At 41.1% G+C, this 56544-nt stretch carries 65 protein-coding genes and 2 pseudogenes (1 of these 67 only partly in view); 17 read left to right on the top strand and 50 right to left on the bottom strand.

Annotated elements, in window-relative coordinates; genetic code table 11:
• The 3 genes in view from JVX94_RS19345 to JVX94_RS19335 are tightly spaced (at most 41 nt apart) and all read right to left on the bottom strand, a layout consistent with a single transcriptional unit that may run on beyond the window.
• A protein-coding gene (locus tag JVX94_RS19345) for a transglycosylase SLT domain-containing protein (RefSeq protein ID WP_205184163.1) crosses the window boundary here: on the bottom strand, positions 1-1755 show its 5' portion. 2346 nt of this gene lie to the left of the window's left edge; 1755 of the gene's 4101 nt are visible here — the first part of the coding sequence; the start codon lies at positions 1753-1755; its stop codon lies beyond the left edge, outside the window.
• The gene (locus JVX94_RS19340; protein ID WP_095410046.1) at positions 1756-1893 is read right to left on the bottom strand and encodes a hypothetical protein; all 138 of its coding nucleotides are present in this window, start codon (positions 1891-1893) and stop codon (positions 1756-1758) included. It lies immediately after the preceding gene.
• Between the two features lie 41 nt (positions 1894-1934).
• Entirely contained in the window at positions 1935-2375 is a 441-nt protein-coding gene (locus JVX94_RS19335; RefSeq protein WP_039180982.1) for a phage tail assembly chaperone, read from the bottom strand.
• Positions 2376-2527: 152 nt separating this feature from the next.
• Between JVX94_RS19335 and JVX94_RS19830 the strand changes: the two genes are divergently transcribed.
• Positions 2528-2617, top strand: a complete 90-nt coding sequence (locus JVX94_RS19830; RefSeq protein WP_141211640.1) for a putative holin-like toxin — start codon at positions 2528-2530, stop codon at positions 2615-2617.
• A gap of 284 nt (positions 2618-2901) precedes the next feature.
• On the opposite strand, the gene JVX94_RS19330 is transcribed toward JVX94_RS19830, so the two are convergent.
• From JVX94_RS19330 to JVX94_RS19245, 18 genes are all read right to left on the bottom strand, one after another.
• Positions 2902-3345 carry a phage tail tube protein gene (locus JVX94_RS19330; RefSeq protein WP_024423257.1) on the bottom strand — a complete coding sequence of 148 codons (444 nt, stop codon included), beginning with the start codon at positions 3343-3345 and terminating at the stop codon, positions 2902-2904.
• A 1-nt stretch (position 3346) separates the two neighbouring features.
• The gene (locus JVX94_RS19325) at positions 3347-4693 is read right to left on the bottom strand and encodes a phage tail sheath family protein (protein ID WP_095409416.1); all 1347 of its coding nucleotides are present in this window, start codon (positions 4691-4693) and stop codon (positions 3347-3349) included.
• 3 nt (positions 4694-4696) lie between these two features.
• Positions 4697-4909, bottom strand: a complete 213-nt coding sequence (locus JVX94_RS19320; RefSeq protein WP_024425900.1) for a YqzN/YkzM domain-containing protein — start codon at positions 4907-4909, stop codon at positions 4697-4699.
• A complete protein-coding gene (locus JVX94_RS19315; protein WP_095409417.1) occupies positions 4896-5351 on the bottom strand; it encodes a phage tail terminator family protein in 456 nt (151 codons plus the stop codon). Before JVX94_RS19315 ends, JVX94_RS19320 begins: the two co-directional genes overlap by 14 nt.
• A 4-nt stretch (positions 5352-5355) precedes the next feature.
• On the bottom strand, positions 5356-5853 hold the full coding sequence (locus JVX94_RS19310; protein ID WP_205184162.1) for an HK97 gp10 family phage protein: 498 nt from the start codon (positions 5851-5853) through the stop codon (positions 5356-5358).
• On the bottom strand, positions 5850-6206 hold the full coding sequence (locus JVX94_RS19305) for a YqbH/XkdH family protein (RefSeq protein ID WP_095409419.1): 357 nt from the start codon (positions 6204-6206) through the stop codon (positions 5850-5852). The genes JVX94_RS19310 and JVX94_RS19305 overlap by 4 nt, the downstream gene beginning before the upstream one ends.
• Positions 6203-6586, bottom strand: coding sequence for a protein YqbG (yqbG, locus tag JVX94_RS19300; RefSeq protein ID WP_095409420.1), 384 nt, complete (start codon positions 6584-6586; stop codon positions 6203-6205). The genes JVX94_RS19305 and yqbG overlap by 4 nt, the downstream gene beginning before the upstream one ends.
• 13 nt (positions 6587-6599) lie before the next feature.
• Positions 6600-7523 carry a phage major capsid protein gene (locus tag JVX94_RS19295; protein WP_024425904.1) on the bottom strand — a complete coding sequence of 308 codons (924 nt, stop codon included), beginning with the start codon at positions 7521-7523 and terminating at the stop codon, positions 6600-6602.
• Positions 7524-7545: 22 nt separating this feature from the next.
• Positions 7546-8634 (bottom strand): XkdF-like putative serine protease domain-containing protein, encoded by a 1089-nt coding sequence (locus tag JVX94_RS19290; protein ID WP_205184160.1) that lies wholly within the window; start codon positions 8632-8634, stop codon positions 7546-7548.
• Positions 8635-8672: 38 nt separating this feature from the next.
• The gene (locus tag JVX94_RS19285) at positions 8673-10130 is read right to left on the bottom strand and encodes a phage portal protein (RefSeq protein WP_095409422.1); all 1458 of its coding nucleotides are present in this window, start codon (positions 10128-10130) and stop codon (positions 8673-8675) included.
• Positions 10127-11428 (bottom strand): PBSX family phage terminase large subunit, encoded by a 1302-nt coding sequence (locus JVX94_RS19280; RefSeq protein ID WP_205185580.1) that lies wholly within the window; start codon positions 11426-11428, stop codon positions 10127-10129. Before JVX94_RS19280 ends, JVX94_RS19285 begins: the two co-directional genes overlap by 4 nt.
• Before the next feature lie 8 nt (positions 11429-11436).
• Positions 11437-12081, bottom strand: coding sequence for a phage terminase small subunit (gene terS / locus JVX94_RS19275; RefSeq protein ID WP_205184158.1), 645 nt, complete (start codon positions 12079-12081; stop codon positions 11437-11439).
• A gap of 152 nt (positions 12082-12233) precedes the next feature.
• The gene (locus tag JVX94_RS19270) at positions 12234-12752 is read right to left on the bottom strand and encodes a sigma-70 family RNA polymerase sigma factor (RefSeq protein ID WP_039181011.1); all 519 of its coding nucleotides are present in this window, start codon (positions 12750-12752) and stop codon (positions 12234-12236) included.
• Between the two features lie 130 nt (positions 12753-12882).
• Positions 12883-13089 (bottom strand): XtrA/YqaO family protein, encoded by a 207-nt coding sequence (locus tag JVX94_RS19265; protein ID WP_025094214.1) that lies wholly within the window; start codon positions 13087-13089, stop codon positions 12883-12885.
• Positions 13086-13487 carry a RusA family crossover junction endodeoxyribonuclease gene (locus tag JVX94_RS19260; RefSeq protein ID WP_095409426.1) on the bottom strand — a complete coding sequence of 134 codons (402 nt, stop codon included), beginning with the start codon at positions 13485-13487 and terminating at the stop codon, positions 13086-13088. Before JVX94_RS19260 ends, JVX94_RS19265 begins: the two co-directional genes overlap by 4 nt.
• Before the next feature lie 102 nt (positions 13488-13589).
• Positions 13590-13781: a hypothetical protein gene (locus JVX94_RS19255; RefSeq protein WP_223251022.1), complete on the bottom strand. Its 192-nt coding sequence runs from the start codon at positions 13779-13781 to the stop codon at positions 13590-13592.
• Positions 13759-13911: a hypothetical protein gene (locus tag JVX94_RS19250; RefSeq protein WP_186318692.1), complete on the bottom strand. Its 153-nt coding sequence runs from the start codon at positions 13909-13911 to the stop codon at positions 13759-13761. The genes JVX94_RS19255 and JVX94_RS19250 overlap by 23 nt, the downstream gene beginning before the upstream one ends.
• Positions 13908-14171: a helix-turn-helix transcriptional regulator gene (locus JVX94_RS19245; RefSeq protein ID WP_205184156.1), complete on the bottom strand. Its 264-nt coding sequence runs from the start codon at positions 14169-14171 to the stop codon at positions 13908-13910. Before JVX94_RS19245 ends, JVX94_RS19250 begins: the two co-directional genes overlap by 4 nt.
• Before the next feature lie 159 nt (positions 14172-14330).
• Here JVX94_RS19245 and JVX94_RS19240 point away from each other — a divergent pair, with 159 nt between their 5' ends.
• From JVX94_RS19240 to bioB, 3 genes are all read left to right on the top strand, one after another.
• Entirely contained in the window at positions 14331-14708 is a 378-nt protein-coding gene (locus JVX94_RS19240; protein WP_205184154.1) for a helix-turn-helix domain-containing protein, read from the top strand.
• Positions 14709-14929: 221 nt separating this feature from the next.
• Entirely contained in the window at positions 14930-15283 is a 354-nt protein-coding gene (locus JVX94_RS19235; protein ID WP_205184152.1) for a hypothetical protein, read from the top strand.
• Positions 15284-15442: 159 nt separating this feature from the next.
• Positions 15443-16438 (top strand): biotin synthase BioB, encoded by a 996-nt coding sequence (gene bioB / locus JVX94_RS19230; RefSeq protein WP_205184150.1) that lies wholly within the window; start codon positions 15443-15445, stop codon positions 16436-16438.
• Positions 16439-16473: 35 nt separating this feature from the next.
• Here the strand turns inward: bioB and JVX94_RS19225 are convergent, their stop codons facing one another.
• The 4 genes from JVX94_RS19225 to JVX94_RS19210 all read right to left on the bottom strand — a co-directional run bounded on the left by JVX94_RS19225 (position 16474) and on the right by JVX94_RS19210 (position 19879).
• Positions 16474-16947, bottom strand: coding sequence for a hypothetical protein (locus tag JVX94_RS19225; RefSeq protein WP_024423274.1), 474 nt, complete (start codon positions 16945-16947; stop codon positions 16474-16476).
• A gap of 371 nt (positions 16948-17318) precedes the next feature.
• A complete protein-coding gene (locus tag JVX94_RS19220; RefSeq protein ID WP_039183288.1) occupies positions 17319-18152 on the bottom strand; it encodes an undecaprenyl-diphosphate phosphatase in 834 nt (277 codons plus the stop codon).
• A 127-nt stretch (positions 18153-18279) separates the two neighbouring features.
• On the bottom strand, positions 18280-19422 hold the full coding sequence (locus tag JVX94_RS19215; protein WP_205184147.1) for an AI-2E family transporter: 1143 nt from the start codon (positions 19420-19422) through the stop codon (positions 18280-18282).
• A 73-nt stretch (positions 19423-19495) separates the two neighbouring features.
• Positions 19496-19879, bottom strand: a complete 384-nt coding sequence (locus JVX94_RS19210; protein WP_205184144.1) for a DoxX family protein — start codon at positions 19877-19879, stop codon at positions 19496-19498.
• A 197-nt stretch (positions 19880-20076) separates the two neighbouring features.
• On the opposite strand from JVX94_RS19210, the gene JVX94_RS19205 reads away from it, so the two are divergent.
• Complete coding sequence (locus tag JVX94_RS19205) at positions 20077-21069, top strand: Gfo/Idh/MocA family protein (RefSeq protein ID WP_197197738.1); 993 nt, start codon at positions 20077-20079, stop codon at positions 21067-21069.
• A gap of 73 nt (positions 21070-21142) precedes the next feature.
• Here JVX94_RS19205 and JVX94_RS19200 read toward each other — a convergent pair whose 3' ends face one another.
• The 7 genes and pseudogenes from JVX94_RS19200 to JVX94_RS19810 form a co-directional block, all read right to left on the bottom strand.
• Positions 21143-21667: a type 1 glutamine amidotransferase domain-containing protein gene (locus JVX94_RS19200; protein ID WP_144472287.1), complete on the bottom strand. Its 525-nt coding sequence runs from the start codon at positions 21665-21667 to the stop codon at positions 21143-21145.
• 90 nt (positions 21668-21757) lie between these two features.
• Positions 21758-23749, bottom strand: coding sequence for a methyl-accepting chemotaxis protein (locus JVX94_RS19195; RefSeq protein ID WP_095409433.1), 1992 nt, complete (start codon positions 23747-23749; stop codon positions 21758-21760).
• A 164-nt stretch (positions 23750-23913) separates the two neighbouring features.
• Entirely contained in the window at positions 23914-25890 is a 1977-nt protein-coding gene (locus JVX94_RS19190) for a methyl-accepting chemotaxis protein (protein ID WP_205184141.1), read from the bottom strand.
• 175 nt (positions 25891-26065) lie between these two features.
• Positions 26066-27016 carry a methyl-accepting chemotaxis protein gene (locus JVX94_RS19825; RefSeq protein ID WP_377969795.1) on the bottom strand — a complete coding sequence of 317 codons (951 nt, stop codon included), beginning with the start codon at positions 27014-27016 and terminating at the stop codon, positions 26066-26068.
• Positions 27011-27901, bottom strand: a pseudogene (locus JVX94_RS19820) (HAMP domain-containing protein); the annotation flags it as partial. The gene JVX94_RS19825 and the pseudogene JVX94_RS19820, both read right to left, overlap by 6 nt.
• 281 nt (positions 27902-28182) lie before the next feature.
• Positions 28183-29010, bottom strand: coding sequence for a methyl-accepting chemotaxis protein (locus JVX94_RS19815; protein ID WP_418910367.1), 828 nt, complete (start codon positions 29008-29010; stop codon positions 28183-28185).
• Positions 29011-29124: 114 nt separating this feature from the next.
• Positions 29125-29991: pseudogene (locus JVX94_RS19810) on the bottom strand (cache domain-containing protein); the annotation flags it as partial.
• Positions 29992-30330: 339 nt separating this feature from the next.
• Here JVX94_RS19810 and JVX94_RS19175 point away from each other — a divergent pair.
• Positions 30331-31071 carry a protein-glutamine gamma-glutamyltransferase gene (locus JVX94_RS19175; RefSeq protein WP_203128781.1) on the top strand — a complete coding sequence of 247 codons (741 nt, stop codon included), beginning with the start codon at positions 30331-30333 and terminating at the stop codon, positions 31069-31071.
• A 21-nt stretch (positions 31072-31092) separates the two neighbouring features.
• On the opposite strand, the gene JVX94_RS19170 is transcribed toward JVX94_RS19175, so the two are convergent.
• The 6 genes from JVX94_RS19170 to JVX94_RS19145 all read right to left on the bottom strand — a co-directional run bounded on the left by JVX94_RS19170 (position 31093) and on the right by JVX94_RS19145 (position 35271).
• Entirely contained in the window at positions 31093-31341 is a 249-nt protein-coding gene (locus JVX94_RS19170; RefSeq protein WP_048237293.1) for a hypothetical protein, read from the bottom strand.
• A 24-nt stretch (positions 31342-31365) separates the two neighbouring features.
• Positions 31366-32397: an NAD(P)H-dependent flavin oxidoreductase gene (locus JVX94_RS19165; RefSeq protein WP_205184136.1), complete on the bottom strand. Its 1032-nt coding sequence runs from the start codon at positions 32395-32397 to the stop codon at positions 31366-31368.
• Positions 32398-32413: 16 nt separating this feature from the next.
• A complete protein-coding gene (locus JVX94_RS19160; protein ID WP_197197734.1) occupies positions 32414-32815 on the bottom strand; it encodes a secondary thiamine-phosphate synthase enzyme YjbQ in 402 nt (133 codons plus the stop codon).
• Between the two features lie 136 nt (positions 32816-32951).
• Entirely contained in the window at positions 32952-34244 is a 1293-nt protein-coding gene (locus tag JVX94_RS19155; RefSeq protein WP_044332481.1) for a hemolysin family protein, read from the bottom strand.
• A gap of 47 nt (positions 34245-34291) precedes the next feature.
• On the bottom strand, positions 34292-34966 hold the full coding sequence (locus JVX94_RS19150; protein ID WP_024423288.1) for a zinc metallopeptidase: 675 nt from the start codon (positions 34964-34966) through the stop codon (positions 34292-34294).
• An 80-nt stretch (positions 34967-35046) separates the two neighbouring features.
• Positions 35047-35271 carry a YuzI family membrane protein gene (locus JVX94_RS19145; RefSeq protein ID WP_048237296.1) on the bottom strand — a complete coding sequence of 75 codons (225 nt, stop codon included), beginning with the start codon at positions 35269-35271 and terminating at the stop codon, positions 35047-35049.
• Between the two features lie 126 nt (positions 35272-35397).
• Between JVX94_RS19145 and JVX94_RS19140 the strand changes: the two genes are divergently transcribed.
• Positions 35398-36384, top strand: coding sequence for a potassium channel family protein (locus JVX94_RS19140; protein WP_205184133.1), 987 nt, complete (start codon positions 35398-35400; stop codon positions 36382-36384).
• Here JVX94_RS19140 and JVX94_RS19135 read toward each other — a convergent pair.
• The 5 genes from JVX94_RS19135 to JVX94_RS19115 form a co-directional block, all read right to left on the bottom strand.
• Entirely contained in the window at positions 36381-36782 is a 402-nt protein-coding gene (locus JVX94_RS19135) for a YugN-like family protein (RefSeq protein WP_024423291.1), read from the bottom strand. The genes JVX94_RS19140 and JVX94_RS19135 overlap by 4 nt on opposite strands.
• Before the next feature lie 29 nt (positions 36783-36811).
• Positions 36812-37030, bottom strand: a complete 219-nt coding sequence (locus JVX94_RS19130) for a spore germination protein (RefSeq protein WP_024423292.1) — start codon at positions 37028-37030, stop codon at positions 36812-36814.
• 112 nt (positions 37031-37142) lie between these two features.
• The gene (locus JVX94_RS19125; RefSeq protein WP_095409442.1) at positions 37143-38498 is read right to left on the bottom strand and encodes a glucose-6-phosphate isomerase; all 1356 of its coding nucleotides are present in this window, start codon (positions 38496-38498) and stop codon (positions 37143-37145) included.
• A 126-nt stretch (positions 38499-38624) separates the two neighbouring features.
• Entirely contained in the window at positions 38625-39797 is a 1173-nt protein-coding gene (locus JVX94_RS19120; protein WP_101676429.1) for an iron-containing alcohol dehydrogenase, read from the bottom strand.
• Positions 39798-39919: 122 nt separating this feature from the next.
• On the bottom strand, positions 39920-41083 hold the full coding sequence (locus tag JVX94_RS19115; RefSeq protein WP_034282535.1) for an iron-containing alcohol dehydrogenase: 1164 nt from the start codon (positions 41081-41083) through the stop codon (positions 39920-39922).
• A gap of 144 nt (positions 41084-41227) precedes the next feature.
• On the opposite strand from JVX94_RS19115, the gene JVX94_RS19110 reads away from it, so the two are divergent.
• Positions 41228-41464, top strand: coding sequence for a DUF378 domain-containing protein (locus tag JVX94_RS19110; protein WP_003212952.1), 237 nt, complete (start codon positions 41228-41230; stop codon positions 41462-41464).
• 69 nt (positions 41465-41533) lie between these two features.
• Here the strand turns inward: JVX94_RS19110 and yugI are convergent, their stop codons facing one another.
• From yugI to JVX94_RS19095, 3 genes are all read right to left on the bottom strand, one after another.
• Complete coding sequence (gene yugI / locus JVX94_RS19105; protein WP_095409444.1) at positions 41534-41926, bottom strand: S1 domain-containing post-transcriptional regulator GSP13; 393 nt, start codon at positions 41924-41926, stop codon at positions 41534-41536.
• Between the two features lie 198 nt (positions 41927-42124).
• Complete coding sequence (locus JVX94_RS19100; protein ID WP_039181074.1) at positions 42125-43318, bottom strand: aminotransferase; 1194 nt, start codon at positions 43316-43318, stop codon at positions 42125-42127.
• Positions 43319-43819, bottom strand: a complete 501-nt coding sequence (locus tag JVX94_RS19095; protein ID WP_003213765.1) for an Lrp/AsnC family transcriptional regulator — start codon at positions 43817-43819, stop codon at positions 43319-43321. It lies immediately after the preceding gene.
• A gap of 175 nt (positions 43820-43994) precedes the next feature.
• On the opposite strand from JVX94_RS19095, the gene JVX94_RS19090 reads away from it, so the two are divergent.
• On the top strand, positions 43995-44819 hold the full coding sequence (locus JVX94_RS19090) for an alpha/beta fold hydrolase (RefSeq protein WP_095409445.1): 825 nt from the start codon (positions 43995-43997) through the stop codon (positions 44817-44819).
• Here the strand turns inward: JVX94_RS19090 and JVX94_RS19085 are convergent.
• Complete coding sequence (locus JVX94_RS19085; RefSeq protein WP_048237308.1) at positions 44816-45076, bottom strand: DUF1871 family protein; 261 nt, start codon at positions 45074-45076, stop codon at positions 44816-44818. The two genes, JVX94_RS19090 and JVX94_RS19085, sit on opposite strands and share 4 nt — an antisense overlap.
• A gap of 83 nt (positions 45077-45159) precedes the next feature.
• On the opposite strand from JVX94_RS19085, the gene JVX94_RS19080 reads away from it, so the two are divergent.
• Positions 45160-46335 (top strand): MalY/PatB family protein, encoded by a 1176-nt coding sequence (locus tag JVX94_RS19080; protein ID WP_205184130.1) that lies wholly within the window; start codon positions 45160-45162, stop codon positions 46333-46335.
• Positions 46336-46665: 330 nt separating this feature from the next.
• On the top strand, positions 46666-47958 hold the full coding sequence (locus JVX94_RS19075; RefSeq protein WP_095409448.1) for a sensor histidine kinase: 1293 nt from the start codon (positions 46666-46668) through the stop codon (positions 47956-47958).
• On the opposite strand, the gene JVX94_RS19070 is transcribed toward JVX94_RS19075, so the two are convergent.
• On the bottom strand, positions 47959-48135 hold the full coding sequence (locus JVX94_RS19070) for a hypothetical protein (RefSeq protein WP_186318691.1): 177 nt from the start codon (positions 48133-48135) through the stop codon (positions 47959-47961).
• A gap of 91 nt (positions 48136-48226) precedes the next feature.
• Between JVX94_RS19070 and kapB the strand changes: the two genes are divergently transcribed.
• Positions 48227-48619, top strand: coding sequence for a kinase-associated lipoprotein KapB (kapB, locus tag JVX94_RS19065; RefSeq protein WP_095409449.1), 393 nt, complete (start codon positions 48227-48229; stop codon positions 48617-48619).
• On the opposite strand, the gene kapD is transcribed toward kapB, so the two are convergent.
• A complete protein-coding gene (kapD, locus tag JVX94_RS19060; protein ID WP_095409450.1) occupies positions 48616-49233 on the bottom strand; it encodes a 3'-5' exonuclease KapD in 618 nt (205 codons plus the stop codon). The two genes, kapB and kapD, sit on opposite strands and share 4 nt — an antisense overlap.
• A gap of 218 nt (positions 49234-49451) precedes the next feature.
• On the opposite strand from kapD, the gene JVX94_RS19055 reads away from it, so the two are divergent.
• From JVX94_RS19055 to JVX94_RS19045, 3 genes are all read left to right on the top strand, one after another.
• On the top strand, positions 49452-50630 hold the full coding sequence (locus JVX94_RS19055; RefSeq protein ID WP_242058306.1) for an MFS transporter: 1179 nt from the start codon (positions 49452-49454) through the stop codon (positions 50628-50630).
• 107 nt (positions 50631-50737) lie between these two features.
• On the top strand, positions 50738-52639 hold the full coding sequence (locus JVX94_RS19050; protein ID WP_095409452.1) for a transglycosylase domain-containing protein: 1902 nt from the start codon (positions 50738-50740) through the stop codon (positions 52637-52639).
• A gap of 18 nt (positions 52640-52657) precedes the next feature.
• A complete protein-coding gene (locus tag JVX94_RS19045) occupies positions 52658-53068 on the top strand; it encodes a thiol-disulfide oxidoreductase DCC family protein (RefSeq protein ID WP_095409453.1) in 411 nt (136 codons plus the stop codon).
• A 245-nt stretch (positions 53069-53313) separates the two neighbouring features.
• Here the strand turns inward: JVX94_RS19045 and JVX94_RS19040 are convergent, their stop codons facing one another.
• The gene (locus tag JVX94_RS19040) at positions 53314-53871 is read right to left on the bottom strand and encodes a YufK family protein (RefSeq protein ID WP_024423305.1); all 558 of its coding nucleotides are present in this window, start codon (positions 53869-53871) and stop codon (positions 53314-53316) included.
• Between the two features lie 185 nt (positions 53872-54056).
• Between JVX94_RS19040 and malK the strand changes: the two genes are divergently transcribed.
• A complete protein-coding gene (malK, locus tag JVX94_RS19035; protein WP_034622126.1) occupies positions 54057-55655 on the top strand; it encodes a malate sensor histidine kinase MalK in 1599 nt (532 codons plus the stop codon).
• Complete coding sequence (locus JVX94_RS19030; protein ID WP_095409456.1) at positions 55648-56355, top strand: response regulator; 708 nt, start codon at positions 55648-55650, stop codon at positions 56353-56355. The genes malK and JVX94_RS19030 overlap by 8 nt, the downstream gene beginning before the upstream one ends.
• The last annotated feature ends 189 nt before the right edge of the window (positions 56356-56544 follow it).

Here is a 56544-nt window from a genome sequence, read left to right as displayed (position 1 = left end):
CGACCAGATGGATGACGCTACTGTGACAACCGTGCTGCTTAATGGTGTCCAGACATTTTCTGTGAACCAAGTCGCAACTGTTGACCAAACTTCAACAATTTGGTCTTTGATTTCAATGGCTTTTTGACCAATCTTTTCAAATCCGCCTCCATCAAACCATTTTCCGATCGTTTCACCGATAGATTCGCCGCCCATACTTCCAGCGATGCCGCCTACTAGACCACCGATGGCTGTACCTACTCCTGGAACTACGCTTCCAATAGCTGCACCTGCTGCTGCACCTGCCATCCCGCCGGCGATACCGCCTCCAGTCGTACCGATCTTTTCACCAGCATTCTCTTTTTTCATACCGATTAAATTTGTTGCACTAAGTAAACCACCTAGAATAGGTACTTTCTTTAATAATTTACCGCTCCCTTTACCGATATTTTTCATCGCATCCCCTAGTCCACTTAACCCCTTGCCACCTTTCTTTAGTCCACTAGGGATTTTTCCAAATAGCTTACCTGCATTTGTTTTCAGTTTCCCTAATTTACTTGGAGGCCTTCTATTCATTTCGGTTCTTGATGTGGCATTTGGATTTGTTGGTCGTCTCGGTGAACGGCCATTTTTCGCTTTAGTAGATCCTCGGCTGCTTATACCTCTTGCACAACAAGGGCAACAACTACTGCGAAACAAACCTTTTCCACCTCGCGGCTTAGACTGCGTTTTAGGAGCCGAATTAGATGGTGTTGATGTTGGTGCAGTTGTCGGAGCTGTTGTTGGTGCCGTCGTTGGTGCAGTTGTCGGAGCTGTTGTTGGCGCCGGAGTCGTACTGTTGTTTTCACTTGATTGATCACTTGTACCAAAGAGGCGATCTAATCCAGTCTTCACCCATTGATCTAGTTTTTCTTCAGGATTAAATTTAATCTTCTCTTTAATTCTTCCGATCACATCTTGTTTGTACTCTTCTATTTTATTTTCAACCCAAGGAAGTGCTTTTTCATCCCAAAACTTTCTAGGACTCAATTTTTCCTTCACTTTGTCTGCAACGTCACCTGCATATTTTTGAATTTCATTTAATCCTTTATTGGCAAAGTTCTGTAGCAAACTCTGTTTAGGTTCATCCGTTTTAGCTGACGGACTAGCAACCTCAGGCTCTTTTTTTATGGTTTTTTCTTTCACAACAGACTCTGCCTGATCTCGTTTTTTCAGCTTACTTTTTGCATTGTCTTGAACTGACACTCTGATTTCGTGTTTGGACATCGTCAAGCTTTTGAGTGTCTTTTTGATTCGTTGAATTGCTGCGGTGGCTTGGTCAACCATGTTTAATCTCATATAGTACGTTCTGTTGATGAGCTGAAGGATTGATTTTTTGATTGATGATATTTTACCTGACAATTGATCGTTCAGTTTAAACGTCATCATAATGGGGGTTGTTCCCATTTGTTTTAAACGATTTATACTGGATTTGATGACATCCAGTCCCTTCGCTTGAATGGATATGATCAGATGATTTGGAATCATATTTAACTGATTGTTCAATGCTTTTAGATCACGATAGATTCCCTGATCCAGCCTCATGGAAAATACTGAAATTTTCCGAAGCGCTAAAGTGAGATTTCTTAAATTCTTTTCATCCATTTCTAGGCTTATTTTTACCGGTTTTCTAAATGGTTTGAGCTGCTTCTCAAACGTTTGAAATCGTTTTTGAATGCGTAATAGCTTTTTCGACACCCGGTCTTCTAATTCAAATCGCGCTGTAAGTTTCGCCATTTATTTACCTCCTTTCTTTGCTTCTTTTTCTAACATGTCTAGCTTGTAGCTGATAAGTCCGAAAAGGAATGCTTTGAATGGTCTTGGTGCTTCATATAAATCTAGGAGTTCAGATGGGGAGTAGTGAAGCTCGTGCATCGCGTAATATAAAAACACCGCTTCTTTATCCCCATCTTTTATTAGTTTTTTGCTGCTTCTTCTAAATCTTCAATTTCATCTTCGAATCCGTTGATTTCGATCGCTTTGTTTAACCAGTTCGCATATTCACCGCCGACTGACAGGACCCGTTTTGCTACTTCAACTGGATCTTGTGTGCTGTAGGCTTCTCTTAATTCCTTTGAGCGGAAATCTGGGTAAATCGTCGATTCAATCGCAATCCGTGCGTAGAAGCGCTGGCTGTCTAAGTCTTTCACACGTCCTCTGCCTTTGATATTTTTGAAAGTTGTGTTTTCTTTTTCCAATTCATCAATACGTTCAGTTGTAATGGCTTTAAAGACAAAAGGAATGACATTCCCTTTTTTATCAACAAAACGCTTAGAAATCGGCACTTTGACTTCTTCCGCTTCTACTGTTTGTCCTGGCATAAAAAATGAAAGATCAAATGTTTGTTTTTCACTCATGTTTAAAAACTCCCTTTGTTATGTTTTTTTGAATGCAAAAAAGCACATCCATTTTTTGAATGTGCTTTCCAATCTTTTCATGTATAATTTAAATTGTACAATTGAACGGCTTGCTCAAGGGCGTCTGGCTCATCCCCGATAGGAAGGGGGTGATGCGTATGTCAACATTTGAAGCGATTTCCCTTATGCTTTTATTCGGGATGTTTATCTTTACTTTGTTGACGTATATAGACAAAAAATAGACTCCCCTTGAGCTGTGGAAGGTTAAAGGGAAGTCTACCTAAAGAACCTATTCGATAAGCCAGCCCCTTGAAGGGCCTCATTGTACATTGCCGGGATGTTAGAGCATCCTGGCTTCTTTTTATTTTATGCAAATTGCTTTGCATGTAAACATATTTTAATGAATCGAATACAAGACGTTACCAGACGAAATTAAGACGGCTTTCAAGACAGTTGTATTACAACTGCATTATAGCATATTCAGCTGTTATTTAGCTAATTAATTAGCTAATTTCCTCCACTTTTCTTAGAATGTATTCTTCAGCTTTTCAGGCAGATCAAAGTCCTCGAATGTGAAAGGAACTTCTTCTTCAAGTGCCTCTGAATCAACATCCAATCCAGCGATTTTAGCAGAATCAAAGTTGACATCAAATAATGTCACACGCTCAGTGCCACGGCCTGATGATTTATCGTCAATGACAGCTTGAAGAGTGAAATATGGATCTTCTCCTTTTTTCACATAATTGAGCATTAATTGAACGAAACGGGACGTAACTTTATAGAATGTTGCCGTTCCTGTTCCGTTTGCTCCCGTTGTTTTATGGCCAGTCATTCGGCGGCCCATGACGTTGACTTCTGATTTGTTTTTCTCCACGTTTGCTTCGAAGGTTTTGATAAATGCAAGTTCCTCACCTTCTAAGAAAAGACGACCTTCTTTACCTGAAATTGTATTTTGCGCTTTAAAAGCCATCTTACTTCACCTCCACATTGAAATAGAATTTTTCTGCTGCATCTACTGGTTGAACCGCTAAATCGATGATAAATCCATCACGATCTTCATTGAGACCGATCACGATATCTGTTTCTGAATTAAAGCCTGTAATGCCGCTGCCATCTTGAAGCTGTGTGAGATACTGGGTAATCAGTGTTTTCACAAGCTGCACACCATCATCTGATGCTGGAATGTCATTGCCATTGGCTTTACGTAATTTAATCAGATTTTTTAATTCGAATGTTAAATCATTGTTGATCGCATCAAGCACACGAATGATTTTATTTTTCGCCAATTGCTGGCTCTTTTCAGCTGTAAAGCTTGTCAAGGAGTTAATATCTTTTTCAACACTCACAGTACGATCTCTCGCATCAAAGGTGAAAAGGAACTCCCCTTGTGATAATCGGTATTCTACTTGATCATTGTCAAGGCGTTCTAATGTATCGACTGCTCCTTCGTATTCAACAAAGGTCAATGACTGATTGAAATTTGCTCCAGCACTTGCACCTGCGACCCATGCTGTTGCTTGAGCAGGTGTTAGTTCTGTTCCATCTTCGAGTACAACGCCGCTTGTCACATTGATAATTCCTTCTTGGTCCGCTGCATAATTCGCCACAACCCCTTGCACCTTACGTCCTTGCTTATCACGCAAACGCTCGATAAATGAAGCGAAGGTTGCTTTTAATTGCTCACTATTATCGACTGGAAGGGCAATGACATCAAAGTATTCTGTTTCTGCTGCTTCTAGGAAAGCTGTATAATCTGCGACACTTGCCACGCCATTTTTCCCGCCGCTTAGTGCCACACCAGCTGTGATGACGGCTTCACCTTCACCAGAAAATTGAACGTATTTGTTTTTCACAAGGTCTTTGACATCAGTGACGACCTGTTTATCCACAATATCTGTTCCAAGATAAGTGATCACATCGCGTTTTTTACTATCAAGTACATTTTCTGCCACTTGTACTGTGATCTCATTTCCTTTTTGGCCGCCATAATTTGCTGTGACTACAAAATTTTCAGCAATTTCGGCTTTGGCCGGCTCACCTTCATTGAGGCGGTAAAGCAAGACTGTTTGCGCTTTTTTCTTTGCTTCACGGAAAAGAAGAAGTGACTTATCATCAATGTTGAGTCCAATCTTTTTATTTAAATCTTCCATATTTGAAACGGAAATAAAGGTTTTTGGTTCTCCCCAGCTCATCACAAGAGGAAGTGCCACCGTACCTCGATCGCCTAAAGTAATTCGCTGCTCTGCTGTTGTTTTAAAATTAAAGTAAATGCCAGGACGCTTTTTCTCTGTACCTGGTGTAAAAGTGCCTCCGTTCATCCTTTAAACCTCCTTGGACAAAAAAGCATCAATGTGCTTTTTCGCTTCTGTTTTTGTAATTGGTTGATGTTTGATATAAAAAAGAGCCCCTTCAAGGATTTCTGGTTTGACCCCAAAAAGATCCTTACTGTGCTCCTTTAAGGCTTCAAATGAAAAGCCAAATTCTTTTTCTTCGCCGGCTGTTTGAGCAGGCTGAGCATTTTTAGTCTTGCTCACGTTTGATCACCCCATCTGAAAAGTTGATATCTTCAAGGCTTGCCTCTTTGTCACGGTTATACCAATAGCTGCTATCCCACGTCAGGACAATCGCTGCTACGCCTTGATCTATCATTCTTGTTTCCACTCTTTTTATGCGGACATAATCATCAAGCACCTCTCCGTCTTCACTCATCATCTGAATGATTTGACGATCAGCAAGCAATGCATCAACGATTGTTTCTGCCGCATCATGTGCTTTTTCTGTATCAATATGAAAGATTTTCACTTGCAGCGAATAAGATTTCATAAAGGTAGAGACCGTATCTGGACCACTGATCACTGTCACAGGCGGCACATAAACGGATGGCACTTGAAAGCGTTCTGGCAAAAGACGATCATACATTGTCACAGGAAAGTGTGTGTAGATATAATGCATGATTGCCCCGACTTCTTGATTCATTCCATCACCTCCCAAAATGTCGATCGAACCAGCTTTGCAGCTTTCGATCCAGCGACTGTTCAAACATTTGCTCATAGAGCATGACAGCATGATCCCAGTAGCCATTTCCATCAATCCATTGAGAGGCAAGCATCATTCCTGTACTTGCATTTGGATCATATTCAAAGCGGCTGCCAGTCCATCTGCCAGGCACCCATCTTCGCTCTCCACTTGAAGAAGTGGCATGTCCGTCATTGACATAGGAGGCATATTCAAGCTGCGTTCCCACTTCAAGTGTGAGACCGCCTTTTGAAATGAGAAAATGATTCTCCTTGCCGCCTTGCTTAAAGGAGTTTAGAAGCCGGCCTGTATCGACAGCGTTCTCCTTAATTAATTCATCCTGAATGATGTCTAAAAACTGTAGGCCCATGTCCTCCAGCCAATCTTGATATTCTGCCTTTAAGCCGCCATCACACGCTGTCTGCAGCTGTGAAAGCAGCCGGTCAAGTCCATCAATTTTCATAGATTTTCCTTCCTGACTGCCATCACTTCGATGTGATGATTTTTCACTTTTTTAGGCTGCTGTAATTTGAGTGACACGCCATTCCACACTATTTTGTCATGCAAGCGAATATCACTTGCTAAAGGAAAATGGACAAGATAGGATTGATAAATGACTGTATTCGGCTCTTCTTGCACAAGTGACTGGTTCTTTTCTATGACATAACATGCTAGATCGGCTAGGCTGGGAGCATCGGGATAGGAAAGTGTCATTTGTAAATCATCAGCTGGAATTCCAAATTTCCCGCGGGCAGACTCCTTATGCTCAAGGTGAAAAAGATCACAGCGATCTGTTAATAGAGATTGATAGCTCATAATGATCTCACCTTTAGTTTGGCACTGCCGCCGGTCAATGTTGGTTCAATGTAATCTACAAGCAAGGCATATACATAGGGTCTGCCTTTCACTTGATCAGATGCCTTCGCATATGAATAATCGCCCATTTTTTCTGACGTAAAGCCTTTCATCATAGATTCGTCATCATTCAGCATGGCAAAATATTGGGCCATTTTTAATAATGCGATTCTTGCTTTTTCAGGGAGGGGCTGATATTTTTCACTTGAGAAATCGTGACCTACGATCTGAAATACCGCAGCTTCCGCTTCGATAATATCTGCTGTCAGTCTTTCCACAGATCGATTTTTCACACGATCAAATACAGAATAGGCTTGCAGTTCTTCAGCAGAAATGATCATGGCCTGCCGTCACCTACTCTTTCACTTTCATCACTTTTGCTACAGCATCCTCTTCCTCAAATTTGCTGTCTAGCTTCGCTGTGAGGACAATAATAAATTTACGGCTGCGAATATCTTTTTCTACTTCAATTCGAATATTACGAGAGAAACCTACGATAATATTTTTAGGGTGTGTCAGCAAAATATCTGATACGTCTGTTCCCGCTTCGTCATATGGTTGCATATTGGCAAGACCTTTGACCGGCACACCGAATGCAGAAGAAAGTCCGCCTTGAATGGCCGCATCTCCGAGGCCTGTCTGACGGTTTGCTACTTGATCCTTCCACTCAACCTCTAAACTTGGGGATGTGTAGAAACGGAAATCCTGAGGCACACGTAAATATTTTGACGGCATCGCTTTATAGGCTTGCTTAAACATTTGGCGGCTGATTTCCGCTCCATTAGCATCTACGATATGAGATACTGCTTGTTTTCTCACGCCATCCATTTGAGCTAAAAATGGATCTGCTGAAGTCGTATCGCCATTGACGATGAGCTCTTCAATGTCAACCGCTGCTCGTTCAGCAAGCATTTGCATAATCGTCTGCTGAATTCCGTCTTTCTCAATATTGTTTTCAATGCTGTCGTAGGTCATATGGATCTCTGCGATGACCTCTTTCGCGTTTAGCTGGACAGTGCTTGTCGCTGGGACAACACGGTCTTTCGCATCAAGTGCTTTGCCTTCTTCTGCTGGGCGCAAAATACGCTGGCCAAAGCCGATTTTTTCGATTTTTTGTGAATCACTTTCCATTGGAATGATACGTGCATCATTTAAGACGGTTGGTGTATTTTGCATCATTCTAATGAATGTGTTGGATTGGGTTGCGTTCATGAGACCGCCGGTTTTTAAGCTGGCAAGTGTCATTTCGGCCTTGCGAATCAACTCTTGATTTCTCACACTGTTTCCTCCTTATTTAGGCTTATAGTAAGCCATCCCATACGGGCTTTGTACTGTCGTTTTGTGTATCGTGGATTGTTTGTTTTGACATGCCTCGTGCTTTTTCAAGCATGTGAATCCGCTCTGAAATAGGCAAAAGCTGCTGCTGAAGCACTTGTTCAAGTGCTGCTTTTTCTCTGCTGGCTGATTTCTCTAAGGAAGAAAGCTGATGACGAATCGGTGCAACGACTTGCTCAAGCACCTTTTGGACAGGTTCTTCCCCTGTTTGATCTGTTTCCTGCTGTTCGGCCTGCTGTAAGACATTTTCGATAGCCATTTTTGCTTTTTCAAGCTCTCGTACTTGCTCCGTCGTCAAAGCGGCATCTTGTTTTTGTACGGAGGCTGGCTTTTCACCAATCGTTTGAAGCACATCTTCTGTCTTCAAAATGTCCTGCACGATTGGCAGCAATTGCTCAAGCGCTGCTCTTACACCCGCCTCATCACCATCACTTGACTGTAAGGTTTCCAGCAGGTGGTCTAAAACGCTCCAAAATTGTTGTGACATGTTTGCACCTTCCTCTTTCAAAAAGAAATTTTTCAACAAAGAAAAAAGCCCTCTCTCATTCGTGCTTTGAGATAAGAGCTGATCTTGTTCTTCTATTGCTACAATGTCCGCCGTTCCAGCCATTGAATATCCTGTAATGTGGCCTTTCTGAATTTGATCCCAAATCTCTTGCGAGGCCTTTGTCACGAGCACCCAAGATCCTTTTCGAATCAGCTCACCGCCTACTTCAAAATCAGCTGGTGCGATGTATGATTCAACAACTTCGCCAACACCATGTTGAAAATCATGCTGCTTGTCAATGTGGCGGGCATCCTTCATAAAACCATGTGCCGCTCTTTCAATTTCTTTGGCAGACATAAAGTCTTGGTGTGCATCAGGTGTATTCGGTTCATACACGACACCATACACAAGGCGATGAGCATCTTCTGCCTTTGTCAGCACACTGACCTCCTTTTGAAAGTCAGGCTGCTTTTTCTTTGCCTTCATCAAAAAGAATTTCTTTTTGTTTGCTGCTCTGTCTACATAGGAAACATGCGTAATTTTTGCGTTTTTTAATTCTCTTGGCATATGTTCACCCCCTTTCAAAAAAGCGCATGCGCTTCGGTTTATTCCTTCAACTGATTCGTCTCTCGTTGAGACTGTTCTTCAGCTGATGTCATGCGGCTTTCTAAAGGTCTGTGATAAAGATCCTCCGGCCATTCCTCTAACGTTTTCCCAAGAATACGTCCTGCCAGATCTCGCAAATCGTTTGGTGACACTGCCCCAGCCTGAATAAACGGTGTTAGAACTTTGGCAATCTCTAATGGGTCTCTAAAGTCAGGACCATTTAATAGGAAACGAACATGCCAAATATCAAGATCCGGCAGGAAAAGTGTATTGAGTTTTCCTGTGATAAGATGCCGTTCAGGCTGAAATACTTGTTCTTCTGTTGTTTTCCGCGCCGTATCGGCTGTCGCTTTGTTATAGTCTTGAGACTCACCTGTGTAAATAGGCGGCAGGCGAAAAGCAGAGCGGATTTTGTTTCTTGTTTTTTCATCGTATTCTAAAAAGAGTGCATCTTCTTGCAAGATCTCTGCTAGGGATTTAAAGTTCACTTTGACATTTGAGACATCTTCTTCTCCAGTTAACCCTTTTTCTGTCGGGAGTCCTTCAACTTCAAGCAAGAGAAACTTATGTGCATGATCAGAGCCTTCAATATCGTCCATATAATCCTGAAGCTGCTGATAGGAAGACTCTGACAGCATTCCATTTTCGACAATGATGGCACCAGGTACATGCCGCCCTTGTTTAAAATAAAGGTAGTTCAGCTCTTCTGCCTTGCGTGCTCCATACATATTGACGATGTTGCCAATCCAGCGGGGAATTCCATACGTTCCACTGCCGATTTTAAAATGAATTACTTCTGTTGCGCGCAGCGGCTCTGGGGTGGTGTCATCGTATTTACCTGTTTCACAATGTAAAATGCGCGGATCACCATATTCCTTGAAGAAGACTTTCTTTTCATTGATCACCTGCACATATTTACGGAATCGTTTCTTTCGATTCATTGTTTTCAATTCACCGTTTTCTGTGTACTGGAATTCGACGTCGACTGGCTCACTCAGCTTGCAAATACGGATATGGAGCGCATCTAAATACTCGATTCCTGCCGGCTTTCCCTGACCATCTCGGAGCACCTCTAAAAAACCATTGCCCGTTTTCTCCCGGTCTTCGATGACATAGCCAAGCACTACATCGGCTGATTCATCATAGTTCATGTATTTCGTAAACTCTTCAAGTCTTGTCCATTCCTTCTCTGCGGCCTTCTTTTTTGCTGGTTTCACACCTTCTGCATTAAAGTCAAAGGCATATTCTACACCAAAACCAAAGCCTAAAATATTGGTCTTATACGCATCAATACATTGCTGAAGAATGGTTGAATATTCTGCCATGCTTTTTAATTCATTGATATTGTAAGGCGGGGGAACAATGTCATCCTTTTCGTAGGAAAATTCATCTGCATACATTTGTTTTGTATGATCAGACATGTTTGCCTTCATAATGGTTGCTTTCAATTGTTTCATTGTATGGACCTCCTCTCTCTGTTTGGACGGACTCGCTCCGAGGCGGTCTGCTTCAAATCTGTCACTTCATAATCATCCAGCGCATACCAGATGGCTGATAATGTGTGCGGATCGATTTGAAATTCATCTTCCTCTAAGCGTCCATCCTTATCTGCCTTATAGGTTAGTGATTGAAGTTCATAGATGGTATATGGACAAGCATCAGAACAAATAATTTTCTTAAAACGTTTGATCTTTTTTGTATACTGCAAACGTGAGCCTTGAAACTTATGTGCGGCCACCATTTGAAAGCCGCGCTGCCGAAAATAGTGAATGGTTTTAGGTTCGGCTGCATCGGCTTTAATCAGTTCCTTTGTTTCAATAAACTCTTTCAAGTCAATGGCTGTTTCATCATCTGTCTTCCCGCGGTCATAATATTCCCAATAAATATATAAGTACTTTTTTTCATGATCGACAGCTAATCGAATGAGCGCATTGTATGACTCAACAAATCCAAAATCCATGCCTGCTCGTTTCAGCGGTCTGTCAATCTGTTGAATGGCTTCTAATACGTCAGAATGGCTTCTCACTTCAAATTGAGGAAAAACCTTTGTGCCATTAATGCCGAAATACCCCTTCCTCGCAATACGATAGAGATCCGGATCATACTCTTTCAGCTCATCCAGCTGCCTCACGTAGCTTTTAGGAAGGAATAGGTTATCTTCCGCCGTGGAGTGATGATAGTACGTATCCTTGATGACAACAGTTCGCTTTTTGTATAAGGTTTCGTCATCTAAAACAAAACGCTTTAGCTGTTCATCTCGAAAAAAATGTCGGTACGTCCAGTTATCCTGACCAACGGGATTGGTCGATAACATCATATAAAGCGGTAAGGATGGATGCCTCAGCCTTCCAAGCAGCTCTTTAAAGCCTTCATAAGAAACCTCTGAACATTCCTCAATCCAAATGATCGAGATGTTGTTGATCGATTTCAATTTTTCAGGCTTGTCCAGCCCTTTAAATAAGATGCTGCTGCCGTTTCGAAACGTCAGTGCAAGCGGCGAACTTCGGCACTTTACCACATGGTCGATGCCGAGGTCGCTGACGATCTCTTGTAATAGAGAAAAGGTTGATTCGCGGTGCGTATCATACACGTCTCGAATGACAAGTGCTGTCCGTTTTTCTTCCAGCAGCTTTAAGACGAGCTTTAAAGCAATGTGATAGCTTTTAGAGGAGCCGTAGCCCCCTACTAAAAATTGAAACTTTTGATTCCAATCGAATAGAAAGTGTTCAAAGTGAGGATTGACTTCTTTTTCAATCAATGGCGTCATGAGTGGTCCTCTTTTCGCTTGATCATAATTTGAAGATCTTCCTCTTTTTCTTCACGCACTGCCTTTTTTGTTTTTTCGATCGTCAGTTCAATTTGCTTCAGCCTCAATCTTCGTTCATCCTTTGCATGTGCGAGCTCTTCAAACTGTTTTATTAGACGCCTGAGTTCACCCATTGCACGGGATTGTGCATTTAAAAACGTGGCATGCCGATCCCATGAAAATTGAAACGAGTATTCTTCTGAGGTGATGTCTAGTTCTGTCTGAATGCCTTCTCCTGTTTCTTCTAATGAAGATGGCATGTATGCCGCCTTTTTCAGCTCTTTGATCATGTCCTCTTGATCTGCTACATACATGATTCGCTGCGCCCGAATTATGGCTGCATATTGAATTTGAATTTGGTCCCAGATTAAATCAAGTGATGTGCGTCCATCCATTTTCTCCATGATTTCAATCGTTTCATCTGAAAGAAATTGATTGAAAATCGAGTGTGCTTGCTTTGACGATGTTTTTTGTCTTTGCCATCCGTATCGCCTTTTCCACGATTTGACGGTATTGATCGAGACATTGTAATGATCAGCAATTTGCTGGTACGTCATCCCCTTCATATAATCCTGCTTGGCCTCTATCCGTTTATCTTTCATTTACATTCACCTGCCGCCTCCTTTTAATTCGAACGATTCCCTCTGAAGGAATCATTTGTGTAGGGCTAGCAAACATTCGTTTGGTCTTTCTAACTATAGGTGGCAACTGTAAGACAAGCTTTCACTGATTTATTTTCGGATAGAAAAAACGCCTATTCAGCAGCTCTGAATAGGCGTTCTTGTACTTTTTTGGACATCTTCGTCCGCGCTCTTTCCATATGTTTTTGGACAGTTCCTTTTTTGACATCCAGCATGACCGCAATCTCGCTAAACGATAACCCTTGTGTTGTGTGCATAAAGAATACGTCCTTTTCTCGATCTGTTAAAACAGACAAAGCTTCATCAATTCGTTTTTTGTCTCTCTCACTGACTTCTCTTTCTTTCTCTTGAATAAGGGTATATTCATGTGATAAAGCCTCTAACACTTCTGGATTTGCGAGGATGGTACGCTGATAGACTGAACGTCTGTCTAATCCTCTGCGTGCACCTGGCTCTCTTCCGATTTGAAGCCATTCTACTACGTATTCTAGATCGCTCACCATGCTGGCGATCATTTTTTTATCATGCTTATCTTGAACGGACAGCTGATGTTCTTCTTTTTCTTTAAATGGTTCATATTGTTTTCTAGCATTCTTTAATGCTCTTTTATATTCAATGAGTAAATCTTGCATATTGGCTCTCTCCCTTTTTTAAGAAAATAAAAAACGGACACCAATCAGATCCCCTTTTAGCAGGGTTTTGATCAGTGTCCGCAGGCTTTCCGTCTTGGACTTAATATTGTGCTTTGATATGTTCAGTCAGTTAACTGATTTTAAAACCAATCTCGTGATCTACTCTTGCAAAATGACCTTTTGCCGTTTGAATAATGGTTTTTCCATGTTCAGGTACATCCATTTTATAAGCCGTTCCTACATTCCCATCTAACACGATGACTTGAATTTTCCCTTTTTCCATCTCACCGACAAATGTTTGGTTTTCTTGAATGAGTAATTGTTTTGGCTCGTTCATATGCTTGTCTCCTTTTTTGGTAATGGCCTCGTGCCACCACCTACCGTATTGATAATGATTTCAACTCTTGGACACATACTATAAAACTGGGAAACTCTTAAATCGACAATCTGCAGAGGGACTTCATTCGCTATAGAATGAAGTGCTTCTTGAATATGCTGTAGACTTGGCTGAAAGATGCTGACGTGTACAGGGCGTATCAATCCTTTTTCTGCGTATGTACGCTTTTTTTGACAGTCAGCCATGTCAAGCGGCATGTGATCAAATAAACGAATCTCAAGTGATAGTGCGCCTTCTAATTTTTGCGGGCATTGTACTTTTGCAGCTGATCGTATTCGTTTCATCAATGCCTCCTTTGTTAACAAATGCTCATGCTCAATGATTAAATGGATGACCATGTTATGATCTCCCGTCATCCTCTGCCCATTGGCGGATGTCTTGTTCATTTTTACTCGCTTTGAGCAAGCATTTCAAGAATGTGATGATTTGCTTCCATCGTTTCACGTCGGCCTGATTCCTCCTTTTTTTGCCTCATCGACCTTAGCTTCCAGGAGGGTCATATATGTCTCTTTCTCTTCTGCTGTGGCAAAAACAAACATCGGTTTCTGATGATGAAAGGCGATCCAGCCGCCAGCTTGCTCTAAGCAAACCTGCGCTTCTTTTCTAGCATCAAACGTCAGCTGATGTCTCATCTTCTTCAGAGGCCTCCAAACTGTCCTCAATTTCTGTTTGGTATCCATATCGTTTCATGTCATATAACCAACAGCTTTTTGGATAGCCAAAGTCATTCATCTGTGTCACTATTGGATGCTCAATATTCATTCTGTTCGTCTCCCCTTTTTTAAGAACCGATCTTCTTTCAAGAAATTACTCTTTTCGTGTAACTTTTGACCAAAAAAAAGCTCTTGAACACCGGTATTCAGCAGATCTGCAATATGCTTTGCTATTTCTAAGCTAGGCTTCGTTCTGCCCATTTCGATATTCGCATAGCCGCTTGTGTACTTATATCCCAGTTTTTTCGCCATATAGGTTTGTGTTTTTCCTTGCAATATGCGCTCTTCTCGTAAATTTTCAAGTTTCATCTTTCCACCTCTTACTCAATATGTGTAAGTTATATTCCTTATGATAATATACACGAAACGAGTAAGTCAATCATATTTTTATTCTTTTTGTGTATTTATTTATCTTTTCCGTGTAATTCGTGATAAAATTTACTCATAACATGAAAAAAGGTGTTTCCGATGGATAATTTAACTGGGAAGATTTTAACTAAATTAAGAGAGAAGCATGGATGGAGCAAGTCAACAGTTGCTAAAAAACTCGGATTAAAGGCGATGTCCACCTATGCAAACTGGGAATATGGCTTGAGAAAGCCCGACGGTGAAATGATTGTGAAAATTGCCGAGTTATATGGAGTCTCAACCGATTATCTTCTCACAGGTAAGGACAAAGACAGGCCCGCCGACGATCTTGCAGACGATCCTGATTTGCAAATTGCGTTTAAAGCAGCCTCAGATTTTTCCGAAGAAGCACGAAGACAAACCATCGATTTTATTAACTACATTAGAGAGAAAGAGAAGCAAAAAGGCCGTCAGCCAAAACAGCGAGACGACCATTGATCATCTCTTTCCATCATGATTTATGTTGCTGGGATGAACCCAGCTTTTTTTATACCTCTTTTTTCCCCTAAAAAAGAAAGAGCATATGAATAAAAAATCATGTCTTTCCAACATAATATGTGACAATTTTCACCAAAATCACTCTTTTTTTACATATTATAATTGACATATAATTCTATTAATATTAATATATGTATATACCAAAAAAAGGAGTGTTACCGATGAAAAAATTCATGAAAGTCTGTACATTGTCTTTAGTTGCTTTAGGTGCTCTTACGTTCTCCCAAACTGAAGGTGCTCATGCAGCTGCACAGCCAAAAGAACCAGTCATAGCAAAAGCTCCTATTATGAATAAAGTAATTACGATCGACCGTAAAGTTAAGGTAGGATGGTCTGGTGCTTTTTCAATTCCAATCAGTAAAATAACTTTGTCCGGTAGTACAGATGCTGTTGAACTGAAACAAACTGCTCCAAATTTCACTTGGATTTACTTTTTAAAACCTGGCTTTGTTAAAGTATCTTATCTAAATTCAGATGGTGAACTTGTGATTAACAACTATACAATTACCTACTAAAACTCTTTTAAATTTATTAAGCTTAAGGCGATGACATCATATCATCGCCTTTAATAATGTGACAATTCTCTAAAACCAGCTAGACATTCAATTCTTGCTATAGACTAACCTATATGTTAACTTTTATTTATAATAAGTTGACATTTTAAGGAGCTGATGATGATAAAACACATATCTTTGTCTTGGGAAGCGATAGCGGAGAAAGCGCTGAAAAATGAACCGATCACGGCGCAAGAGGGTCTAGACATTCTTGAAGCTGACGATAGAGAATTGTTACCTATTATGCACGCAGCCTATCAGGTACGATTTCATTTTTTTCAAAAAAAGGTGAAATTAAATATGATTTTTAACGCAAAAAGTGGATATTGCCCTGAGAACTGCGGATATTGTTCACAGTCGATGATTTCAAAAGCACCAGTTGAAAGATATACAATGCTTGATCAAAAAACCATTGTGGCTGGCGCGCGTGAGGCACTCAATAGAAAAGCCGGGACTTATTGTATTGTGGCAAGCGGGAGAGCGCCTTCTCATAGGGAATTAGATGAAGTCACTGCAGCAGTCAAGGAGATCACTGAAACGATGCCTTTGAAAGTGTGTGCCTGTCTTGGGTTATTAAATGAAGACAAAGCGAAGCGGCTGAAGGAGGCGGGTGTTCATCGGTATAATCACAATATCAATACACATCATGATCATCATGCTCAAATTACGACAACTCATACATACGATGACCGCGTGTCGACCATTGAGCAGGTCAAACAGTCTGGCATGTCACCTTGCTCAGGGGTCATTATTGGAATGGGTGAAACCAATCAGCAGATCGTTGAAATGGCTTTTGCGCTTAGAGCACTTGATGCGGATTCAATTCCAGTCAACTTTCTTCATGCCATCGAGGGAACACCGCTCGAGCATCAAAAACGAACACACCCGATCAAAGCATTGAAAGTGCTGGCAATGATGAGATTTGTCAATCCAACAAAGGAAATTCGGGTATCCGGAGGAAGAGAGTTTAATTTACGGACACTCCAGCCGCTCGCACTTTATGCGGCAAATTCCATTTTCGTTGGTGATTATTTAACAACAAAAGGCCAGCAAGTCCAAATGGATCATCACATCATTGAAGATTTAGGGTTTGAAATAGAAGAATGTGCGTTATAAAAAAAGTCTGCCGATTCACCGGCAGACTTTTAAGATTAGAATCTTTTATGAAAATCGACAGTTCCACTTCCATCTTCTCGATCAAAGCTGCCAACAAACGTCCAGTTAATATATCCACCATCACCATTGTTGACAAACGTACCATCTTCAAATACCCAAATACCAAATGTAATACCGTCATATTCAACACTATCATAGTAGACAACATTGTTCAGACCGCTAAAGTCGTGATCTTGGCTTAAGTTTTGGACAACAACGTTGTAGTTTTGACCTGCTTCATAGAATGCACTGTACGCCGCATTTTTTACGAATCCATCACGATTTTGAGATGATTTTACTGCTTGTTCAATTTTATCGGCAATGGCTACTGGATCAATAGAGACACTTCCATCAACCCCTGTTGTTGTAGCAGCTTCAGCCGTTTGACCAAAAGTCGTAAGAGATAGAGGGGCAGCAATCATTGACGTAGCGATGACAGAACCAACAAACATTTTGCTTGTTTTTCTCATTATTTCTAACTCCTCCTTTAATTGGTATGTTTATGTACTACCCCTTTCTCTGTCTCTTAAACACTAATTTATGAAAAAAAATCTTATTCTACCAATTAAAAGGGTGTTTTTACTGTTTAATTAGGCGGAATAACAAAAAAACTACTCTTTATAAAAGAGTAGTTTCAGATTGTTGACAAAGGGCTAAAATGTTCTTGATTTTAGCCCTTTGTCTTCTTTTCAGCGTGATAGAAAACCTTTGCAGTCTAGGAAGGACGAGCACCGGAGCGGAGCGAATTGACATTCGTGAGCACCGGAGCGCAGACCTGACACAGAATGCGAGGGTTTGTCTACACGCTGAAACTACTCTTATAAAAGAGTAGTTTACAGTATTACATGAACAGGATAAATAAAATCACACCTAGGATAATTCGGTATATCGCAAAAGGCACCAGTTTGATTTTATTGATTAGTTTTAGGAAGAATCGAACAACAAAGAGAGCCACAACAAACGCACTCACAAAGCCGACGATAAAGAATGGCAGCATGTCTGTTGTTAAATATTCGGCATTTTTCACAAGGGTTAACAAGCTTGCTCCCGCCATAATCGGCATCGCCATGATAAATGTAAAGTCTGCCGCAGCACGGTGATTCAAACCAAGAATAACCCCGCCTGCGATTGTCGAACCTGAGCGCGAGAAGCCTGGCCATAATGCCAAACATTGAAACAGTCCGATATAAAGCGCCTGTCTGTAAGTCATGTTATCGACAGAGCTTGTTTCTGTTTTCCGTTTATTGATCCAGTCAGCGACAAGCATCAGCACTGCCCCTAAAATCAAACCGACAGCGACCGTTCTGACGTCAAACAAGTATTTATCAATATAATCTTCAAATAAGAAGCCTAAAATGACGGCAGGAACAAGTCCAACAGCAATTTGGGCAATGGTCAGTTTATGCCCGCTGCGCTTTTGTTCTTCGGTGATATTTTTCTTTAAGCCCAATAAGTTTAAAATACGATCTTTAAACACGATCATGACAGCTAAAATTGAGCCTAACTGAATCACGACTTTAAATGTGTTGGCCGCTTCTGGCGTAATAATTTCCTTTGATTTTAGCCAAAGATCATCGACAATGATCATGTGACCTGTAGATGAAACAGGTGCGTACTCTGTTAATCCTTCGACAATTCCTAAAACCAGTGCCACGAATAAATCCCATAGATTCATGATTTTCTTTCCTTTCAATTCTGATCTTTTGAACACGCCAAACATCTATGTCCACATAAAGACAAGCTTCCTTCATCGAAAGCTCGTCTTTATGATACTATATTTTTTTCAAAAAAAGATTATGACATCAAACCTTCTCTTCTTTATACAAATTGGACCGCATTTTGAACCAATCAAACAAGTGGGTCGTGATGACCTTCAGAACGGCATACGTCGGAATAGCGACAATGATGCCGACCACGTTGAACAATTTACCAGCTGTTAATATAACAAAAATAATCGTAATGGGATGAATATGCAGGTTTTTCCCCATCACCTGAGGAGAAATGAATTTCCCTTCAACTAGCTGAACCACTGTCCAGACTATAATAAGTTTTAACAGCATTACTGGTGACGTCACAAGTGCAATCACAATCGCTGGTGTAATCGCAATTGTTGGACCAAGGTAAGGGACTATGCTTGTACATGCAGCAATGATAGCGAGCAGCAGCGCATAGTCAAGTCCAATGATCATATAACCGATTAACAGAAGAACACCGATACAGAAGCTGACAATGATCTGTCCGCGAATATACGAGCTCAGACGGTGGTTCATTTCGTGAAGCATGATATGTGTATGTTCCCTCATTTTACTTGGGAAAAATTTCAATAGATAGTCAGGCAGCTTTTTGCCGTCTTTTAATAGATAAAACAAAATGAACGGCACAGTCACGATCGAGATGATAATTTCTGTGAGCGCCCCTAAGAATGTTCCTACACCGGTAAAGGTGCTTTCCAAAATCTTCGTCGCTTGACTGGATGCTTTACTTACCAATTCAGACACGTTAAAGTTCATCGAGTTTTGCACTTGATTAATAAAGTTACTTCCTGTTAATTGTCTAATTTGATCTTCTACCGTATCGACGTATTTCGGAAGATTATGAAATAGACTCATGGTTTGAGCTTGTAAAAAAGGAATAATGGACACGATGGTCACTGTAATAATCCCAATAATGACAATATATAAAAGCAAAATGGAATAGATCCGCTTGATTCTTGCTTTCTCTAACAAGTTGACAATTGGATTTAATAAATAATACACGACCCCCGTTAAAATAATCGGTAAGGCAATGGTTTTGACGAGTACAATGAGCGGTGTGAAAATAAATGATGTTTTCATGAAAACAAGGATATTCAATCCAATTAATAACAGAACGAGTAAAAAGAGAACAAACTTGTTATCAAGAAAAATTTTTTTAAATCGACTGCTCCACATTTGCATAGAGTTCATATCGTTCCTCCAAACACGGGCTATTTTATGAGTAAATTGTACACTACTTGATCATGATATGGTCGTCATTGTTTCAGCTTTTTTTCCATTTTGCAATAGACATCGCCCATACAATGAGAATCGGCTGTACAATAAGCCTTATCCATAGCAAGGCTTGTTCTGTATTTTCTTGACCTGGAAATGGTATTCCCTTACTTGCAGCAAATAAGTTTGCGGGGAAAATGAGTACAAGATAGACAGCAATGAATTTTGCCGCTGCGACCCTGACATTCGGCAAAAGCAACAGCACGGCCAGCAGCCATTCAAGACATGCAGTCGCATAGACCATTACATATGGAAATGGCCAACCTGGCATCATGCGGGCAAAGCCGCTCGGCTCTATCACATGAAAAATACCAGCCGCTATGAATAAAAGCGCAAAGGTGTATGTACTTCCTATATGCAGGACGCGCTTCATGTTTCCTCCTCTCCCTTCTATCCTGAGTATTACCCGAAGAAGGAAGAAACTACCCACTTTTCGTACATTTATATCCTTTATGTAAGACGCATCAGCCTATATAAAGGTTTCATCGGCTTTTCAATAAAAAGAATATTCTTTCATACAAACGCTTTCAAAGCATGTATAATCAGAGAAAAGCAGAAGGAGGGAATGACATGATTCGATTTGCTGTCATCGGAACGAACTGGATTACAGATCTATTCTTACAGGCTGGTGAAGGAATTGCTGATTTTACATGTACAGCCGTCTATTCACGGTCCGCTGAAAAAGGACAGGCCTTTGCCGAAAAATATGGGATTGATACGGTTTTTACGAACTTACAACAAATGGCGGAAAGTGATACGTTTGATGCCGTGTATATTGCGAGCCCAAATGCCCTTCATAAAGAGCAAGCCATGTTGATGATGGAGCATCAAAAGCATGTTTTATGCGAAAAACCATTCGCCTCTCATCGAAAAGAAGTGGAAGAAATGATTGCCGCAGCGAAAACACATCAAGTGTGTTTGATGGAAGCGATGAAAACGACATTTCTGCCAAACTTTCTTCAAATCAAACAGCATCTTGATCAGCTTGGACCTATCAGGCAGGTGGTCGCGCATTACTGTAAATATTCCTCAAGATATGATGCCTATCGAAACGGCGAGCTTCCAAATGCCTTTAAGCCTGAGCTATCCAATGGTTCTTTAATGGATATCGGTGTGTATCTAGTCTACCCAGCCATATACTTATTTGGTCTGCCGAATCAAATTACCGCGAGGGGCTATAAGCTTTCTTCTGGTGTGGATGGGAACGGCTCAGTCCTTTTACAGTATGACGGGCATCAAGCACTTCTTTTTCATTCTAAAATTTCAACGTCTCATTTATCGGCTGAAATTCAAGGCGAGGATGCCACGATGGTGATTGATCAATTCCACCGTCCTTCACGAATCACGATACATGACCGTGACGGACATCAAACTGACGTCTCTCTCAAAGATGATCAGCCAGCTATGTCTTATGAAATCAATCATTTTATTGAGTGTATTCAGCAAGGATTGGGGCAGTCTCCGGTCAACACTTTTGCCCTATCTGTTCAAACCATGTCCGTCATGGATGAAGCGAGAAGACAAATGGGTGTGATGTATCCTGCCGACAGACAAAATGTATAGGGCATGAAATGATGAACAAAGGGCGAAATTATTTTTTGTTCGCCCTTTGTTTTTTACGTTTCGCGTCAGTCGTTTATTTTGACGCTAACACATCCGCAAATGCTTTCACATACGGCGGAAGATCTGGCGGACGTCTGCTGGAGATGAGGTGGCCATCTGTGACCACTGCCTCATCGAACCAGTCCGCACCAGCATTTGTCATATCATCTTTAATACCGGGTGTACTTGTCACTTGTCTGCCTTTCAAGATTCCTGCTGAAATCAGCACCCAGCCGGCATGGCAAATCTGCCCGATTGGTTTTTCCTTCGCATCAAATGTACGGACGATCTCTAATACTTCTGGATAGCGGCGCAGTTTATCAGGCGCCCATCCGCCAGGGACTAGCACAGCATCATAATCATCAGCTTGGATGGAATAAAAATCTGCATCTGATACCGCCGGCACACCATACTTCCCGATATACTCATGATTTGCTTTTTCACCTACAAGATGGACAGTCGCCCCTTCTTCTCTTAAACGCAGAACCGGATACCATAGCTCTAAATCTTCAAAATCATCACTGACAAACGCAATGACCTTCTTATCTGATAAACGCATACTATCTCTCCTCTTCTTTTAATTACTTCTATTGTACGAGATGACCTCTTAAAAAGAAAAGCGGTTCCCCTTGAGGAGAACCACTTGACCTTATTCGCTGATCTTGAATTTTTTAATTAAATCACGTAATTCTTCCGCCATTTGGGAAAGAGTCGTGGATGAAGAACTAATCTCTTCCATAGAAGCAAGCTGCTCTTCAGCAGATGCTGCGATATCTTGGATACTTGCTGAACTCTCTCTTGATACATCTGCAATTTCATTCACTGCTTTAGAAATTTGCTCAGATCCTTTTGAAAGCTCGCGCACCGTTGTATTCATTTCATTAATTCTTGCTGCGATTTCCGCTGTTTGCTCATTTATTTGTGAGAAGCTTTCTTTCGTTTGATCTGTAATAGTAAGACCATTTTTCACTTCTTCATTCACTGCTTTGAACATATTTTGAGATGTTTCAATTTCAGAGACGATTTCATTCACAAGCTTTTCAATCTCTTTTGCTGAATCCGATGATTGAACCGCTAGTTTACGGACTTCTTCCGCAACAACAGAGAAGCCTCTGCCTGACTCGCCTGCGCGTGCTGCTTCAATGGCAGCATTTAGTGCAAGTAAGTTCGTTTGATCCGCAATGCCGTTAATCACGCCTAGGATGTTTGTGATATCTTTTGATTTATGTTCTAGTCCGTTGATCACACCTTCAGCTTCTTTTACTGAATGGTCAATCGTCTTCATTTGGCCAACTGTTTGCTCCACAAGCTGTCCACCTGTTTCCGCGACTGTTTTTGATTGAACAGATGACGCTGTGATGACATCAGACGTTTCGGCAACTTCGTTCAGTCCTTCATTCATTTGTTTTAAATGAGCCGCGCTTTGCTCCACCATTTCGTTTTGATTTTCGTTGCCGTTTGAGAATGTTTCAATAGATGATGTAATATGTTCGGTTGCTTTTGTTGTTTGACCTGCGCTCGCCGTCAGTTCTTCAGATGATGAAGCGACATTCTCAACAGATGTTTGTACAGCTTGAATGACATCTCTTAGGGACTCACTCATTTCATTAAAGCTTGTGCCAAGCTGTCCAATTTCATCTTTTGAGCGGACATCAATTTTTTCTGTTAAATCTCCCTGACTGATCTTCTTCGAAGAAGAGACAAGAGTGGAAAGCGGTTTTGTAATGGAACGGATGATAAAGAAGATCAAAATTCCGCCAATGATAAGCGCACCGGCTAAAATGATGGCGGCCATGTTAAAGACTGGCTGTGCAGCTTCTTCTACTTCACTGACAAACATCGTACCGGCAATTTTCCAGCCAGTCGCCTTGTTTGTGGTGAACTCCATTTGCTTTTCTTTTCCTTCAAACATATAGCTCATCGATCCGTTATCTTGTGAATACAGTTTTTCTAACCATTCACCACCAGATATTTTTGTTCCCGCTTTTTTATTTGGATGCGCCACATATGTGCGATCTGGACTTCCAATAAAGGCAAAGCCTTGTTTCCCAATATTAATGCTATTGGACTCTTTAACTAGATTTGCAATATTTAGGTTCATCGCGATGACGCCTGATCCATCCTCTAGTTTTTTAGAAATGGTTACCACAAGTGTACCGGTTGAAGCCGTTGCATATGGTGCTGAAACAGACAGCTCACCGTTTTTCGCCCAGCCGTCTTTATACCAATCACGCTCAGTTGCGACATAACCTGCAGGCATTTTTTGATTAGGATATCTTGAAAACACTTTGCCGTCACTTGAAGCGACAAAAATGCCTTCTGTGTCATCATTCATACTCATGAACTGCTCAAAGCGTCCTTGAATATCGGTCGTTCCTTTTTGCTTCAGCTTTTTCTCCGTGATCCATTTGCTAAAGAAATCGGCTGCGTCTGTTTTCACTTTTACAACCTTCGTAATATTTTTATCTAGCTGCTCTACGTTTTCCTTTGCGCTTTGCATAATTTGATCATTTAAGGAGGTGCTAGCCGTATGATATGAAGAGAATGCCAATACGATGATTGGGCATAAAAGAATAAATAAGAAAGAGAATACGAGCTTTTTTGAGATAGATGGCTTTCTGAAATACTGTATGAATTTCATAAAAAAGAAAACTCCTTTTAGTAAGATAGTATATATATCGGAAGTACTACTATGTTCTTTACTTTTTTAACTTATTAAAGTCTAAATAAGTCGAATTTACCCAATTTATATGCATCGAATGGAAAAACACCTGACGATTTGGCGTCAGGTGTTTCGCTACTCTCTTACATTTTAAATTGTTTAATGAGCTCTCTAAGTTCTTCTGCCATCTGAGATAAAGTGGCAGACGATGAGCTGATTTCTTCCATAGATGCCAGCTGCTCTTCTGCTGAAGCCGCGATATCTTGGAAGCCTGCTGAGCTTTCTCTTGAGAGCTCTTTAATTTGATTCACTGCATGGGAAATATCATTTGAACCATGCGATAGTTCTTTGGCTGATCCGTTCATTTGTTTCATTTGTTCTGTCATTTCTGATGTTTTATCAGTGATTTTCTCAAAACTCACTTTCGTTTCATCTGTAATGTTTAATCCAGATTGTACTTCTCCTGCTACTTGTTTAAACATTTTCTGCGATTTTTCTATTTCCTCCACAATTTCGTTCGTCAGGCTTTCAATTTCTTTTGAAGAGCTTCCTGACTGCTCTGCCAGCTTGCGGACTTCTTCTGCGACAACAGAGAAGCCTCTGCCTGCTTCACCTGCTCGTGCAGCTTCTATCGCAGCGTTTAAAGCAAGTAGATTCGTTTGATCCGCAATACCGTTGATGACCCCAAGAATGTTTGTAATATCTTTTGATTTCTGCTCTAGGCCTGCAATGACAAGCTCTGCTTCTTTTACTGCCTGCTCTATAGTTTGCATTTGACCTGCTGTTTTTTGAACGAGTTCTCCTCCAGCCTGAGCGGTTTTGCTCGATTCGATCGACGATTCCATCATATGAGAGGTTGTGTCGACCATATGCGATAGGCTGCGATCCATTTCGTTTAACTGGACCGAGCTTTTTTCGATCATATCATTTTGATGTTCAGTGCTGTTTGAGAACTGTTCAATAGATGATGTGATATGCTCGGTCGCTTGAGCTGTCTGTCCCGCACTTGCCGTTAACTCTTCAGACGAAGCAGCCACATTTTCAATGGAATTTTGGACAGCTTGAATGACTTGTTTCAGCTTTGCTGACATGTCGTTAAAGCTTTGTGCAAGCTTTCCGATTTCATCGTGCGTACGCACTTGAATATGCTGGGTCAAATCACCTTGGCTGATTTTCTCAGCCGATTCAGAGAGCTCTATCAGTGGCTTTCGAATCGATTTAATAATAAAATAAATCGCGATTCCGCCAATGACAATCGCAGCCGCAAGGATGATCATTGTTAAGTCGAGCACTGGCTGTGCGGCTTCTTTTACTTCATTCACATACATCGTTCCAGCAAGTTTCCAGCCTGTTGCTTCATTTGTGTCAAAAAACATTTGTTTCGGCTGGCCATTGTATTCATATTCAAAACTGCCTTCTTTTTTATCATACAGTTTCGAGATGAAGTCACCAGTCAGCTTTGTCCCAGCCTTATCGGTTTTATGGGCAACATAACGCTGATCTGAGGTGGCGACAAACGCATAGCCTTCTTGGCCAATTTTGATGCTGTTTGTATCTTTCACAACCGTATTTAATCGCACATTCACCCCAATCACACCAGATCCATCTGCTAATTGTTCTGATATTGTGATGAGCAGGTCATCTGATGACTTACTTGTAAAAGGATCTGAAATAATGAGTTTCTTCTCTCCCATCGATTGCTGAAACCATGGTTCATTTTTTGCGCTCTTTGCATTATCTTTGTGTATCTCGGAATATTCAGTTAGTTTACCATTTTGATCTGCAACAAATACTTCTACTACATCGTCATCTGTTTCCGATAATTGCTCTAATTTCACTTTGAGTAAATCTTTGTTTTTAGCAGCCAATTCACTCTTTTTGACCGATTTGGATAAGTATGAAACAATGTCAATTTTAGGCTGTATATCTTTATTAATGAGTTCGTTTAATTGTTGAACACCATTTGCAGCGCTAGACATAATCTCATCACTGAGAGACTTTGATGCCACTTCATAAGAAAATGCGGCCAATACGAGAATTGGCACTAGGAGAATCGCTAAGAATGCAGTAATTAATTTCTTCGACATCGTAAAGTGCTTAAAAAAGTTGATTTTTTTCATTTCTCTACTCCTTTTGATTTATAATTTGTGGTCTTTCTCTTCTATTCTTAGGTAATATGAATTATTTTTCAAGGAATAATGTTCAAAAAACCCAAAAAATAAGTATAATTACCCGCTTCTTTTGATTTACTCAAACAAAAAAAGAGCCTCTAGCTGGAGGCTCTTTTCTTCATGTCTATTCAACCTTAAATTTACTTATTAAATCGCGTAATTCTTCTGCCATCGAAGAGAGTGTGGCAGAGGACGAGCTGATTTCTTCCATCGATGCCAGCTGTTCTTCTGCTGAAGCAGCAATGTCTTGAATATTTGCCGAGCTTTCACGTGATACGTCTGCAATCTCACGAACAGCCTCTGACACATGTGCAGAGCCTTTTGAAAGCTGGACAACGGTTTGATTCATTGTTTGGAGCTGGTTAGAAATTTCTTTTGTCATGTCGAAAATATTGTGGAAGCTTACTTTTGTTTGTTCAGTGAAGCTTAAGCCTGATTGAACTTCTCGATTCACCGCAGTAAATACTTCCTGTGATACATCGATGTCTTGCACGATTTCTTTGATCAAATTCTCAATTTCTTTTGCTGAGTTGGCAGATTGAACCGCCAGTTTTCTTACTTCTTCTGCTACAACGGAGAAACCTCTGCCAGATTCACCAGCTCTTGCTGCCTCAATCGCTGCATTTAGCGCAAGTAAGTTCGTTTGATCAGCAATTCCATTGATAACACCGAGAATTTGGGTAATGTCTTTCGATTTACTTTCAAGTGCACTGATGACATTCTCTGCTTTTTTCACGGACTGATCAATGACATTCATTTGAGAAGCGGTTTTTTCAACAAGCTGTCCTCCTTCCCCTGCGATATCTGTTGATTTGATCGATGAAGCAGTAATAGATTCAGCCGATTCATTCATATTCTGAAGGCCTCGGTTCATTTCCTCTAATTCTTCTGAGCTCAATTCCACTTTATCATTTTGGCTTTCATTTCCGCTGGAGAATTGTTCAATGGCTAGTGTAATATGCTCTGTTGCTTTACTTGTTTGTCCTGCACTGGCAGTCAGTTCTTCTGATGAAGATGCGACATTCTCGACTGAAGTTTGAACGGCTCCAATGAGGGATCGCAATGAATCAATCATCGTATTAAAGCCTTTACCAACTTGTCCAATTTCGTCATCTGACTGAATCTGAAGCTTATCGCGTAAATCACCTTCGCTGACTTTTTTCGAGAAGCGGGCAAGATTGGATAATCTTTTTGAAATAGAGCGGACGATAAAGAAAATGAGGGTTCCTGCTACAATGAGTGTGACACTGAATACGATAATGGCTGTATTGAAAACGGGCTTTGCCGCTTCTTCTACTTCAGATACGAGCATCGTTCCACCAATTTTCCAGCCGGTTAATTCATTGGTTACATATGCAACCTTTTTATCTGTTCCTTTGAGGGTATAGCTGCCGCTACCCTCTTTGTTTTTAAAAATAATACTGGCCAGATTCTCATTGACCTGACTTCCTGACTTTTGGGTTGGATCTGCTAAAACCGTTTTATCTTTCTCCATGATGAAAGCATAGCCTTTTTGCCCAATTTTGATTTCTTTTAGTTTTTGGAGCAGGCTGTCAATTTCCATATCAAGACCAATGACACCTGAACCATCTTTCATTTTTTGGGCAATTGTGATAACCATTTTACCTGTGGATGCTGCTACATATGGTTTTGTGATGACTTGTTTGCCGTTTTCTGCTTTCAATGCCTCTTGATACCATGGACGTTCTCTTGGATCGTAGCCATCTGGCATCTTTTGAACTGGGTATTGCATAAACAATCCCTTTTCAGAGCCTGCATAGATCGCGGATACATCTTTTTCATTAATTTTTCCAAATTGCTGTAATTCTTTAATGGTCGCATTTCTATTTTTTTCTTGAAGGTTAGACGCTTTGAGCGAGTCTGAAAACAGTGTCACAGCATCTGATTTGTTGCCAATATTCTCATTGATTAAGGTATCAAATGCATTGACCTGACTCATCGCACTGCCCATAATCTGTTTGTCTAGTTCTGTCTTTGATGTAAAAAATGCACTAATTGTCAGTGCCATAGTTGGCAGGATAAGGACTACCAAAAAGGCAATGATTAATTTTTTTGAAATGGATGGTTTTTTGAACCATTGGATCATTTTTCCCATTTTAACTTTCCCCCTTTACTTCTCTAAAGTTATTATCGGATGAAAGGTTTATTTTTAGAGGCTGGAAGTGACCTTTAAAAATAAAAAAAATATCCAGACAATTCTGGATATCTTTTCATCATCATTTAATTAATTTTAAATTGACTTGTGAGCTCTTTTAGTTCCTCTGCCATGTTGGCAAGTGTCACAGAAGAAGAGGTGATTTCTTCCATAGATGCTAGCTGCTCTTCTGCAGAAGCCGCAATGTCCTGAATGTTTGCTGCGCTTTCTCTAGAGACTTGGCGCATCTCCTGCATCGCTTGTGAAACAAGCTTTGAACCGCTCGAAAGGTCAATGGCTGTATCGTTTAATTGCGTCAGTTTTTTCGACATTCCTTCTGCCGCCTCATAAATGTGCTGGAAGCTTTCTTTTGCTTCTTCTGTCATACCGAGTCCTGCGTTTACTTCTCGATTGACTGCTTTGAACATATCTTGAGATTTAGCAATTTCTAACACAATTTCTTGGATAAGCTTCTCAATTTCTTTCGCTGAATCTGCGGATTGGACGGCGAGTTTTCTCACTTCTTCTGCAACGACGGAGAAGCCGCGTCCTGATTCACCTGCTCTTGCTGCTTCGATTGCTGCATTAAGCGCAAGTAAATTCGTTTGATCCGCGATGCCGTTAATGACATTTAAAATACTCGTAATATCTTTAGATTTGTATTCTAATTCTTTCATGACCTGTTCTGCTTCTTGTACAGATGTATCAATATGTTTCATTTGGCTCGCTGTGCTTTCAACAATTCGGCCGCCTTGACCAGCCGCCTCTGTTGATTGAAGTGAGACAGCAGCCACTTCAGATGAGGTTTGTGACATATCTTGTAATCCTTCGTTCATTGCCACAAGCTGATTCGTACTAGATTCGACTTTCTCGTTTTGTGCTTCATTTCCATTTGAAAATTGTTCAATCGACATCGTGATATGCTCTGTTGCTTGACTCGTTTGGCTGGCGCTTGCCGTCAGCTCCTCTGAAGCCGAAGCCACGTTGTCGACAGATTGCTGTACAGCGCGAATGACGTCACGAAGAGATTCACTCATCTTGCTGAAGCTTCTTGTGAGATCTCCTATTTCATCCTTCGATTTGGTTTCGAGGGTTTCTGTTAAATCACCTTCACTCACCTTTTCTGAGAAATCAACAAGCCTTCTCAGTCCAATTGTGATCGAGCGAACGATGAAGAAGATAGCGACACCACCAAGGATAAATGAAGAAATTAAAAGAATAATGGCAGAATTCCAAACTGGCTGTGCTGCTTCTTTTGTTTCTGATACAAACATCGTTCCAGCAATTTTCCAACCTGTTAAATCATTTGTGACAAAAACGAGACGTTTTTGTTCTCCTTTATTCTCATAAGTTGATGTTCCTTCTTTGCTGCTGTAAAGGATTGATGAAATGTTCTCTGTAACTGCAGAGCCTGATTTTTCTTCTGGATGAGCTACAAATTGCTTGTTTCTATTTGCAATAATTGGATATCCTTCTCGTCCAATTTTAATGTCTTTGATTTTATCGACAATATCCTGTACATCAATATCAATCCCAATGGCTCCCGATCCGTCCTTCAGACGCTGAGCGATTGTGACTACCATTCCATTTGTTGTGGCAGAGATATATGGATTGGTGACCACCGGTTCACCTTTTTCATCCTGCATTGCTGCTTTATACCAGTCACGAGTCGTTGGATCATAGCTTTTTGGCATGTCTACTTTAGGGAACTGAATAAAGTCACGTTTTTTACTTGCTGCATAAAATCCAACCACATCATCTTCATTGATTTTGCTGTATATTTGAAAGTGCTCATACAGTTCGTCTCGGTTTTTCTTTTTAAAATCTGCAGCACTGGATGTTTCAGTAAACAGTTTGACTGCATTTTCCTTATTCAAAAGCTTTTGCTCGATCATGTCATTCAGTTCATTGACTCTTGCATTTGCTCCGTACATGATTTCATGATCTAATTCTTCTTTGGCAATCTGATATGAAATCGTACTGAGTGCAATAATTGGCAAGATAAGAACGAGAGTGAATGAAATAATCAGTCTCTTAGAAATCGATGGTTTTTTCAACCATTTTATTGTATTTTTCATGTTTTTCCTCCTTTTAAACGATATGTTATATATCGGACATCTTCATATTATTTTCATGTTTTTCAAATAAAAAGGATGCATTTTTGTTTATTTTCACAAATTGATTCCTTGCCCAAGCACCTTGCATACGATAATACAAAAGGGGGCGCTTTTCATATGATTATCCTTTCAGGACAGCCAGTGACAAATGAACAGCTGGCATCGTTTCAGCTAGAGGGACAAAAGCGGATCATTTTGATGCAGTTACAGGCCTCGAATGATACGTTCCGTTATAGGCAAGCATCTGATTTGTTATTTGAGGTCACTTTAAGATCGAACATTATGAATGCTGCAAGAGATTTGAATAAGAGTGGTGCCTCATTTGCCATCTTTCAAAGGTCTCGTGCAAATGAGGCGTTTTGGCGTGTATCGGAAGCAGGAGCACTAGAGCTGCGCTATCAAGTGGAGCCAGCTAGAGGCATTAAAGACATTTTTGAAAATGGTTCAAAATATGCATTTGAATGTGCAACGGCGATTGTCATTGTGTTTTATATGGGGGTCTTGCAAACAGTAGGAGAGGAGAAGTTTAATCGAAGGCTCCGCAGTTTAACACTGTATGACTGGCACTATGATACATTGTCGATTTATACAGAGCGCGGGAATGATTTTATCTATGGGGATTGCTTATATTTCGAAAATCCAGAGTTTAGTTACCAGCAGTCGCAATGGCGCGGGGAAAATGTGATTTACTTAGGAGAAGATCAATATTACGGACATGGGCTTGGGATTTTAACAGCGGCAGAAATTATCGACAAACTGAATAAGAGAAGACGGCCAGGTGCAGTTCAATCCGCTTATTTATTACCACAGACTACCCGGATGGATGTGATTTATCTCAGGCAAATGTTTGGCAGTTAAAAAAAGCCTCTTGTCTATTGGTTATGACAAGGGGCTTTTGTATGCCTTGCGTTTACGATAATTTTGGAGTGTGCCAAGCATCGTGTTTGCAAGGACCTCCATCTCTTCTAAATCTTTTCTTGTGACTGGTGGATCGTGCCGGCTCCATTTCACGTATCGAACAAAATAGTAATGGCGAATGGGCGTAAGGACGGCAGGAGATTGTGGAAAGTCATCAAACCAAAATTCAATCTGCCCTTTTTTTCGGTAGGAATGTTTTAAGATGTCCATCCTGTCACACCACCCATCATGATTTTATGTCTGTGTCAGTTCGTGCATGATGTCTTCAACGCTTAAAATCGAGTGAATACGTCCAACGCCCTGTCCTGCCCACAGAGCCATTTGATCAGGGTTACCGCCGGCAGCAGCTGCTTTTCGCATCGGTGTTGTGCATACATGCTGAATTGGATAAGGAAGAACCCTATCTTCATGCAGGCTTTCATCCTCCATCCACTGATTCACAATACCTCTCGCTCTTTTCCCAGAAAAAAGCTTTGTCACCCTTGTTTCACTGCCTTCTGCTTGTAAAATAGCCTTCTTGTATACCTCTGCCGCAGCACTTTCCTGGCTGGCTAAAAACCGTGTGCCGATTTGAACCGCATCCGCTCCAAGCGCTAACGCTGCTTTCACACCTGATCGGTCCGTGATGCCTCCGGCGGCAATCAAAGGCACACGGCAGAGCGGTTTGACATCAGAGAATAAACTGATTAGTCCCAGCAGGGCGTCTCCTTTTGCATGTAAAAATGTGCCGCGGTGCCCCCCTGCTTCACTTCCTTGCAGAACAATGGCATCCATTCCTTTTTCCTCTAAAAGCAGTGCTTCCTCTTTTGTTGTGGCCGTTCCGATTAAAAAGATTCCCTTTTGTTTTAAGCGGTGAATCGTTTGTTCATTTGGGCAGGCGAATGTAAAGGACACGATAGGAACGTCTTCTTCCAGAAGAATGCTGATTTTCTGTTCAAAATCATCCCGCAATTCTTCTTCACTTGTAATCCTATCAGCTGCGGGCCATACAGGCAGTCTCTTCTCCCAAAACGCCATATCCTCTTTTTTCACATCTGGAATTGGCTCTGGTACAAACACATTGACCTGAAACAGGCGAGATGTCAGCTGTTTGACCTGTCTAATCTGCTGTCTCAAATCGTCAGACTGCACATATCCACTTGCCAGGCTGCCAAGCCCCCCGTATTCTGAAACAGCGGCTGCCAGCTGCGGTGTCACAGACCCTCCTGCCATAGGCGCTTGAATGATTCCATGTTCGTTTTTCGGTAACCTTTTGATATCCCCCATTTATTTCCCCCATCTCTTACTCGTTTGATGACACTTGTACATAAAAATGCCGATGTCTTGGCCCGTCAAACTCACAGAAATAGATTCCCTGCCACGTGCCAAGCACAAGATCCCCATCATGAATGAGAACATGCTGAGACGCCCCCATATAACTCGCTTTCATATGTGCTGCCGTATTTCCTTCCATATGGCGGTCCTTTGGATGTTCCCACGGAAAGACTTCATCTAGCCGGCGAAGCATATCCCGTTTCACATCTGGATCCGCATTTTCATTAATGGTCATCCCTGCTGTCGTATGTGGACAATAGACGATGACAGTTCCGTTTTGTATGCCTGTTTCCCTGACATAATGACGAACCTCGTGTGTGACGTCGATCATGTCATCGCGTCTGTCTGTTTGTATATTGATTTTTTTCATTTGAGCTGCTCCTTTTTGACGTTTCTATAAAACCATACCCTTTTTATGCGCGATCAATCACCGCAATCAGCAGAAAATAAATCCTCTTACCTAAAGTTTACCAAGCAAAAAAACCTCGTCAAGCAATGCGAGGTTTTTAAGAAAAGTGAACCTTTTTGACTTCAATGGTTCGAATATGGTGGTCTTCAGCATCCATGATGGTAAATTCACAGCCTTCTGCTTCAATCGTATCTCCAATGTCAAAATCAAATTTATGGGTCATCATCCAGCCAGCAATTGTATCAACATCATCATTCTCAATGGCTAAATCCAATAAATCATTTACTTCATCAATCAATGCTTTCCCATCCATCACATAATGGAAATCACCTTTTTTAACGATGTGAGGTGTTTCATCCTGATCATATTCGTCTCGAATCTCTCCGACGATTTCCTCTAATATGTCCTCTACTGTGACAAGTCCCGCTGTTCCTCCGTATTCGTCTACGAGCACTGACATATGAATTCGTTCCTTTTGCATCAAAATGAGCAATTCTTGAACAGGCGTACTTTCAATGACTCGTATCACCGGACGCATTAAGTCTTCAATAGATACATCTTGATTTAGGAAGCTGGCCTTAAATACATCTTTGCTATTGATAACACCAATCACATGATCTTTGTCTTCTTTAATAACAGGGTAGCGTGTGTACCTTTCGTTCAGCATATAATGGGTCACGTCTTCCAGGGTCTGTTCAATCTCTATGGCTGAAATTTCTGTACGCGGGATCATAATCTCTCTCGCCACTCGGTTATCAAATTCAAAGATTTTATTCACATATTTGTACTCAGATTGGTTAATCTCACCCTTCTCATAGCTTTCAGATAAAATGAGTCGCAATTCTTCCTCACTGATCGCCACTTCATGTTCTTTGACAGAATGATAACCAAATAATTTCACGATGCTTCGTGCAGCCCCATTTAATGCTTTAATAAACGGGTACATGACTTTATAGAAAAAGATGAGTGGTTTTGCTGTCACAAGGCTGACGGCCTCTGCCTTTTGAATGGCAATTGTTTTAGGCGCGAGTTCTCCCACCACGACATGTAAAAACGTAATGATCACAAATGCGATGATAAACGAAAGGATGTCAGTCAATGCGGAATGAAGCCCGATTTTTTCAAACAGCGGATGCAGAAAATGCTCCACCGTCGGCTCACCCAGCCACCCTAAGCCTAAAGCCGTGATGGTAATGCCAAGTTGGCAGGCGGATAAATATTCGTCGAGATTTGATATCAGTTTTTGAACATGGATGGCTCTCTTATCACCGCTTTCAATCAGCTGATTGATTTTAGAGCCTCTAATTTTCACAATCGCAAATTCAGTGACAACAAAAAATGCTGTCGCAGCAATGAGTAATATGACTAAAAATACGTTTAAAATATACAAAAAACCCTTACCTAACAATGGTAAGGGCTCACCTCCTCTGGCATCAATTAATCATTACGGCCATTTAGGAAGATCATTACAAAACGGAGCAATTCAAACAGGGAGACAAGGGCCGCTGCTACGTACGTCAGAGCTGCAGCATTTAACACCTTGTTCACGCCTCTTTCTTCACTGCTTCTAATGATTCCTTCTGAAACAATGATATCTTTTGCACGAGAACTTGCATTAAACTCGACAGGCAATGTCACAAGCTGAAAGAATACAGCTGCTGAGAACAAAATGATCCCAAGCCCGATTAAGTTAAGGCTGCTGAGCAAAATTCCACCAAGGAAAAGAAGCGGAGCAACACCAGATGCAAAGTTCACGACAGGAAAGATCTTATGTCTCAAAACAAGCGCACCATAGGATTCCTGATGCTGCAAGGCATGTCCAACCTCGTGTGATGCGACTGAAATGGCCGAAATCGAATGGCCGTAGTACACAGGTTCAGATAAACGAACCACACGCTGTGTCGGGTCGTAATGATCAGTCAAAGTTCCTCTTACCGGTTCAACAGGCACGTCGTATAACCCGTTGCGATCTAAAATATATCGAGCGGTTTCAGCACCTGTTTTCATACTGGATGCTTCAACCTTTGAATACTTTTCAAAATTATTCTTTACTTTAAATTGTGCCCAAAATGATAATCCCAATGCGGCAAATGTTAAAAAATAAAAAAACAGCATGCTCATCAGCTTCCTTTTATTTTATATATTTATTTACAATTTTAATGACTTTTATGTACCATGTACAGCAAAAAGCACTAGGTCTTTTTCAGGGGAATAACCGCACCAATGAAAAAGAAGAACACACCTAAGCAAGCTGTATAAAAAGTCACTGTACCATAAAGGTCTTGAAAAAAGTGCAGCCATGAAAAATCATTCATAAAATGATTCACAGCATTTAAATCAAACACGAGTAAGATGACAGCGGATGATAAAAAGTGCACGCCAATAAAAAGAAGTACGGTCTTTTGAACGAACGTCATTCGAATTCCCTCCTTCTTCTCCCTTATTTTAAGATATGGGTTCTATTTCAATACATGACGAAGATGAAAAAATGTTTCCTCAATCGGGCATACTGACATTAGCAGTCTCCTGAAAGGAAGAGTCCGATGAAATCAAACCGTATCTTTATTGCTTGGCTAAGGTGGCCACTTTATCTTCGAATTGCTATTATCATCTGTTTCTTGCTTCTCTTTTTTGGACAATTAATCGTTTTACTTGAACCGAAACAGTATCATACGATCTTTGATGGGATTTGGTGGGCGCTCATTACAGTCTCTACGGTTGGCTACGGTGATTTTGTACCGCAAACCATGTCAGGGCAGGTGGCGGGTATGGCGCTCATTTTTATCGGTGCCAGCTTTGTCACCGCTTATTTCGCCACTCTTGCCGCCGCTGTGTTCAGCAAGCAGCACCATTATGTTGAGGGCAAGGTAGCCTTTAAGGGGAAAGGACACCTGATTATCGTCGGCTGGAATGAGAAGACGAACAAACTGCTTCAATCGTTTCAAACAATTGATCCAGCCATGCCGATTGTGCTGATTGATGACTCCTTGAAAGAGGGGCCTCTTTTGGAAAATGTTCATTTTATTAAAGGACATGGGACAGAAGATGGCACACTGCGCAAAGCCAACATTACCAGTGCAGATGCACTCATGATTACCGCGGATCAGCATGAAAATGAAGTGACAGCCGATATGCAGAGTGTTTTAACCTTACTTGCAGCAAAAGGATTAAATCCTTCGCTATATTGTTTAATTGAAATCTTAACAGATCGTTACGTGAAAAATGCCGAGCGCGCTGGTGCCAACCAAGTCATTCATACCTCTGATGCAGTCAATCATTTAATGGTTGAACATTTTCTTATAAAGGAACAACTCACGGCGTTAACAAAAAAACGACAAATGACCTTGCATAAAAACGTCGCTATCATACCTGTACCGGCTTCATTGGCTGGAGAAACATTCTTAACAGCGCTCCATCACTTTTTAGAGCATCATGTGATCATCGTCGGCGTACAAAAAAAAGAAGGACCCATGATGAATCCTCCCTTTGGCTATGAGCTTCATCCAGAGGATGAACTGATCAGCCTTTAAAGCAGTGCGTCTTCTAATTCCTTGACGAGCGAAAAGCCAATTTCAGCATAAGCCTTTGATACATCTCCATCTTTCTCTTTTGGTTCTTGGAATTGGTTAAAGGATGCGCCCACATTTCCAACCATCGCATGATCATCTAACTTGTCTTGATATACATGCTTTAAAAGAAATGGATGTCCCATTTTCACCACAACACCTGGCTGATCGAGCTGGCCTTTCTCGGCTGTAAAAGGAACTCTGAGAAAGGTATAGCCATCACGGTTATCAATTTTATAATCAAAATACCCGTGATCATAATCCCAGTTGCCATTAATGACATAACCGAGCGGCTTCATCGTTTCTTCTAAATGGTAAAGTGAAAAGCTCTCGCCAGGCAGTCTGGATGGTACATGAATCATACGAAACCCTCCTTTTTGTATAGGTTTCGTTAAAGAGAGGAATTCATACATTTCCCCCTTGTGATTTGTACATTGTTTGTAAACGCGGCATCAAATAGGCTTTGATTGGTTGATTGATTTGTCTCGTTATCACTGCCAGAACCTGCTGTTTCCTTCGTAGCACTTTTAGAACAAATGCGTCCGACATTGCCAAAGTTAACGATCGCCTGGCCAGAAATATCATGAATATAAATATGATTCGTCCTCATTTTTCACCCTCCTCCATTCATTATTCTATGTACAGAACACAGGAAAGCTTGCACAGGAACCTGAAGAAAACAAAAAAGGCACACCTTTATGAAAAGGTGTGCTTTTTCATTCTTATGATTGTTTCAGACGGCTTTCAAGCTCTGCTTTTTTCTCTTCAAAGCCTGGTTTTCCTAGTAAAGCAAACATATTCACTTTATAAGCTTCTACTCCAGGCTGATCAAATGGATTGACACCTAGTAAATATCCAGACATCGCACATGCTTTCTCAAAGAAGTACACGAGGTATCCGAATGTATAAGCATCCATCTCAGGAATTGTCACGATGAGATTCGGTACTTTTCCATCTGTATGGGCAAGCATCGTTCCTTCAAATGCTTTTTTATTGACGAAATCAACCGTTTTTCCTGCTAGGTAGTTCAAACCATCAAGGTCTTGTTCTTCTGCTTCAATCAGAAGCTCATGTCGAGGCTTGTCTACATTCACGATTGTTTCAAACAAGTCTCTTCTTCCTTCTTGAACATATTGACCAAGTGAATGAAGATCTGTTGAGAAGTTAGCAGATGAAGGATAGATTCCTTTTTCATCTTTCCCTTCACTTTCACCGAATAATTGCTTCCACCATTCAGCGAAATATTGAAGGCCTGGCTCATAGTTAATCAGCATTTCAATCGTTCTGCCTTTATTGTAAAGGACGTTGCGAACAACAGCATATTGGTAAGCCGCATTTTCAGAAAGCTCAGATGATGCGAAGTCTTCGCTTGCTTTTGCCGCACCTTCCATCATCTGATCAATGTCTGCTCCGCTCACAGCGATTGGCAAAAGGCCGACTGCTGTTAATACAGAATAGCGTCCACCAACATCATCAGGGATGATAAATGATTCATAGCCTTCTTCAGTTGCTAATGTTTTAAGTGCACCGCGTGCCTTGTCAGTTGTGGCATAAATACGTTTTTTCGCTTCTTCAGCACCGTATTTTTCAATGAGGAGCTTTTTAAAGATACGGAACGCAATGGCTGGCTCTGTTGTTGTACCAGATTTTGAAATCACGTTAATGGAGAAATCCGCATCTTCCAATAGATCCATTACATCTGTTAAATAAGAAGAACTGATGTTGTTTCCAATAAAAATGATTTGCGGCGTCTTGCGTTTGCCTTTTGGCAGCGTGTTATAGAATGAATGGTTCAAAAATTCAATCGCCGCACGTGCGCCTAGATAAGAGCCTCCGATTCCGACAACAAGCAGGACGTCAGAGTCAGACTTAATTTTATCTGCACTTTTTTTAATGCGGGCAAATTCTTCGCGGTCATATTGCTTCGGCAAGTCCACCCAGCCTAAATAATCGCTGCCTGCACCCGTTTGTTCATGAATATTATGATGGGCTACCTTCACAAAATCTTTTAAATATGTAAGCTCATGTTCTTGAAAGAAAGGTAACGCTTTCGAGTAGTCAAATTGAATATGTGTCATCGCTTGTAAGCCCTCCATTACGTTAGTTCTGTCCCTTTCACTTTAGCGGAACTAGCTTTTGAAATCAAGTGATCGTCACTGGCATGGCAAAAAGCCGCTTCTCTGGATGAGAAGCGGCAATCTGAATTATAAAGAAGCTTTCAAAATAGAAAGAATGTCATCACGATTAAGTTTCATAAAGTTACCAAAACCACCGTATTCCATTTCTTTTGCTGCAATGTCGGCAATTTTGTCCAGCTGATCTTCACCAATGTCATAATCCGCTAAACGACTTGGTGCACCGAGGCTTGTCCAGAATGCTGACAGTTTGTCGATTCCTTCTAATGCGATGTCACGATCTGACTTTCCTTCTGTTTCGATGTCAAACATGTTCAGCATAAGGTTTTTAAAACGTTCTACATTATGATCGAGGGTGTGGCGCATCCAGTTTGGGAAGAGGATGGCAAGTCCGCCTGCATGCGGAATGTCATAGACAGCCGATACAGCATGCTCAATCGTATGAGATGCCCAGTCACCAAAGTAACCCATTTGCAGCGTGCCATTTAAAGCAATCGTTCCTGCATAAAGGATGGTTTCACGGTGCTCATAGTTTTGTAAGTCTTCAAGAAGCTTTGGTGCTGTCTCGATGACTGTTTGAAGAACAGCAAAACACATTCGATCTTGTAGAGGCGTGTTTTTGACATTATGGAAGTATTGTTCAAATACATGGCTCATCATATCAACCATGCCATACACCGTCTGATTCTCTGGGACAGAATATGTGTGCTCAGGGTCTAGAATTGAAAATGCAGGATGAGTAACTGAACTTCCCCATACATATTTTTCATTCGTTTCCCAGTTTGTGATGACAGAGTCTGGATTCATTTCTGAACCAGTTGCTGCAAGTGTCAGCACTGTGCCAAACGGCAATGCTTTTTGAGCGGTTGTTTTCTTTGAAATAATATCCCACACATCACCGTCATACTCTGCTCCGGCTGCAATCGCTTTTGTACAGTCGATCACACTTCCGCCGCCGACGGCTAATAAGAAATCAATGTTCTCCTTTTGGCAAATATCAATTCCCTTTTTCACTGTTGTGAGGCGCGGGTTTGGTTCAACGCCAGAGAGCTCAAACACTTCAGCATCTGCTTCATTTAGCGCACTGATGACATTGTCATAAAGACCATTTTTCTTAATGCTGCCTCCGCCATATACAAGTAACACTCGTTTACCATAACGAGCGAGTTCGCTTTTGAGTCCTTCTAGCTGTCCTTTTCCAAACATCAATTTTGTTGGATTATAGTAAATAAAATTCTCCATCTGTTGAAACATCTCCTTACAACGAATATATCCAAAAACATGAAAGCCTACTGTAACATATGTACACGATGAACTCAAAAAAAGATAACTGCCCGCAAGAGCAGCTATCTTTTTTTGTTTAATTATAAAGAAGCGTTCAAAATGGCTAAAACATCTTCTTTGTTTAGCTTTTTAAATTGACCAAATTCACCGCGTGCCATTGCACGGTCTGCAATTAAATCAATTTTCTCATCGTTAATGTCATAATCCGCTAAACGGCTTGGTGCACCAAGACTTGTCCAGAAAGCTGACAGCTTGTCGATTCCTTCTAAGCCAACTTCTTCGTCTGTTTTGCCCGCAGGATCCACATCAAATACACGCACCGCTAATTGTTTAAAACGGCCTGGGTTTTCTTGAATCACATGCTTCATCCAGTTCGGGAACAAGATCGCAAGTCCGCCTGCATGAGGGATATCATAAACAGCAGATACTGCATGCTCAATGTTGTGAGACGCCCAGTCACCACGTGCCCCCATTGAAAGCATTCCATTAAGCGCAATTGTGCCAGTGAATAAAATCGTTTCACGCAGCTCATAGTTCTCTAGATCGTTGATCAACTTCGGTGCTGTTTCAATGACAGTGCGAAGAAGTCCTTCACACATACGATCTTGGTAAGGTGTATTTTCTGTGTGATGGAAATATTGTTCGAACACATGTGACATCATGTCAACCATGCCATAAATCGTATGGTTTTTAGGCACAGTGAATGTGTTGACTGGATCAAGAATAGAGAATTTCGGGAAAACTGCTGGACTACCCCAGCCATACTTCTCATTTGTTTCCCAGTTTGTGATAACTGATCCAGAGTTCATTTCAGAGCCTGTTGCGGCAAGTGTTAGCACAGTACCGAACGGAATAGCTTCCATAGGGACGTGCTTACGTGTCACGATATCCCAAGCATCTCCATCGTACTTCGCACCAGCTGCGATTGCTTTTGTCGCATCAATGACACTGCCGCCGCCTACTGCCAAAATAAAATCAATATCGTTCTCTTTGCAAAGCTCAACCCCTTTTCTTACTGTTGTTAAGCGCGGGTTTGGCTCCACACCAGCAAGTTCAGTGATTGCAGCTCCTGATTCTTTTAGGATGCTGACAACTTGGTCATAAAGGCCGTTTCGTTTAATACTGCCTCCACCATATACAAGTAATACGTTTTTTCCGTAGTGTTTGAGTTCATCTGAAAGGGCTGATACTTCTCCCTTTCCAAAAATTAATTTCGTTGGGTTCCAATAAGTAAATCGATCCATGTGATCTCCTCCTCGCGCTACATTATGCGCCTGATTCATTCCAAAAGTAAAGTAATTTGCTTTCATCCATTTTCTTACGCATAGTTTGGCTGAAAATCTGCAAAATATAAATGTATTGATGCTGTAGCGAAAGGAGGAATCACGATGAGTGCTATTCAGCGTATTGCCCTCGTGCTCACGATTATCGGTGCTATTAACTGGGGACTAATCGGCTTTTTTCAATTTGACTTAGTAGCAGCGATCTTTGGCGGACAAGGTTCTGCATTATCACGTATTATTTATGGTCTTGTTGGAATTGCAGGTCTTGTCAACCTTGGTCTGCTGTTCAAACCAAGCGAAGAAGCTGTTCGCCGTGACGAGCCGAACCCAGAAGTTCGTTAAATAAAAGGACATAAAAAAGGCTGCCTACATGAGGCAGCCACAGGCACCGTTTGAAGCGGTGCTTTTTTATTATTTCTTGATAAGATCTTTACGGTTTGATTGCTCAATCCACTCTTCAAGTTTATCTTTAAGCGTATTGAAACCTTGTGGTGTAGCAGCTTCTTCTTTCACTTGCTGTGGTCTTTGTTTCTTTGGTTTGCTTTCTTTTCTTTCAGGTGCATCTTGTGTCGCACGAATAGAAAGGCTGATTTTACCTGCATTTTCATCAACAGAAAGAACTTTTACTTGTACTTCGTCACCAATTGAAAGGTGCTCGTTGATGTCTTTTACAAAGCCATGTGTTACTTCAGAAATATGCACAAGTCCTTGAGTTTCTTCATCTAATGCAACAAACGCACCATACGCTTGTAATCCTGTTACTTTACCAGTGTAAACACTGCCTACTTCAAACTTTGTCGCCATGATAACAACTCCTAAATAAATGTTTTAATATTCGTTTATACGCAATTAAAAACTATATCATAGAACGGTCAGTTACGCAAAATATTTTTTAAATGGGTTTAGATTAGATCAAAAGGGGGAATACCTGAAAACAAGAATGCTTTCTAGTATTCCCCCCTAATTTGTGAGGCATGAGTCCATTTGGATTGATGCCTTTTTTTATTTTAAGATGGCTGATGCTTCTTCCTTCACTTGTCGAGCCTGCAAAAAGCGCTGAATTCTTGAAAGTGATTCCTGAAGATGATCAAGTGACGAAGCATATGAACAGCGAATATGACCTTCACCGCTCGGTCCGAATACATTCCCAGGAACAACGGCTACTTTTTCACTTAGGAGCAGCTCCTCAGCAAATTGTTCTGACGTCATGCCTGTGCTTTTAATCGATGGGAACGCGTAAAACGCTCCGTTTGGCTGGTGGCATGTGAGTCCTAGTTCATTAAGGGAGCCGACAAACAAATTACGGCGCCTTCTGTAGCTTTTCTTCATTTTCTCGACGTCTTCAAGTCCATTTTTTAATGCTTCTTCTGCTGCATATTGTGCCATCGCCGGCGCACACATCATAGAATATTGATGTATTTTCAGCATGGCATCGCGCAGCACAGGTGGTGCTGCCACATACCCTAAGCGCCAGCCCGTCATGGCAAACCCTTTAGAAAAGCCCGAAATCAAGATCGTTCTTTCCTTCATATCTTGAATGGCCGCGACGCTTGTAAAAGCTTCATCGTACGTCAGCTCTGCATAAATCTCATCCGTAATAATGAGCAGGTCATGCTCTTTCGCAAATTGAGCAATATCTTCAAGCTCTTCTTTTGAATAAACAGACCCAGTTGGATTTGATGGCGAGCAAAGCAAAATGGCTTTTGTCTTCGGCGTCAGCTTCGTGCGAAGATCCGCAGAATCTGCTTTGAAATCTTTTTCAGCGGATGTACTTAAATAGACAGGCACTCCGCCTGCAAGTGTCGTAAGTGCCCCGTATGCTACAAAACAAGGCTCTGGAATGATTACTTCATCTCCGCTATTTAAAATCGCACGAAAGGCCAGATCAAGTGCCTGGCTTCCGCCAACTGTGATAATGAGTTCTTCTTCTGGACTGTAGTCAATGTGAAACCGCTTATATAAGTAGTGGCTCAGTTCTTTTCGCAAAGAGATTAAACCGGCATTCGCCGTATAAGAGGTCAGTCCTTGTTCTAATGACATAATACTTGCTTCTCTGACATTCCAAGCTGTCACGAAATCCGGCTCGCCGACACCAAGGGAGATAACCCCTTCCATTGTGGCAGCCAAATCAAAAAATTTCCGAATACCTGACGGCTGAATGCTTTGTACCGTTTCAGATAAATAAGACTTTTTCATTTACGGAGACACCACGATTCTTTTGTCATCGTCTCCTGTTTCAAACACTTTCCCATCATGTTTATATCTTTTTAAAATAAAGTGGGTAGTTGTTGAAACAACGGAATCAAGTGTCGATAATTTTTCAGATACGAAGCGGGCAATATCAGACATAGATCTTCCGCGAATCACAACGGATAAATCGTAAACACCTGACATGAGATAGACAGATTCCACTTCCTGAAATCGATAAATCCGTTCAGCAATTTCATCAAATCCGACGCCTCTTTTTGGTGTCACTTTTACATCAATCATTGCTGTAACGCCTTCATGGCCATCCACTTTTCGCCAGTCAATCATAGTTGAATAATCAATAATGACTTTTTGATCTTCAAGTTTTTGAATGATGGCTTCGGCTTCTTCTGTTGTCACGCCTGCCATTTTTGCAATTGTATTTAAATCGGCGCGGCTGTTTTCATCTAAAATCTCTAATATTTCAGTTTCTTTTTCTGTTAGTTTCATTTGATTTCACACCTCAGATTATAAAAGCTAGTTTTAAAAAATCTTCTGAACATTATAGCACGTTTTTCCCATTATGCTAAGCAGGGAAAAGATTCTAATAATAGCTTAAAATCCACTTTTTAGGGTACAATACAGTCACCTAACAGAGAGAGTATCAAGTATCGGAGTGAAGAATGTGGACATTGTTCAGCCAGCTTATATGAAAAGTACATTCGGTTTAGATATCTATTACGAGCACTATCCAAATGAGGGCAAGAAGACATTGATCTTAATTCACGGTCTCTTCTCTTCTACCTTCAGCTATCGAAAGCTCATCCCTCTTCTGAAACAGGACTTCAATTTAATTGCGATCGATCTGCCGCCATTTGGACAGTCCGAGAAGTCGAATACGTTTATTTACAGCTATCGCAACATGGGAAAAATTATTATTGAACTTGCTGGTTATTTACAGATTCGGCATGCGATCCTAGTCGGCCATTCAATGGGCGGACAAATCGCCTTATACGCTGCTGCTGAACGGCCGGACCTATTTGAAAAGGCAGTTCTTTTGTGCAGCTCAGGATATTTGAATAAGTCAAAAAGATCACTTGTTTACAGCACATATATTCCTTATTTTTATCTGTATCTAAAAAGAAAGCTTTTAAAGCAGGGCATTATGAAAAATTTAACGGCTGTTGTGCATGATCATTCCATCATTGATCAAGAGATGGTCGATGGATATTTAAAGCCATTTTCAGATGATCAAATCTTTCGGGGGATATTTCGTTTGATTCGGCACCGGGAAGGAGATTTGACCTCGGACGTTTTAAAGAAAATGGAAACACCCGTGCTGCTCATTTGGGGCGAGGAAGATCGAATCGTTCCCATTCAAATAGGCGAAAGACTGCACAAAGATCTGCCAAATTCGACTTTACATGCATTAAAAAAAACCGGGCATCTCATTCCTGAGGAAAATCCGGTCTTTGTGTCTGATCAAATCGGACATTTCAGCCTGTCTTAGCGTGAACAGGAGCTGCTGTCTCGTATGATAAATAGCTGATTCGCTGTATGCTGACAGCTCTCTATCGGAAGAAGCTGTTCAAATGAGTGATGGTAGATGGCTTGAATCTCTTTTGCTAAAGATAACGGGTCTTCTGCGTCGTATAATGCACTAATGACGTCAGCAGGCTCCGTTTCATAAAAATCCTCTCCATAATGAAAAGGGTCCCATGCCTTAATAAATTGAATCATCTCTTCTACAGCTTGACTATCTTTCATCGGTATCACCGCTTATAATAAATTTTGTGATGTTTATTTTAGCACAACCAAGAATGGTTGAAAAACAGCTAGAGGTGGGTTTCATGAATTTCGACGAACAGATCATACGTAAAGGTTCAAAATCAGTGAAATGGGATCAGGCAGAGTCTTTGTTCCTGACAACAGATGCCCTCCCAATGTGGGTGGCCGATATGGATTTTAAAGCACCTCAGGTCGTCCTTGATGCATTGAAAGAGCGATTAGATCATGGCGTTTTTGGCTATGCATTTCAAGATCAGGATACGCAGCAGGCAGTCGCTGGCTGGCTCAAAAGAAGACATGGATGGACAATCCAGACAGATGCTGTCACCTTCACGCCAGGAATCGTAACGGCACTTAGTTTTGCTGTTCAAGCCTTTACAGCACCGCATGACGAAGTAGTTATACAGTCACCAGTGTATACACCTTTTTATCAAATGATTGAGCGAAATGGACGTACAGTCTCAGCCAATCCCCTAAAAATAGAAAACAACCGCTATATGATGGATTTTGATGATTTAGAGAAAAAACTGAGCAGACCACAAGCAAAGCTCATGTTTCTATGCCATCCGCATAATCCGTCCGGAAGAGCATGGTCAAAAGAGGAATTAAAGCGAGTTGGAGACTTATGTGTGAAGCATGGAGTCACAGTCGTTTCAGATGAGATTCACTCGGATTTGATGCTTTACGGGAAGCAGCATGTGCCCTTCGCCAGCCTTTCTGACGACATTGCACATATCATGGTAACATGTATTGCGCCGAGTAAAACCTTTAATCTAGCAGGGCTTCAAGCATCTGCTATTATCATTTCAGATGAAGAAAAAAGAACTCTTTTCAACAATGAAGTGCAAAGAAACGGACTGTCCAAACTGAATGCATTTGCGATTCCTGCGATGGAAGCAGCGTACCGCCACGGGGATGAGTGGCTTGATGCCCTTGTTCTTTATCTCGAAGGCAACATGAAGATGGCGATGGACTATATTGACGAATATCTTCCAAATATGCGTTATATGAAACCAGATGCTTCTTATTTATTGTGGCTGGACATTCGGGATTATCAATTCAGTCAAGCGGAATTGAAACGGAATCTGCTGAAAAAAGGGAAAGTGATCCTAGAGCTTGGCCACGTGTACGGACACGAAGGAGACGGTTTTATTCGGATAAATCTCGGCTGTCCTGCTTCAACAGTCAAAGAAGGACTGAAACGTCTTCACCAAGCGTTCACACTATCAGCTGAATAAGACCTATACGATAGAAAGAACATCCTAACGGGTGTTCTCAGCGTGTAGACAAACCCTCGCATTCTTTGTCAGTCCTGCGTGCTGGTGCTCACGAATGTCTAATTCGCTCCGCGCCAGTACTCGTCCTTCCTAGACTTCAAAGGTTTTCTATCACGCTGAAAAGAAGACAAAGGGCTAAAATCAAGATCATTTTAGCCCTTTGTCAACAATCTGAGAACATCCTAACGGGTGTTCTTTTTAAAGAAAAAAACCCTCCTTTTATCATATCTACTTTGTACATGAAATGATATAATGAGAGGAATTACAATTATTTACGAGGAGAGCATTTAAATGGAAATGTTCAAGGATTTTCTGCTCCATGTATCTTTTATTCTATTTCCAATCTTTTTATATCATGCGCTATGGCTAAGCCGGACCCCTGCTCATTTCCCAAAAACGAATAAACTGCTCATCACAGTATTCGCATCCATCTCTTCAGCACTATGTATTATGTATCCAGTTGGTTCGATTTTAGATTTGCAGACTGGGCTTCAATCCATTCCCCTTGTGCTTGCTATTTTATACGGAGGATACATGGCGGGGATCGTTGCCATCTTGATAAGCATCATTGTCAAATTCGTGATGTACGGCTCTTTCTTATGGATTGGACTCATCGTTGTCCCAATTTACTTTTTTATCCCATTCCTGTTCTACCGAAAATGGCATCAATATTCAAAGCTGAATAAGCTTTTTTACGGAGTGCTTATCGGTTTATCCAAAGGATTCTTTATTTACATTGGTCTGCTTGCGGTCAGCTTAATGGCATACAGCCCAGCTTTTATTATGCAGCAAAAGCTCCTTGAGTTATTTTTCTCAACTCTTTACTACATATTCTTTCTTTTGCTCAGTATCTATTCCATTGAATTCGTTAAAGAAAATGCGGAAATGAGATCACAGCTTGTCCAGTCAGAAAAACTGACCATTGTAAGTGAACTTGCTGCAAGTGTCGCCCATGAGGTACGCAATCCGCTGACAGTTGTGAGAGGCTTTATTCAATTGCTCTTTTCGAGTGATAATACGAAAGACCCACCTGCCAATAAAGATTATAAAAATCTCGTTCTGTCCGAATTAGACCGGGCGCAGGACATTATCACGAGTTATCTTGACATTGCAAAACAAAACTATTATCAAATTGAATCTCTCAATCTATCTAAATTACTTGAGGAATGTGCATCACTGATGACATCCTATGCGAATTTTAAATCGGTCACGATTCATCAATCCATTGAACCTGACTTATACATTCAAGGTGACGTAACGAAGATCAAGCAAGTCATGATTAATTTAATCAAAAATGCAATTGAAGCAGCTCCTGAACATGAAGGGAAAATTGAACTTTTTGCTTCAAAAGAAAATCATAAGATCTGCCTTTATTTCGTTGATAACGGTGTAGGTATGACAGAAAGCCAGATGAAAAAGCTTGGCGAACCCTATTACACCTTGAAAAATAAAGGGACTGGGCTTGGGCTGACAGTGACTTTTTCTATTATTGAGAATCACCATGGAACGATTCGTTTCAAAAGCTCGCTGCAGTCTGGAACAACCGTCACCGTGAAATTTCCTGAAGATACAAGAAGAAAATGATTAATCCATTTTTTTTGTTCTTTTTTCATCTATGTGCTCCTGCTTCTTAGACGCACGAACGATGAGACGAAAACAAATAAACGCAGCAATAAAGAAAATCACCGTGGTGATAGCCGCTGGGATGTACTCCCTTTTATCTTCAGGAAAATATAGTAGAAAAAGTACGATGAATGACATCTCGCCATTCCCCCTTTTGCTCGTTTACTTCACTATATTGGCTAAAAGAAATGAAATACCTTCCTATGAGAAGGAAATGGAGGAATTTCACATGACAGACATTCAAATTGGACAAGTTGTGAAAGGTTTTTATAAAACAGGTGTATACGTTGGGGAAGTGACAGCAGTGAAACCATCGACCTATCTCGTTCAAGTAAAAGCAGTTCTGACACATCCCACTCAAGGCGACTTGCATCATCCGAAAGAAGCAGACGTGCCTTTTTTCCAGGAGAGGCGGGCTTTGGCCTATAGAGAACAGACAAATATCCCTCATCATATGGTGAAGCCTTATGATGGTGATATACCTGATTATGAAGTATCACTGAAAGAAGCTGTAGATAAATTGAAACAAGCACTCCGTGCGGATGATTCCAAATGGGCTGAAAAATCAAGAGCGTGCCTATCTTCTCTTGAGAAAGATTATTTTCCAGAAGACGTCCGCTAATCAGCCGAATCAAAAAAATGCGAGAAATCGATAAGCTCACCAATTTTGGTTGTTTGCGGATTTTCCACATAGGCTCTGTCTTTTTCAAAGAGGGTTAACAGCTGATAAGTCGTCATGGCATCATCGAGTGCTTTATGATGCTTACCAGCTCCTTCACTGCCGTATTCCTTTGCCGCTTTTCGAAGCCCTGTCAGTGTGCGGTCACCAAAAAAGGTCTTATATTCAAAGGCAAGATCCCTCAGTTTCCCCTTAAAAGGAAAGGTAATGTGATTGAGCATACAATTTTGCTTCAATACCTTCATGTCCATGTTGCCCCACGTAATAATCTCACAATTCTCTCCCCCATCAAGTGTGACGAGCTTCTCGATAAACGCCTCAAATGAAATTCCGCTCTCTACATCTTCCTGCGTAATTCCGAGGAAAGATTTACAGCGTTTCGTCAGCTTCGGGAACTTTTTCGGTTTGACGTAGCTAGAGAATGTGTCTATGATCGTTTCATCTGCTGCTTTCACTACCCCAGCTTCAATAATTTCAGGAAAAAAGTTTTGTGGATGATATTTTCCATCAGGCATCGTAAATTCAAAATCGACCACAAGCACCGTCTTCTGTTCCACCAGTTTCACCTCACTTTTTCGTCAGTTTTTCATTCTCATACCATTATATTAAGACGGACCTTGAAATCACTTCATTTTCGTGAAAATAATGCAGATTCACTATGCCCAACCTATTCATCGGATGAAAGATCGTTTATTTTCCTTTATAATTATTAAGGAACACGAAATAAATAAAGAAGGTGGTCTCTATCACAAACAGGAAGAAAAACTTGTACATCATGTGGTTTGTGAACTTTTTTGTATCTGCGAGCATTACAATGATCGTCCCTTTTTTATCACTTTACATAGAATCTCTTGATAGCAGCTATTCAAATGAATTTGTTCAAAGATGGAGCGGCTATGTCTTTGGGGTCACGTTTTTAACGGCCTTCCTGATCTCTCCGATTTGGGGGCGGATTGGCGACCGGCATGGCTATAAAAAGATTTTATTGATTAACGGTATTGGCATCGCCACAAGTATTCTATTAATGGGGCTTGTAAACACCGTGTATCAGCTATTCGCATTAAGGCTTTTCATGGGGCTTGTCACAGGCTTTATCTCGACTTCAATGGCACTGATTTCTGCACAGACTGAAAAGGCAACTGCCGGTAAAACCCTTGGAACAATGCAGATGAGTAATGTCGCCGGAGGATTGTTTGGTCCGTTAATGGGCGGATTCATGGCAGACAGCGTCGGATTTATTTATACGTTTTTCCTCACAGCGGCTGTCATTTATGTGTCAGCTATTGTGATTATCTTCGGAGTGAAGGAACAGCCGATCCGTTCAAAAGAAGCAAAGCGTGTTTCTTACTCACGGAAGGATGTAATCATTCATATTTTCAAACAGCCTTTGCTTGTGGTCACGATGCTTTTAACGTTTATTACACAAGTAGGGAACTTTAGCATTCAGCCGCTTTTGGCTTTATACATTCATGATTTACATGGTCCTGTCAATCTCGCTTTTTATGCGGGGCTAGCATTTTCTGCAACTGGACTTGGCAATTTGCTGTTTACGCGAAAATGGGGAGATCTCGGAGATCGAATTGGTCACGACAAGGTGCTGCTTGCCCTTCTCATTCTCTCCTCTATTTTATTCATCCCGCAAGCCATGGCGGATTCCTACGTGATGTTAGTCATTTTCCGTTTTCTATACGGGATGGCACTTGGCGGGATTATTCCGTGTACGACAGCGTATATCCGGATCAAAGCACCTGCTTCTATGCAAGGAGAAGTGCTCGGATACAATGTCAGCTTCCGCTTTCTTGGGAATGTCGTCGGTCCGGTAATCGGCGGCATTGTGGCGAGTCATTACGGGATTCCAGCTGTCTTTTATGTCACTGCCGGCATTTTTCTGTTTGGCGCATTATTTTTATGGGCGGTTCGCTCACATTCAAAGACAAAGGAAAGGAGTGTCTGATCATCTTCAGATACTCTTTTTTCTTGCGTAAAAGCCTGATTCACTAGACTTCACGCCCATTCTTTTCTAAAAATAACCTTCTCGTATTCGCAAAAGAATGGTACGATATGGCTAGAAAATTGAAGAAAGTGAGTGACCTCATGTTTCGTGCAATCATTGGTTGGTTATTACTTGCTGCCCTCATCCCACTATTTGTTCTGACTTTTTATCTATCAAAGGAAGAAGCTGCAAGTGTAAAGCCTGTTAACGAAGTGCTTGATCAAAAAATCAAGCTGGAAAAGATAGATTTTTCCCAAAACAGTTATATGTATGACCGGGATGGTTCTCTTATCTCCGAGATCGTCTCAAACGATGAGAACCGAGTGTTCGTGAAATACGATAAAATTCCTGAACCTGTGAAGGAGCTGTTCCTCCGTTCAGAGGACCGCAACTTTTATGACCATAAAGGCATTGACTTTATGGGAGTTGTTCGTGCCCTTGCTGCAAACGTCAAAAACCATGGCATCAGCCAAGGAGCGAGTACGATCACACAGCAGCTGTCCCGCAACTTATATTTAAGCCATGAACGTTCGTTCAGCCGAAAGTTTACGGAGCTGCTCTATTCCTATGAACTTGAACGGAAATTCTCAAAGGATGAAATTCTCGAAAGCTATTTAAATACGATTTATTTCAGTAATGGTGTTTACGGTGTCGGTTCAGCGGCTAATTACTATTTTGATAAGCCGCTTAGTTCTTTAACACTTGCACAAATGGCATTTATCTCTGCTATTCCAAACAACCCAACACTGTATGATCCATTAAAACAGTTCAAGCACACAAAGAAACGCCAAGAACGACTGCTTGGTATTTTGAAGAAAGATGGTGTCATCACCAAAAAACAATACAAAAAAGCCGTCAAAGAAAAAATCAGCCTGTCCTTAAGTGAAAAGAAAAACCTTTACCCTGACTATGTGACATATGCCAATGAAGAGTTTACCGATCTTGTGTCTGATCAGGAGGGCTTTACAAAACGATTGAAGAAGGCCAAAACGGCTGAAGCAAAAAAGGCTATTCAAAAAGAATTATCTGAAAAAGTGAGTGCCCTGCTCCAGGATGGTGTGAAAATTTATACGGCGCTTGATCCATCCTTACAGCAAAGAGCCGTCTATCAGCTCAATGCTCAATTGCCTTACCAAGGTGTGGAAGGCGGATCAGCCGTCATTAATCATGAAACGCATCAAATTGTTGCACTTGCTGGTGGGAAAAACTATAAGAAATTTGATTTTAACTACGCTTATCAAGCGCAAAGACAGCCTGGTTCTGCGATTAAACCGCTTTTAGATTATGCGCCTTATATTGATCAAACCGGCGCAACGGCTTCAAGCACCATCAGTGCCGGCAAGTTTTGCAGCAGCGGATACTGTCCGCAGAACTATAACCATAAAACGTATGGAACGGTCACACTTGAAACAGCCTTTAAAAATTCTTATAATACCCCTGCGATCCGAATGCTGGATACAGTAGGTGTCAAAAAAGGCTTCAGCTATTTAGAGAAGTTCTCATTTGAGCATATCGTAGCGGATGATTACCGCCTTCCTTCTGCACTTGGCGGATTTACGAAAGGCTTCTCACCGCTAGAAATAACAGATGCGTATACCGTCTTTGGCAACCAAGGAGCCTACACACAAAGTCATTCAATCACAAAAGTGACAGACTTAAACGGTAAGACCCTTTACAAGTGGAAAGAGTCGCCAAAGCAAGTATATTCTCAGCGTACAAATGAAACGATGCGTAAGCTGCTTACCTCCGTTGTGAAAAGTGGTACAGGGAAAAAAGCGAATTTCAATGCCCCTTACATCGGTGGTAAAACAGGGACATCCAATGACTACAAAGATATTTGGTTTGTGGGACTGACAGATCAGTACACAATGGGTGTCTGGGTCGGAAGAGATAGAGGAACGGTTGAATCGATTTATAATTCAAGCCCGCACTTACGTATTTGGAAAAATACGATGCAATACGCCAGATAAACAGGAGGTTTGATTGCGATGCATTCAACACATCCACCCCATTTAATTTTATTTGACGGTGTCTGCAACGTGTGCAGCGGCGCTGTTCAGTTTGTGATTAAGCGCGATCCGAAAGAACGGATGATGTTCGCTTCATTACAATCAGATACAGGGCAGCGTATTTTAAAGGAAAACGGTTTGCCTTTAGATGAGTTCAATTCATTCATTTATATTGAAAAAGGGACCCTTTATACGAAGTCAACAGGCATCTTAAAAGCCGCGCGGCATTTAAAAGGGATATACAGATGGAGCTTTTTACTCCTTGCCATACCTCGCCCAATCCGTGATTGGTTTTATCAGCTGATTGCAAAAAATCGCTACAAATGGTTTGGTCAAAAAACATCTTGTATGATGCCAACACCCGATATTCAAAAACGGTTTCTTTCATAAAAAAGCATCCTCCATCATTGGAGGATGCTCAGATTGTTGAAAAAGAGCTAAAATGATCTTTATTTTAGCTCTTTTTCTTCTTTTCAGCGTGACCTGAAAACCTTTGCAGTCTAGGAAGGACGAGCACCGAAGCGGAGCGAATTTAACATTCGTGAGCATCGGCGCGCAGAACTGACAACGAATGCAAGGGTTTGTCTAAACGCTGAAAGCATCCTCCGTTATTGGAGGATGCTTTCTTTGTCTGCTTATGAAGGCAGACTTGCCATCACACTGTTATAAAGCTTAATAAATAAGTACAAAATACCGATCAAAAACGTCGCCCAAAACAGCAGAATAAACATCATAAATCCAATCAAATTCAGCATAGAAAGCGATTGATAAATGCGAACCACAACCCAGATAAAATAGACAAGACTTGCTAATGCAAAAAGTCCGACAAGCAGGATGAGCTGCTGCGTCAACAGAAATGCAAGCAAGCTGGCAAATAAATAAACAACGGATGCAATCCGAATTTTCTTTAAGTTCTCCCCTTCAGGGTCCTTAGCGAAAAAGAGCAACGCCAGCTCTAATACCGTATCTGCAATCAGTTTTAAGGCAGATAAGATCATAAAATAAACAAGGGCAAAAGCGGCAAAGAGAGCAAGACGGATGCCCTGTTCTGAGAAAAATTCCAGCATTCCTTTTAAAATACCTGCTTGAGTCAAAAAATCAGTTGTGATACCTACTGTAAAAATCGAAAAAGCAGAGCTGAATAGTAAAATTGAAATCAGCGGAAAATATCCAGTCAAATATGTATTTTTCATAAATAGTTCCTTTCTCATAAGCTCACATTTATTATGGCTCACTTAAAACGGATTGACAAGATGCTTTCAAAGTAAACTGACAGCAAAATCAAATTTATGATTTTGCACGTACATTCCTTCACAAACTTACATTTTCCCGTTAAAGTATTACTGTTACGAAAAAATCGTGCGTTAGGGGTATACTCGTGAAAAAAACTTTAAGACTGCAAACACGGCTGACGATTTTTGTGTGTATCGTTGTCCTGATCTCCCTTTGTATCACATTCTTTACGATCTGGTCGGAAACAGCCAAGAACATTCATCAGCAGGAGCGTGACATTGCTCTCTCTACTGCCAAAATGGTCGCAGAGGCACCGATCACCGCACAATCATTAGAAGATCATTCATATTCAGCATTACGAAAATATACAACAAGTGTTCAGCAAATCACCAAAACCGAATTCGTTGTCGTCATGGATATGAACGGTATCCGCAAAACACACCCGAATCCGCAGAAGATTGGAAAGCGGTTTGCCGGCGGTGATGAAAAAGCAGCATTACAGGGGAAAGAACATATTAGTACGGCTTCTGGAACACTCGGCAGATCCATGCGTGCTTTTGTTCCTGTTTATGATCAAAATGGAAAGCAGCTCGGGGCTGTGGCTGTAGGGATTACGTTAAAGGAAATTGACTTGATTATTCATCAAAGCTTACTTCCGCTCTACTTCGTCACATCACTCAGCCTTCTATCTGGCATCATCGGAGCACTCATTGTGGCAAGAAAAGTGAAGAAGATTATGTTTGGACTGGAGCCAGATGAGATCGCCACATTATTAAAAGAGAGAAGCGCCATGCTAGAATCAACAAAAGAAGGGATACTTGCCGTTGATCAGCACGGTAAAATCAAGCTGGCCAATGCAGAGGCCAAACGGCTCTTTCATAATATGGGCATTATGGTTGACCCTAGAGAACAAGATGTTCAAACTCTCCTCCCTTCAAGCGGCTTAAAGCAAGTCATTGAAACACGCAAGCCGCTGCTTGATCGTGACGTGAGAATGAATGGACTGGAGCTCGTCTTTAATGAAGTGCCGATTACAGTAAAAGGTGAAATTGTCGGAGCCATCGCCACCTTCCGTGACAAAACAGAAGTAAAACACCTGGCGGAACAGCTTAGCGGGGTCAAAATGTATGCGAATGCGCTACGGGCCCAGTCACATGAATTTATGAACAAGCTTCATGTCATTTTAGGATTGGTTCAGCTCAAAAACTATGATGACCTTGGCACTTATATCAAAGATATTGCGATCTATCAGCAAACGGAAACAAATGAAATCATCAACCATGTGAAAAACTCTGTTTTAGCAGGATTTTTACTAGGAAAACAAAGCTATATCAGGGAACAAGGCGCTGCCTTAGAGGTTATTTGCAGCACACAAGTGCCAAATACGGAGGACCCTGCAGTGACGCATGATCTCATTACCGTGATTGGCAACCTGTTAAATAATGCACTTGATGCTGTTTCTCATACTGAGACGAAAAACATCTCGATCTCCTTCAGATATGTTCAAGAACAGCTTCACATTGAAATCACGGACACAGGTGTTGGTCTCACAAAAGAAGAACAAGACATCATGTTTGATCAAGGCTTTTCAACTAAAGGAGAAGACAGAGGGTTCGGACTCTACTTCGTTGACCAAAGCATCAAGAAATTGAACGGACATATGATTGTCACGAGTGAAAAAGGAGAAGGAACGACCTTTAGTCTCCGCATTCCGTATAAACAAAAGGAGGATTCACATGATTAATGTGTTAATAGTAGAAGATGATCCAATGGTTGGGGAGCTGAACAAACGCTACCTGACCCAAATCGATGGCTTTGAGTTAAAGGGAATTGCCACCTCTTTTCAGCAGGCACTTGAAGTGTTAAAAACAGAAGTCATTCACCTCGTACTGCTCGATATTTATATGCCTGGTCAAAATGGACTGGCATTATTAACAGAAATTCGCCAGCAAAATCATTCCGTTGATGTCATTGTCATTTCGGCTGCCAATGAAGTGGATGTTGTCCAGCAAACGATGCGAAACGGAGCGGTCGATTATTTAATCAAGCCTTTTGAGTTCGAACGATTCCAATCAGCGCTGGCAGAGTACAAACGGAAACACGCCCTGTATCAATCCATGAACAGCATTTCGCAAAATGATTTAGATGCGAAGCTTTTTCATAAAAAAGCAGAGGCGGAAAAAGTCCTTCTGCCAAAAGGTTTGACCAAAAGCACACTCAAACTCATCTGGACAAGCATTCAATCATTTGGTCAGCAGGCTTTCACGACTGAAGACCTAGCCAATCATACAGAAATCTCTCAAGTCTCCATTAGAAAATACTTAAAATTCCTTGAGGATATCGAAGTGGTGGATGTTGAAATGGCATATGGGACAATAGGACGTCCTGTTTTCCAATATAAACTGAACACAAGCAATATGAATTTGATTCAGCAATATCTTTAAAATACTACATCTGACCTTTCACAAAGGCCAGATGTTTTTTTATGGCATACGATGTAACAAACCCCTTGATATCAGTGGTTATGCTGTAGCGGAGCACACCACAAAAGCGGCATTATATCATATTTCAGCAGATAAAAAGACATCAAATAAAGCCATTTAACATTTTTTTAAAAATAAAACAAATTTCTA

Source organism: Bacillus sp. PDNC022, assembly GCF_016919285.1.
In the GTDB taxonomy this organism is placed as follows: Bacteria; Bacillota; Bacilli; order Bacillales; family Bacillaceae; genus Bacillus; species Bacillus safensis.
The sequence above is the reverse complement of the archived record's forward strand: the minus strand, read 5'-3'. Positions and strand labels throughout refer to the sequence as shown.

Excerpts from the sequence above, each read along its gene's own strand:
- JVX94_RS19340 (WP_095410046.1), bottom strand. The coding sequence starts at position 1,893 with ATGCACGAGCTTCACTACTCCCCATCTGAACTCCTAGATTTATATGAA.
- JVX94_RS19335 (WP_039180982.1), bottom strand. The coding sequence starts at position 2,375 with ATGAGTGAAAAACAAACATTTGATCTTTCATTTTTTATGCCAGGACAA.
- JVX94_RS19830 (WP_141211640.1), top strand. The coding sequence starts at position 2,528 with ATGCGTATGTCAACATTTGAAGCGATTTCCCTTATGCTTTTATTCGGG.
- JVX94_RS19330 (WP_024423257.1), bottom strand. The coding sequence starts at position 3,345 with ATGGCTTTTAAAGCGCAAAATACAATTTCAGGTAAAGAAGGTCGTCTT.
- JVX94_RS19325 (WP_095409416.1), bottom strand. The coding sequence starts at position 4,693 with ATGAACGGAGGCACTTTTACACCAGGTACAGAGAAAAAGCGTCCTGGC.
- JVX94_RS19315 (WP_095409417.1), bottom strand. The coding sequence starts at position 5,351 with ATGAATCAAGAAGTCGGGGCAATCATGCATTATATCTACACACACTTT.
- JVX94_RS19310 (WP_205184162.1), bottom strand. The coding sequence starts at position 5,853 with ATGAAAATTGATGGACTTGACCGGCTGCTTTCACAGCTGCAGACAGCG.
- JVX94_RS19305 (WP_095409419.1), bottom strand. The coding sequence starts at position 6,206 with ATGAGCTATCAATCTCTATTAACAGATCGCTGTGATCTTTTTCACCTT.
- yqbG (WP_095409420.1), bottom strand. The coding sequence starts at position 6,586 with ATGATCATTTCTGCTGAAGAACTGCAAGCCTATTCTGTATTTGATCGT.
- JVX94_RS19290 (WP_205184160.1), bottom strand. The coding sequence starts at position 8,634 with ATGCCAAGAGAATTAAAAAACGCAAAAATTACGCATGTTTCCTATGTA.
- JVX94_RS19285 (WP_095409422.1), bottom strand. The coding sequence starts at position 10,130 with ATGAAACAATTGAAAGCAACCATTATGAAGGCAAACATGTCTGATCAT.
- terS (WP_205184158.1), bottom strand. The coding sequence starts at position 12,081 with ATGAAAGATAAACGGATAGAGGCCAAGCAGGATTATATGAAGGGGATG.
- JVX94_RS19270 (WP_039181011.1), bottom strand. The coding sequence starts at position 12,752 with ATGCAAGATTTACTCATTGAATATAAAAGAGCATTAAAGAATGCTAGA.
- JVX94_RS19265 (WP_025094214.1), bottom strand. The coding sequence starts at position 13,089 with ATGAACGAGCCAAAACAATTACTCATTCAAGAAAACCAAACATTTGTC.
- JVX94_RS19260 (WP_095409426.1), bottom strand. The coding sequence starts at position 13,487 with ATGGTCATCCATTTAATCATTGAGCATGAGCATTTGTTAACAAAGGAG.
- JVX94_RS19255 (WP_223251022.1), bottom strand. The coding sequence starts at position 13,781 with ATGAGACATCAGCTGACGTTTGATGCTAGAAAAGAAGCGCAGGTTTGC.
- JVX94_RS19250 (WP_186318692.1), bottom strand. The coding sequence starts at position 13,911 with ATGAATATTGAGCATCCAATAGTGACACAGATGAATGACTTTGGCTAT.
- JVX94_RS19245 (WP_205184156.1), bottom strand. The coding sequence starts at position 14,171 with ATGAAACTTGAAAATTTACGAGAAGAGCGCATATTGCAAGGAAAAACA.
- JVX94_RS19240 (WP_205184154.1), top strand. The coding sequence starts at position 14,331 with ATGGATAATTTAACTGGGAAGATTTTAACTAAATTAAGAGAGAAGCAT.
- JVX94_RS19235 (WP_205184152.1), top strand. The coding sequence starts at position 14,930 with ATGAAAAAATTCATGAAAGTCTGTACATTGTCTTTAGTTGCTTTAGGT.
- bioB (WP_205184150.1), top strand. The coding sequence starts at position 15,443 with ATGATAAAACACATATCTTTGTCTTGGGAAGCGATAGCGGAGAAAGCG.
- JVX94_RS19225 (WP_024423274.1), bottom strand. The coding sequence starts at position 16,947 with ATGAGAAAAACAAGCAAAATGTTTGTTGGTTCTGTCATCGCTACGTCA.
- JVX94_RS19220 (WP_039183288.1), bottom strand. The coding sequence starts at position 18,152 with ATGAATCTATGGGATTTATTCGTGGCACTGGTTTTAGGAATTGTCGAA.
- JVX94_RS19215 (WP_205184147.1), bottom strand. The coding sequence starts at position 19,422 with ATGAACTCTATGCAAATGTGGAGCAGTCGATTTAAAAAAATTTTTCTT.
- JVX94_RS19210 (WP_205184144.1), bottom strand. The coding sequence starts at position 19,879 with ATGAAGCGCGTCCTGCATATAGGAAGTACATACACCTTTGCGCTTTTA.
- JVX94_RS19205 (WP_197197738.1), top strand. The coding sequence starts at position 20,077 with ATGATTCGATTTGCTGTCATCGGAACGAACTGGATTACAGATCTATTC.
- JVX94_RS19200 (WP_144472287.1), bottom strand. The coding sequence starts at position 21,667 with ATGCGTTTATCAGATAAGAAGGTCATTGCGTTTGTCAGTGATGATTTT.
- JVX94_RS19195 (WP_095409433.1), bottom strand. The coding sequence starts at position 23,749 with ATGAAATTCATACAGTATTTCAGAAAGCCATCTATCTCAAAAAAGCTC.
- JVX94_RS19190 (WP_205184141.1), bottom strand. The coding sequence starts at position 25,890 with ATGAAAAAAATCAACTTTTTTAAGCACTTTACGATGTCGAAGAAATTA.
- JVX94_RS19825 (WP_377969795.1), bottom strand. The coding sequence starts at position 27,016 with ATGATTGATTCATTGCGATCCCTCATTGGAGCCGTTCAAACTTCAGTC.
- JVX94_RS19815 (WP_418910367.1), bottom strand. The coding sequence starts at position 29,010 with ATGTCGATTGAACAATTTTCAAATGGAAATGAAGCACAAAACGAGAAA.
- JVX94_RS19175 (WP_203128781.1), top strand. The coding sequence starts at position 30,331 with ATGATTATCCTTTCAGGACAGCCAGTGACAAATGAACAGCTGGCATCG.
- JVX94_RS19170 (WP_048237293.1), bottom strand. The coding sequence starts at position 31,341 with ATGGACATCTTAAAACATTCCTACCGAAAAAAAGGGCAGATTGAATTT.
- JVX94_RS19165 (WP_205184136.1), bottom strand. The coding sequence starts at position 32,397 with ATGGGGGATATCAAAAGGTTACCGAAAAACGAACATGGAATCATTCAA.
- JVX94_RS19160 (WP_197197734.1), bottom strand. The coding sequence starts at position 32,815 with ATGAAAAAAATCAATATACAAACAGACAGACGCGATGACATGATCGAC.
- JVX94_RS19145 (WP_048237296.1), bottom strand. The coding sequence starts at position 35,271 with ATGACGTTCGTTCAAAAGACCGTACTTCTTTTTATTGGCGTGCACTTT.
- JVX94_RS19140 (WP_205184133.1), top strand. The coding sequence starts at position 35,398 with ATGAAATCAAACCGTATCTTTATTGCTTGGCTAAGGTGGCCACTTTAT.
- JVX94_RS19135 (WP_024423291.1), bottom strand. The coding sequence starts at position 36,782 with ATGATTCATGTACCATCCAGACTGCCTGGCGAGAGCTTTTCACTTTAC.
- JVX94_RS19130 (WP_024423292.1), bottom strand. The coding sequence starts at position 37,030 with ATGAGGACGAATCATATTTATATTCATGATATTTCTGGCCAGGCGATC.
- JVX94_RS19125 (WP_095409442.1), bottom strand. The coding sequence starts at position 38,498 with ATGACACATATTCAATTTGACTACTCGAAAGCGTTACCTTTCTTTCAA.
- JVX94_RS19120 (WP_101676429.1), bottom strand. The coding sequence starts at position 39,797 with ATGGAGAATTTTATTTACTATAATCCAACAAAATTGATGTTTGGAAAA.
- JVX94_RS19115 (WP_034282535.1), bottom strand. The coding sequence starts at position 41,083 with ATGGATCGATTTACTTATTGGAACCCAACGAAATTAATTTTTGGAAAG.
- JVX94_RS19110 (WP_003212952.1), top strand. The coding sequence starts at position 41,228 with ATGAGTGCTATTCAGCGTATTGCCCTCGTGCTCACGATTATCGGTGCT.
- yugI (WP_095409444.1), bottom strand. The coding sequence starts at position 41,926 with ATGGCGACAAAGTTTGAAGTAGGCAGTGTTTACACTGGTAAAGTAACA.
- JVX94_RS19100 (WP_039181074.1), bottom strand. The coding sequence starts at position 43,318 with ATGAAAAAGTCTTATTTATCTGAAACGGTACAAAGCATTCAGCCGTCA.
- JVX94_RS19095 (WP_003213765.1), bottom strand. The coding sequence starts at position 43,819 with ATGAAACTAACAGAAAAAGAAACTGAAATATTAGAGATTTTAGATGAA.
- JVX94_RS19085 (WP_048237308.1), bottom strand. The coding sequence starts at position 45,076 with ATGAAAGATAGTCAAGCTGTAGAAGAGATGATTCAATTTATTAAGGCA.
- JVX94_RS19080 (WP_205184130.1), top strand. The coding sequence starts at position 45,160 with ATGAATTTCGACGAACAGATCATACGTAAAGGTTCAAAATCAGTGAAA.
- JVX94_RS19075 (WP_095409448.1), top strand. The coding sequence starts at position 46,666 with ATGGAAATGTTCAAGGATTTTCTGCTCCATGTATCTTTTATTCTATTT.
- JVX94_RS19070 (WP_186318691.1), bottom strand. The coding sequence starts at position 48,135 with ATGTCATTCATCGTACTTTTTCTACTATATTTTCCTGAAGATAAAAGG.
- kapB (WP_095409449.1), top strand. The coding sequence starts at position 48,227 with ATGACAGACATTCAAATTGGACAAGTTGTGAAAGGTTTTTATAAAACA.
- JVX94_RS19055 (WP_242058306.1), top strand. The coding sequence starts at position 49,452 with ATGTGGTTTGTGAACTTTTTTGTATCTGCGAGCATTACAATGATCGTC.
- JVX94_RS19050 (WP_095409452.1), top strand. The coding sequence starts at position 50,738 with ATGGCTAGAAAATTGAAGAAAGTGAGTGACCTCATGTTTCGTGCAATC.
- JVX94_RS19045 (WP_095409453.1), top strand. The coding sequence starts at position 52,658 with ATGCATTCAACACATCCACCCCATTTAATTTTATTTGACGGTGTCTGC.
- JVX94_RS19040 (WP_024423305.1), bottom strand. The coding sequence starts at position 53,871 with ATGAAAAATACATATTTGACTGGATATTTTCCGCTGATTTCAATTTTA.
- JVX94_RS19030 (WP_095409456.1), top strand. The coding sequence starts at position 55,648 with ATGATTAATGTGTTAATAGTAGAAGATGATCCAATGGTTGGGGAGCTG.